Source organism: Actinoplanes sp. ATCC 53533 (assembly GCF_003947245.1).
On the sequence record NZ_QHHV01000033.1, the window covers coordinates 1 to 56,687 of the forward strand.

Sequence of the window (56,687 nt, forward strand, 5' to 3'; positions counted from 1 at the left end):
CGACCAGCCAGCCGGCCCGGTCCCACGAGTCGAGCACGTTGAACTTGCCCAGCAGCGACAGGTCGGGCAGATCCACGATCTTGTCCGGCAACGCGGGCACGTTCAGCGACCAGCCGGCCGGGTTCGGCTTGCCGTCGACGAACGACGGGCCGACCTTGGCGATCGCCTCCACGATGACCGCCAGCACCGTGCTGACCAGGATGCCGATCAGGATCGCGCCCTTGACCTTGCGGACGAAGAGCACCAGCGTGATCAGCAGACCGACGCAGAAGACGAACACCGGCCAGGTCGTCAGCTTGCCGCCCAGACCCAGCTCAACCGGCACGGTCGTGCCCGCGGCGTCCGGGATGCGGCGCACGAAGCCCGCGTCGACCAGCCCGATGATCATCAGGAACAGGCCGATACCGACGCCGATCGCCGTCTTCAGCTGGGTGGGCACGGCCCGGAAGACCGCGGTACGCAGCCCGGTCAGCACCAGGATGCCGATGATCACACCCTCGATGAAGACCAGGCCCATCGCGTCGGCCCAGGTCATCTCGGGCGCGATCTCGTACGCTACGAGGGCGTTGACGCCGAGGCCGGCCGCCAGCGCCAGGGGGAAGCGCGCCACGACGCCCATCAGGATCGTCATCACGCCCGCCACCAGCGCCGTGCCCGCCGCCAGCGCCGCGACCGGCAGCCTGCCGCCGACCGCGTCCACGCCGGCCGCCAGGATCAGCGGGTTGAGCACCACGATGTAGGCCATCGTGAAGAAGGTGGCGAAACCACCGCGAACCTCCCGGCCGACGGACGAGCCGCGGGCCGAGATCTCAAAAAATCTGTCAAAGGCGTTCTTCGGGGTACGCCCGGACGAACCAGCGTCCGTCTCGGCGGCAGCAGTGGACATTCGCGCATCAAATCAGAACGCTGACCTCGGCAAAAGATCAGAACTGTTACAACCATCACGAGGGCACACGGACGATCACCACAGACGTAGTCTGATGGTCGTGGCCGACCTGTCCCCCGCTCCGCACGAACAGCCGCACGGCCTCGACATGGTGACGGGCACCAAGCCGCGACCCGAGCCGCTGGACCCGCCGATGGTGCCGTTCGCGCTCGCCGGCACGGCCGCCTTCGTCGTCGCCGGGGTGATCCTGCTGCTGGCCGGCGCGCCGGAGAGTTGGCTGTGGACCTGCCTGGCCGGCACGCTGTGCGGCATCCCGGGCCTGCTGACCATGCTGCGCCACGACGCCAACCGGCGCCGCCGGCGCGCCTTGTCGCACCCCGAGTTCACGGTGACCGAAACGGCGTAACGCCGAGCGGGGTGCGGGGTCGCCCGCCTGAGAGATCTTCGCTACCGTGCGCGGGCGCGAGCCGCTGGGTGTTTCTCCGCGGCCGCCTCCTGACTCTGGGACACGGGGAGAAAACTCGAAAATGTTGATGCGACATCTCACGCGAATCGGCTCGGCGGCACTGCTCGCCGCCGGCGCGGTGACCATCACCGCCACGCCGGCCCTGGCCGCCGAGGTCGACTTCGGCGTCGACCTGCGCAGCATCACCGGACTCGGGGTGACCGTCGTCGAGGCGACCATCACCAACCACGGCACCACGACGCCGGACAAGTTGACCCTGGCTCTCGACACTTCGACGATCGACGAGTCCCGGGTGACGATCATCGGGCCGGCCGGCTGCCCCGCGTCCGGTGCGGTCTTGGAATGCAAAGACCTGGGCAAGAACGACGGCCTCCCGAAGCCGGGCAAGTCGGCGAGCGTGAGAGCGGTGTTCTGGCGGCCGGCCGGCGCGGCCCCCGGCACGGTGGGCGAGCTGACCGCCACAGTGACCGTCGAGACCGACAGCGAAGCGGCGAACAACAGCAAGCGCATCCCGGTCGTGACTCCTACCGACCGAAGCCCCGCCCTGAACGTCTCCGCGGAGACTGTGAGTCAGTTGGAGGACCTGACCTCCTCCGGCGGCGTATCCACGACCGGGGATTACGCGGAGCAATACAACGGCAAGCCCATTCCGCCGGGAGGCAAGAGCCAGGCGTTCGGCGAAATCTACAACTACGGTGCCGTGACGACGACCAGCGTCCGCACCGTCGGCAAGCTGCCCGAGGGCGTCCGCTTCATCACCGACGGCCTCGCCAACTGCGAATTCTCGGCCGACAAGCGCAGTGCCACCTGTGTCTGGGACGACGCGCGCATGGGTCCGTTCATCTTCGATCCGGAGATCGACAAGAACGACTCGTCGTACCGGATCGCGATGCCGATCGTGGTGGACAAGGACGCGAAGGGTCCGGCCGATCTCACCGGCGGCGAGTGGACGGTCGCCGCGGTCACGACCGCGGAACCCAAGCTGGATGAGAGGGCCCGGGAGGCCGCCCAGTCCAATGCAGCGTCGCTGGCCCGGGGTCAAGAGTTCACGACTGACGAGAATGTCGCCTTCGCGGTGCGGGTCGGCGCCGCGGTGACCGGCGGCGGATCCGGGAACGGCGGGGGGACCGGGGGCGGCTCCGACGATCCGAGCCTGCCGATCACCGGACCGACGACCGCCACGGTGCTCGGCACGGGCGCTGCTCTAGTCGCGCTCGGCGTTTTCCTCGCGTACGCGAGCCGCCGCCGCAAGACCGTCTGACAAATCGGTCCAGGGCGCCGCCTCCGGGCGCGCCCTGGACCGATCCGTAACAGGTCTAGCTGTGGCCGTACGGCTCCGCGGGCTCACCGGCCTCGACCGAGCCGTGCGCACGGCTGACCGCGACCGCCTCGACCTCGCTGTCGTCGTAGACCGTCGGCAGTTCCTCGACCGGCTGCTCCGACGTGCCGAGCAATGCCTCCGAGTGCGCGCCGCAGCCGTGGTCGGCGCTGACGGCCTTGGCGTCGTCGGGAGCGTACAGATTGCCGCAGACACCGAACATGGAACGCATCGCACCGGCGAGCGGCAGGTAGAAACCGCAGGTGCCGCAGCGGGCGTTGCGCGGGGCGGCGGTGGAGATCGGCGCCTCCGGGCCGGCGTCGCCGTCGTACCAGCGCTGCGCGGTCTCCATGCGGCCCTCGAGGGACATCACCCGGGGCCGGCCGAGACCGAGCTCCCAGGAGGACTCCTCGACGGCGGCGTCGTCGCTGAGCACGTAACCCGGGGCCAGCCGGTCATCGTCCGGGGCGGTCGGCATGAGGTCACCGACGCCGAGGTCGCCGGCCTGGACCCGCTCGTTCCAGGGCAGCCAGGCGGGGGCCAGCATCGCGTCGGGGCCGGGCAGCAGCACGGTCTCGCAGACGGTGACGTGCCGGGAGCGCGGCACCCGGGTCACGGTCACGGCCCAGCGCCAGCCCTTGTAGCCGGCCAGGTGGCTCTCGAAGAAGTGGGTCACCACCCGGTCGCCCTCGGCGACCGCCTCGACGTGGTCACCGATGTCACTCGGGTCCACCTCGGTGATAGCGCCGCGCGCAACCCCGACAGCATCGGCACAGACCTGGTCGAGTCGGGCAGCACGCACTGAGGTCCTGGTCGTCACGCCTCCATTGTCCCCTACTCGTGGGCGGCCGACGCAGCGACTCCCCCAGATCTCCGCACCCGGGAGGGGACGGAAGGTGCCTCGATGCGACAGGATGGGGCGATGCCGCTGCTTCCCACTATCGGACGCACTGTCGGCACCAGCGTGAAGGCCCTCCGGATGCTGGTGCGGGGATCGGTGCGCGGCAGCGCCTGGGCCACCCGCCGGGTCGGTGACGCCCGGGCCCGCGGCGCTGCCAACGAGGTCGGCATGGTCCGCCTCTTCGACCTGCACGCGATCTCCTGCGCGGGCGACACCCTCATCGCGATCGGCCTGGCCGGCACGATCTTCTTCAACGTGCCGCTGGGCGAGGCCCGCAGCAAGGTCGCGCTCTACCTGCTCATCACGATGGTGCCGTTCGCCCTGCTGGCCCCGGTGGTGGGCCCGCTGCTGGACCACTTCCGGCACGGCCGCCGGTACGCCCTGGCGGTGACGATGCTGGGCCGGGCGTTCCTGGCGTACGTGATCGCGGACAACCTGCTGGGCTGGGGGCTGTACCCGGCGGCGTTCGGCGTGCTGGCGCTGTCCCGGGCATACGGGGTGGCCCGCTCGGCCGCGGTGCCCCGGCTGCTGCCCGAGGGCATCGGCCTGTCCCAGGTAGGCGCCCGCGCCAGCGTGTACGGCACCTTCGCCGGCGCGGTGGTCGCGCCGATCGGGCTGGCCGCGTTCTGGTTCGGTCCGCAGTGGCCGCTGCGGGTCGCCGCGGTGATCTTCCTGGTCGGCATGGTGATCTCGCTGCGCCTGCCGCCACGCGCCGACTCCGACCCGCCCGAGGCGGTCCCCCGGCCGCTCCGCACGGTGTTGCGGCTGCGCCGCGGCGAGGACCGCCCGCTCTCCGGCAAACTGGTGATCGCCACCCTGGTGGGCAGCGCGAGCTTCCGCTGCCTGTACGGCTTCCTGCTGCTCTACTTCGCCTTCGCGGTCAAGGCGGGCTCGCTCGGCACGACCCTCTTCGGCCGCGACATCGGCAGCCAGGGCGCGGTGGCGCTAGTCGGCGGCGCACTGGCGGTGGGGACCTTCCTGGCCACGGCGGTCGGCACCCGGCTGCGCATCCGCCGCCCGACCGCCCTGCAATCAAGCGGCCTGACCATCACGGCCGGGGTGGCGGTGCTGACCGCGATCTTCTTCACCCTGCCGATGGTGGCACTGCTGTCGCTGGTGGCCTCGATCTTCAGCGGCATCTCAAAGCTGACGGTCGACGCGAGCATCCAGGAACGGGTGCCGGAACGGCTCCGGGCAAGCGCGTTCGCGCACTCCGAAACGGTGCTGATGATCGCCTGGGTGGTCGGCGGCGCGGTCGGCATCATCCCGCTGAACGGCCGCCTGGGCGTCTCGATCATGGCGGCGTTCGCGGTGGCGGCGGCGGTCCGCGGCACGGTCGTGGCGGGCCGCCTGCACAAGGAACGCCTGCACGGCCGCCCGGACGTGGCGATGGAAGAGCCCTCGCCGTCCGAGCAGACCCCACCCACCGAGACGATCCCGACCTCACCGGCCCCGGCCGGAGCCGCCACGGCCCGCCCACCGCGGCCACCGCGGGCATCATCGATCCCCGCCGACCGCGCGGCCCCGGGACAAAAGCCCGGCACCCAGGCCCCAGGACAAACGCCCGGCACCCAGGCCGCAGGACAAACGTCAGGCGACCAAGAGTCAGCGGCAGACGACTCAGCCGGGGGCAACCAATCCGCCGCGCCCAAGCGCCGCCTCTTCTCGCGCTCCGGCTCCCGCAAGCCGGCGACGGCGCCGCCGAGCACAAGCCCCGGCTCGGGTCGAAAAGCAACCGCACCGGCGACGCCCTCCCAAGCCGGACAACCGGATCCGACCAGGACTGACCCCACCAGGACCTCGCCGGCCAGCCGGCCGCCGACTACCGACCGGACGCCGACCGCCAACCGGGCAGGAGCGACCGGCAAGACAAGGGCGGCGGCCGGCAACACCAGCGCGGGCGCACCCAAGGACAACCTCGCGCCCCCCGGCTTCCACATCTACCGCCCAACCTCGGCCTCGAACGGCGGCAACAGCAACAGCAACGACTCCCACGACGAGACCAACCAGTGAGGCGCGACAACCCCCTGCAGCAAGACCACCCCTCGCCGCAAGTCCACCCCGCGTCACCAGCCCAACCCGCGATACCAGCCCAACCCACGTCACCAGACCAACCCGCAATGCCAGCCCAACCCACGCCACCAGACCAACCCACATCACCAGACCAACCCGCGCCACCAGACCAACCCACGCCACCAGACCAACCCACGCCACCAGACCAACCCGCGCCACCAGACCAACCCGCAATGCCAGACCAACCCGCGCCACTGGACCGGACCAAGCCGCCCGGACGCCTGCTCATCGTCACCGCAGTCGAGGCCGAGGCCGTAGCCGTCCGCGCCGGCGTCCAAGCCTCCGGTGTCGACCCCGGCACGGTCGTCGTCGCTCCCGTCGGCGTAGGCCCGGCCGCCGCGGCCGCCGGCACCGCCCGCCTCCTGGCCCTGGCCGAGGCCGCCCGGGCCCCGTACCGCGCGGTCATCAGCGCCGGCATCGCCGGTGGCTTCCCGGGCCGGGCCGCGGTAGGCACGACCGTCATCGGTGCCCGGACGATCGCCGCCGACCTGGGCGCCGAGTCTCCCGACGGCTTCCTTCCGGTGGATCAGCTCGGCTTCGGCAGCAACCTGCTCGACGCCGACCCGACCCTGCTCAAGAGCCTGACCACCGCCCTCCCCGCCGCCGTCGTCGGCGACATCCTCACCCTGGCCACCGTCACCGGCACGGCCCGGACCGCAGCCACCCTCCAGGCCCGCCACCCGCAGGCCGCAGCCGAGGCCATGGAGGGGTATGGCGTGGCCTGCGCCGCGCAGACCGCCGGCGTCCCCTTCGCCGAGTTGCGCACCGTCTCCAACCCGGTCGGCCCGCGCGACCGGGCCGCCTGGCGCCTCCGTGAAGCATTCTCCGCGCTCACCGACGCCGCCGCGGCAGCCTGTGGATAACCCTGTGGACAGTGGGTGGGGCGCGGCTGTGTGGGCGAAACTACGTGTGGCAATGCAGACACCGCTCGTTGCGGGTGTCGGCGGGCCGACCTCGTTACCGTGAGGGCGTGGCGCTTTCACTGGCGGTTTCGCCCTGCCCCAACGACACGTTCGTCTTTCACGCTCTGGTGCACGGTCTGATCCCCGGTGCCGAGCCGGTGGAGTTGACCTTCGCCGACGTGGACGTCACGAACATCGCGGCCGAGCGCGGCGCGTTCGACCTGGTCAAGGTCAGCTTCGCGGCGCTGCCGTGGCTGCTCGACGATTACGAGTTGCTGCCCTGCGGCGGTGCGCTCGGCCGGGGCTGCGGCCCGCTGGTGCTGACCCGCGGCGACGGCCGGTTCGCCGACGGCGATCTGACCGGCGCGACGGTGGCGGTGCCCGGCGACCGCACCACGGCATACCTGTTGTTCCGCCTCTGGTCGGAAAAGCATCCGCCGGCCCGCATCGAGGTCGTCCCGTTCCACCAGATCATGCCCGGGGTGGCCGAGGGCCGGTTCGACGCCGGCCTGGTGATCCACGAGGCCCGCTTCACCTACCCCCGCTACGGGCTGACCGCGCTGGCCGACCTCGGCGAGTGGTGGGAGGGCGACACCGGGCTGCCCATCCCGCTGGGGGCGATCCTGGCGCGCAAGGGCGCCGTCGACCCGGCCGAGGCCGCGGAATGGATCCGCAAGTCGGTCAGCATGGCCTGGGCCAACCCCGACGCGAGCCGCGAGTTCGTGCTGGCCAACGCGCAGGAGATGGAGCCGGAGGTGGTGCGCCGGCACATCGGGCTCTACGTCAACGAGTTCACTCTCGACCTGGGTCCGGAGGGGTTCGCCGCCGCCGACGCCCTGCTCGGGCGCGCGACGGCGGCGGGACTCACCCCGGCGGTCAAACCGCTGGGCTAGCGGGTGTCTAGACCGCCAGTTCGCTGGCGACCGCGTGGACGAGCTGCGCGACCTTCTCGGCCGTGCGCTTGTCCGGATATTTGCCGCGGCGGAGATCCGGCTGGATCTTCGCCTCCAGCACCTTGATCATGTCCTCGACCATGCCGTGCAGTTCCTCGGCGGGCCGGCGACGCAGCTGGGCTATCGTGGGCGGCGCGTCCAGCACCTTGACGCCCATCGCCTGGGCGCCCTTACGGCTGTCCACCACGCCGAATTCCAACCGCTGACCGGCCTTCAGGTCCGCGGTCCCGGTGGGCAGCGCGCCCTTGGGCAGGAAAACGTCCCCGCCCTCGTCACTGGTGACGAACCCGAAACCCTTTGCCGCGTCGTACCACTTCACTCGACCCGTGGGCACCGCTGACCTCAACTTCACTCATTGGACTCGATTGCTCACCGCAAGGTTATCCAGCGCCCGAGCCGGGCCCAACCGTTATCTTTCGCAGCAGCGCCGGGAAGCCGGTCAAGTCGGACAGCACGTACGCCGCACCGGCCTCCTGGAGCTCGTCCTCACCACAAGGGCCGGTGGCGACACCGATGCCGGAGACCCCGACGGTGCGCGCGGCGACCATGTCGGCGACGTGGTCGCCCACGTACCACTCGACTCCGTGCTCGGTCAGCGCCGCCGCCTTGCCCTCGGCGAACAGGTCACCGGCGAGTTCGTCGGCGGTCATGCCGAGATGCGCCAGGTGCAGGGCGGCGAGCCGGCCCAGCTTGGACGTGACGATCACCACTCGCAGGCCCTGCGCGCGAACGGCCGCCAGCGCCTCGACGGCTCCGGGAGCCGGGACCGTCGGGGCGATCGCATAGTCCGGATACAGCGCCCGGTAGGTGGTGACCGCTTCCTCGACCTGATCGGGCGGGAACCACTCGGCCAGCTCGGTGCGCAGCGGCGGACCCAGCCGGGTGACGGCGAGGTCGGCGTCGACCCACACCCCGGTCTTCGCCGTCAGCGCGCGGTAGGCCTCGCGGATGCCCGGCCGGGAGTCGATCAGGGTCATGTCCAGGTCGAACCCGACAGCCCCCGTCATGATTGAGGCGACCCCGTCACAGCTTGGTGATGGCCTTGTAGGTCAGGCGCTCGACCGGCAGCGGGAAGCTCTGGTCGTCGCCGAACGGCGACGGCGCGGCCGGCCGGTCGGAGATCAGCTCGGACACGGCGAGGTGGCCGTCCTTGATCGGAGACTGCTGACCAGCCGCCTTCCGCGAGCCCGAACCCGACGTGCCCGGCACCTTGTTGTCAGCCCCCACAGGTCACTCCCCTTGAATCTCGCTCGGTCCGGCCACGCCCCGGACCCGGCACCATCGTCCCATGGCGGCTAGCGTTGAGAACGATGGCCACCGCATTCGCCGACCAGCTCCGGTCGCTCACCGATGACGCCCTGGGGGCGCTGATCCAGCTGCGCCCGGATCTCGTCGTGCCCGTACCTTCCGATGTCTCCGCGTTGGCCGTCCGCGCCCAGTCCCGGGGCTCGGTGACCCGCTGCCTCGATGCGCTGGACGAGTTCACCCTCGCCGTGCTGGACGCGGCGCGGCTCAGCCGGGCCGAGGAGACCGCGCTGACCTCGGTCGCCGCGATCGTCGAGCTGGCCGCCGCCACCGCCGGCCCGGCCGACGTACGGGTGGCGATCGACCGCCTGCGCGCCCGGTTCCTGCTGGTCGGCCCGGAGGACGCGCTGCAGATCGTCGGCGCCGTCGACGAGGTCACCTCGCCGTATCCGGCCGGTCTGGGCCGCCCCGCGGACTATCTGGACCCGCAGACGGCGGCCCTGTGCGCGGACCGGGCCAGGCTGCGCCGGGCCGTGCTGGCCGCGCCGCCGGGCGCCCGGGCCGTGCTCGACCGGCTCGCGGCCGGCCCGCCGGTCGGCGCGCTCAGCTCGGGCGGCAGGATCGCCGAGCCGGTGCAGTGGCTGATCGACCAGCACATCCTCGTGCCGGTCTCCGAGGCCGGCCGGGCCCCGCGCCCCGACGGCGAGCTGGTCGAGTTGCCCCGCGAGGTGGGGCTGCTGCTGCGCCGCGACTCCGGGCCGCTGGGCCTGCTGCGCCCGCTGCCGCCGGCTCCCGAGGGCCCGGTCCGCGAGCCGAAGTCCGTGGACTCGGCCGGCGCCGGGCAGGTCATGGAGGCGGTCCGGTACGTCGAGACGCTGCTGGAGGCGTTGTCGGCCGAGCCAGCCGCCGTGCTGAAGACCGGCGGGCTGGGCGTCCGCGACCTGAAGCGGCTGGCCCGCGCCGCAAACCTGGACGAGCCCGCGGCCGCGCTGCTGATCGAGGTGGCGTACGCGGCCGGCCTGATCGGCGAGGCGGACGCCGCCGGCACCGGCCGGGGCGTCACGAACAGCCGGGCGGCCGGCCTGGTCGACGAGATCTTCCTGCCGACCGGCGGGTACGACCTGTGGCGGGCGCTGAGCATCGCGCAGCGCTGGGAGGCGCTGGCCAACTCGTGGCTGGCGATGACCCGGCAGCCCGGCCTGGTCGGCCAGCGGGACGAGCGGGACCGGCCGATCAACCCGCTGGCACCGGACGCCGAGCGGGCGGGCGCACCGCAGGCCCGCCGGGAGGTGCTGGCCGCCCTGGCCGCCCTCCCGCCCGGCGCCGCGCCCAAGGCCACCGAGGTGCTCGAGCTGCTGGCCTGGCAGGCGCCCCGCCGGGCCCGTGGCCGGGAGGCGGCCCACCGCGACGTGCTGGCCGGGGCCGCCACGCTGGGCGTGACCGGGCTGGGCGCGCTGACCTCGTACGGGCGACAGCTGTGGACCGAGGCGCCGGCCGCCGACACCGACCCGCTGGGGGCCGGCCCGGGTGGCGGCCGGGTGCCGGGCGCCTCGGAGGCCGTCCGTGCCCTCGACGCGCTGCTGCCCGCGCCCGTCGATCACGTGCTGGTCCAGGCCGACCTGTCGGTGGTCGTGCCGGGCCCGCCCGAGCCCGAACTGGCGGCGGAGCTGGACGTCGTCGCCGAGCCGGAGTCCGCCGGCGGCGCGAGCGTGCACCGGGTCACCACGGCCAGCGTGCGCCGCGCCCTGGACGTCGGCTACAGCGCCGCCGACCTGCACGGGCTCTTCCAGCGCCGGTCGCGCACCCCGGTGCCGCAGGCGCTGACCTACATGATCGACGACGCCGCTCGCAAGCACGGCGGCCTGCGGGCCGGCTCGGCGGGCTCCTACCTGCGCAGCGACGACGAGGCGCTGATCGCCGAGGTGCTGGTCGACAAGCGGCTGGGCACGCTGGCGTTCCGCCGGCTGGCCCCCACGGTGCTGTGCAGCCCGCTGCAGCTCGCCCGGCTGCTGGGTGCGCTGCGGGACGCCGGTTTCGCCCCGGTCGCCGAGGACGCCGCCGGGTCGGCCGTGCTGGCCCGGCCAAAGGTGCGCCGCGCGGTGACGCGTACCCCGGTCTCCTCCCGGCTGGGCGACCAGGCCGGACCGCCGATCCTGGCCGGACCGCGCCTGGCCGGCGTGGTCGAGCAGATCCGGCGCGGGGATGTCGCGACCCGGGCGGCCCGCCGCGCGCCGGTCACGGTCCGGGCCGCGAACGGCCAGCAGGTGCCGGGGCTGACCTCGGTGCAGGCGCACACCCAGGCGATGGCTGTCCTGCAGCAGGCGGTGCGGGACAAGGCCCAGGTCTGGGTCGGTTACGTGGACTCGCACGGCGCGACCCTGTCGCGGCTGGTGCGGCCGGTGTCGCTGAGCGCCGGCTACCTGCGCGCGGAGGACGAGCGGACGGAGACGCTGCACACATTCGCGCTGCACCGGATCACGGCCGCCGTGGTGGAGGAGTGACGGCCGGGACCGCGCGCCCCCGTTACCCTGCTCGCGCGCGACCCGCCCGCCGTCCGCTGGTGCTGCTTGGTTAAACGTGCTGCTTGGTTAAACGCCGAACTTGAGCGAAGCGTTGCACATGGGATCAACCTTCTTCAGTGCGTTGCCCGACCGCGGCGAAAACCCATGCGAGTTCGTCGCCCAAGTGGCCGTGTCACACTGGAGGGTCTTCTCTCGCTCGTCGAAGGGCACCTGGTGACCGGCGGACCATTGATCGTCCAGTCCGACAAGACTCTGCTGCTGGAAGTCGACCACCCGGACGCGAAGGCGTGCCGGATGGCGATCGCCCCGTTCGCGGAGCTGGAGCGCTCCCCCGAGCACATGCACACCTACCGGCTGACGCCGCTGGGCCTGTGGAACGCGCGCGCCGCCGGGCACGACGCGGAGGGCGTGGTCGACTCGTTGATCAAGTTCTCCCGCTACCCGGTGCCGCACGCGCTGCTGGTCGACGTCACCGAGACCATGGACCGGTACGGTCGGCTCCAGCTGATCAACGACCCGTCGCACGGGCTGGTCCTGCGCGGCCTCGACCGGATCGTGCTGATCGAGGTCGCCAAGAGCAAAAAGCTGGCCGGCATGCTCGGCGCCCGTCTCGACGACGAGACGATCGCGGTGCACGCCTCGGAGCGCGGCCGGCTCAAGCAGGCGCTGCTCAAGCTGGGCTGGCCGGCCGAGGACCTGGCCGGATACGTGGACGGCGAGGCCCACGAGATCAACCTGGCCGAGGACGGCTGGCACCTGCGGTCATACCAGCAGGAAGCGGTGGACGGCTTCTGGGCCGGCGGCTCCGGCGTGGTCGTGCTGCCCTGCGGCGCCGGTAAGACGCTGGTCGGCGCGGCCGCGATGGCCACCGCGAAGGCGACCACGCTGATCCTGGTGACCAACACGGTCGCCGGCCGGCAGTGGAAGCGTGAGCTGGTCGCCCGCACGTCGCTGACCGAGGACGAGATCGGCGAATATTCCGGCGAGCGCAAGGAGATCCGCCCGGTAACGATCGCCACCTACCAGGTGCTCACCTCGCGGCGCGGCGGCGCGTTCACCCACCTCGACCTGTTCGGCGCCCGCGACTGGGGCCTGGTCATCTACGACGAGGTGCACCTGCTGCCGGCGCCGATCTTCCGCTTCACCGCCGACCTGCAGGCCCGCCGCCGGCTGGGACTGACCGCGACCCTGGTGCGCGAGGACGGCCGCGAGGGCGACGTGTTCTCGCTGATCGGCCCGAAGCGGTACGACGCGCCCTGGAAGGACATCGAGGCGCAGGGCTGGATCGCCCCGGCCGAGTGCACCGAGGTCCGGGTCACGCTCACCGACGCCGAGCGGATGACGTACGCGGTGACCGAGGCCGAGGAGCGCTACCGGGTGGCGGCGACCGCCCGCACCAAGCTGCCGGTGGTCCGCGCCCTGGTCGAGAAGCACCCCAACGAGCAGGTGCTGGTGATCGGCGGTTACATCGACCAGCTGCACCAGCTCGGTGAATATCTGGACGCCCCGATCGTGCAGGGCTCGACCACGAACAAGGAGCGCGAGCGGCTGTTCGACGAGTTCCGCTCGGGCTCGCTGAAGACCCTGGTGATCTCGAAGGTCGGCAACTTCAGCATCGACCTGCCCGAGGCCGCCGTGGCGATCCAGGTGTCGGGGACGTTCGGTTCCCGGCAGGAGGAGGCCCAGCGGCTGGGCCGGGTGCTACGCCCGAAGGCCGACGGCCGCCAGGCGCACTTCTACACGGTGGTGTCCCGCGACACGATCGACACGGAATATGCCGCGCACCGGCAGCGCTTCCTGGCCGAGCAGGGCTACGCCTACACGATCGTCGACGCGGACGACGTGCTCGGCCCGCCGCTGCCGCAGGTCGACTGACCCGTCCGAGGCCATCCGAAGCGCCGACGGCGGGGTGTGATCACTCGGCCGTCGGCTGCGGCTCGGGCGCGACCGGATCGGGCCGCTCGGGGGCGGCCGGCACGGCTCGCTCAAACTCGGCCCGATCCTGCTCGCCCACCGTCGCCACGGGAGCCTCGTCGACGGTCGCGCCCGAGGTCAGCATGAAGGCTCCGGCCAGGCAGCCGAGCAGCACGAAGACCACGGCGGCGATCGCCACCCCGACCACCACGCGCAGCCCGGTGCCGTTTTCCTCCTTGGCTGCGGGCGGGGGCGCGAACGGGGGCCCGACGACCGGCGGCGGCCCGTCGAACGGACGGTATCCGGCGTAGGACGACTGGCCGAAGCCCGCCGCGGGCGGGAACGGGCCGGCGGCGTACGCGGGCGGCGGCGAGTCCGGCGGCGGCGGGATGGGCGGCAGGGGCCGCACCGCCGCCCGGGTCGCCCCGGCATAGGCGAGCACTTGCCGGCGGGTGTCGCCGATCCCGGCCTCCTCGTATGCCGCGGCCGCCACGATCTCCGGGCTGCCGAGCCGCTCCAGCAGCTCCAGCACGTCGCTTTCCGAGGCCACGGCCCGTTCGACGCGCTCGTTGGTGATGTGCGCCTCGATCTCCGCGAGCAACTCGCGGCGCTGCAGCACCGGCAGGCCGGAGAGCCGCAGCTCCAGCTCGTGCAGATACTCCGCGACGGCGTCTTCGGTCTTGTTGCTGCTCATGCCCCACCGGTCCCTACGAGACGGTCGACGGTCTGTCGAAAGGAAACCCACTCCGAGCGGAAATGCTCCAGCGCCGACCGCCCGGTGTCGGTGAGCGCGTAGTAGCGCCGCGGCGGCCCGGACGGCGACTCGCTCCACTTGCTGTCCAGCCAACCCACCCGGCGCAACCGGGACAGCAGCGGGTAGATCGTGCCCTCGGAGGCGGCGAGGTTTCGCTCCTCGCCGAAGCGCCGGACGATCTCCGTGCCGTAGCGGTCCTCGTGCTCGACCATGGCGAGCACGCAGAATTCAAGCGTCCCCCGCCGGAGGCTGGTGGAGAGCTGCGCGACATCGGCCATGCGGCACAGGGTACCTTGCCATGCAAGGTAGCTCAATGACGAACCGGTACGGGTGGCCCCGGCTCCAGCAAATCGGCCAGCAGATCGCCGTGCAGCTCCACCCGGGCCAGCACCTCGGTCGCGCCGAACTGCCGGACCGGCACCGAGCCCAGCGCCATCTCCCCCACCTCGTCCCAGGTCAGCGGGGTCGAGGCGGTCGGCCGCTCCATGGCCCGCAGCGAGTACGGCGCCACCGTCGTCTTCGCCGCGCTGTTCTGGCTCCAGTCGATGAAGACCTTGCCGGGCCGCACCGCCCTCGCCATCTTGGCCGTGATCGACCCCGGCACCCGCGCCGACAGCTCCTCGGCGACCTGCCTGGCGTACTCCGCGACGATCTCGGCGTCCTGCGTCCCGGCGATCGGCACGCACAGCTGCATGCCCTTCTTCCCGGAGGTCTTGGGATGGGCGGTCAGGCCGTCCTCGGCGAGGCGGTCGCGCATCAGCACCGCGACGCCGCAGCACTCCTTGAGCCCGGCGGGCGCACCCGGGTCGAGGTCCACCACCAGCAGGTCGGGGTCCGCACCGATCCGCCACTGCGGCGTGTGCAGCTCCAGCGAGGCGAGATTCGCCACCCAGACCAGGGTGGCCAGCTCGTCCACGACCACGAAGTCGATGGTCTCGCGGGCCATCGTCGAGCCGGGCACCGGCAGCGTCGCCAGCCGCACCCACGGGGGCGTCCCGCCCGGCGCGTTCTTCTCGAAGAAGTGCACGCCGGCGACACCGTTGGGGTAGCGGATCCGGGTCAGCGCGCGCCCGCGCAGGTGCGGCAGCAGCACCGGCGCGACCCGGGTGTAGTAGTCGACGACCTCGCCCTTGGTGAAACCGGCCGCCGGATACATCAGCTTGTCAAGGTTGGACAGCTCGAGGTCGCGCCCCTCGATCCGCACAGCGAAGCGCTCACCCATCGTCGTCCTCCTCGGCACACTCATCCGGAGACTTATCCGGGCGCAGGCGCAGGAAACGCGGGAACCGCAGCCGGCCGTCCGGGGTCCGGTTGCCGTACCGCACCTCGGCGACCAACTCGGGGCGCACCCAGTGCGCGCCCCGGGCGTCCTCCCGGGGCACCGCGTCGGCCACGAAGGGCGACTCCGGGGTCGCCAGCGGCGCGAGCGCCGACAGCAGCTCCCGTTCGGCCCTCGCGCCGATGCCGCCGCCGACCCGGCCCCGGAACAGCAGCCGCCCGTCCGGCCCCGGCACGCCCACCAGCAGGCCGCCGAGCTTGCGCACCCCGGGCCGCCAGCCGCCCACGACGTAGTCGCCGGTCCGATCGAACTTGATCTTGATCCAGTCCGGCGACCGGGTGCCCGGCAGATACGGGGTGTCCAGCCGCTTGGCCATGACGCCCTCGAGGTGGTTCTCCCGGGCCGCGGCCTCGGTGGCGGGCCCGTCGGTGAACGCCGGTGGCACCATCCAGTGCCCCGCCGGAAGGTCCAGGCTCTCCAGGAGGGCCCGCCGGTCCGCGTACGGGAGGTGGAGCAGCGGCTCGCCGCCGTACCGGAGCAGGTCGAAGATCATGTAGGTGACCGGCAGGGTCACCGCCAGCCGGGCCGCCCGGCCCGGGTCCCGGACGTGCATCCGCTCGGCCAGCGCGGTGAACGACGGCCGCCCGGCCGCGTCCAGCACGACCATCTCACCGTCCAGCAGCGAATCCGGCGGCAGCGACAGCCCGGCCACCTCGGGATACGCGAGCGTCACCACGGCACCGGAGCGCGCCCACAGCTGCGGCGGGCCGCCGGCGAAGGAGGACAGCACCCGGACGCCGTCCCACTTGAACTCGTAGCTCCAGCCCGGCCCGCGCGGCATCGGGCCCGCGGTCGCGAGCATGGGCGAAAGCGGTGCACCGGGCACCCGATCACCATAGGCAGAGCGAACACCTTACGCAGGCGTCTCACTAATGCGATCCTTTGATCGAGGGCTGCTCACGGGTGGGTAGGAGTCGATATGCGAGCGATCTGGAAGGGCGCGGTCTCGTTCGGCCTGGTGTCGATCGCCGTCAAGCTCTTCTCGGCGACCGAGGAGAAGGACATCCGCTTCCATCAGGTGCACCGCACCGACGGCGGCCGGATCAAATACAAGCGCACCTGCTCGATCGACGGCGAGGAGGTGACCTACGACGACATCGCCAAGGGCTACGACCTCGGCGGCGGCGAGATGGTCATCCTGACCGACGAGGACTTCGCCGAGCTCCCGCTGACCACCTCGCGGGCGATCGACGTGCTGCAGTTCGTGCCGGCCGAGCAGATCGACCCGCTGCTGTTCGCCAAGGCCTACTACCTCGAGCCCGAGGGCCAGGCCGCCAAGCCCTACGTCCTGCTCCGCGACGCGCTGACCGAGTCCGACCGGGTCGCGATCGTCAAGGTCGCCCTGCGCCAGCGCGAGCAGCTGGCCACCCTCCGGGTGCACGACGACGTACTGGTGCTCAACACGATGCTCTGGCCGGACGAGGTCCGCACCCCCGACTTCGGCTTCCTCGACGAGGAGATCGAGACCCGCCCGGCCGAGCTCGCCATGGCCAGCTCCCTGATCGACTCGATGGCCGGCAGCTTCAAGGCCGACGAGTTCACCGACAACTACCGGGCCGCGCTGCAGGAGGTCATCGACGCCAAGGTCGAGGGCCGCGAGATCGTCGCGCCCGAGGAGGCCGAGGAGGCGCCCGCGGCCGCGGTCGACCTCATGGCCGCGCTCAAGGCAAGCGTCGAACGCGCCAAAAAGGCCCGGGGCGAGGCCCCGGAGGAGCGGGCCCGCGATATCTCCGCGACCCCGATCGGCGCGGCCAAGTCGGCCGCCAAGAAAACCCCATCCGGTACGGCTACCAAGTCGACAACCGCAAAGAAGTCGGCAGCGGCCAAGAAGGCGACTCCCGCCGCGAAGGCGACTGCCGCGCCGGCCAAGTCCACAGCGGCGAAGAAGGCCCCCGCGAAGAAGGTCACGCCCGCCACCAAGGCAGCGAAGAAGTCCGCCTGACTAGGCTGGCCCCGTGGCATTGACGTGGGCTGAGTCTTATCTGGGTCGGGTCCGTACGAGCGTCGGCGACGCCGACACGATCTTGTTTGTGGGTGCCCGGGGCGTGATCCTCGACGAGCAGCACAGGATCCTGCTGATCCAGCGCTCAGACAACCACCGCTGGGCCATCCCGGCGGGCGCGATGGAGCTGGGCGAGAGCATCGAGGAGTGCGCGATCCGCGAGGTCTGGGAGGAGACCGGCCTGCGCGCGACGTCGCTGACCCCGTTCGCCTTCCACACGTCGTACACATACACCAACGAGTGGGGCCACACCTACCAGCAGATCCTCATGTCGTTCCGGATCCACACCTGGGAGGGCGAGCTGCTGAGGGTCACGGACGAGTCGGTGGACGCCGGTTTCTTCCCGCTGGACGCGCTGCCCGGGCCGAAGTCGTTGATCCTCGACGAGGTGCTGGCCGACCTGGCCACCTTCGAAGCCACCGGCCGGATGGTCCTGAAGTAGCGTCTCCCCGCCGGGTCAGCCCGGCGGCCGACCGGCGAGGCCGTGGCGCATGGACCTTCGGCTGTGCGCCACGAGAGCCTGCTGCGCCCGTCAGTAAGTGCGGTTCCCGGCTTCGGCGCGGGCGAACGCGGGGGTCCGCCGGCGGTTGACCAGTTCGCCGCCGTACCAGGCGCCGAAGACGGCGCCGGCCAGGGCGAGCAGTTCGACCGCGACCAGGCCGCCGCCGGCGACCCGGTCGGCGGTGCGCATGCGCAGCATCAGGATCACCGCGAAGACCAGCAGGACGCCCATGTTCACCAGGCCCTGCAGCACGCCGGACCGCTTCGCGGGGGTGCCGTTGCGGACGAACATCAGGTCGACGGCCGAGGCCGCCGCGGCCAGCACACCGCCCACGAGGCCGGCGAGGACGTTCCAGTAAGCGAGCACGCCGAGGATGTCGGGACCGCCGAAGACGTTGCCGAGGTCGAAGAGAACGGCCATCGCGAACAGGCCGAGCGGAAACATCACCAGGACCGGTTGTACGGCCTGATCGGCGATCCGGAGTCTGCTGTCCATGCCGGCTGTACCCTCCCTCTACCTGCTCGTTCAGCAACGTCGACAGTTCGGCTACCCGGTGACCGGGCCGGTGAAACGCACCGTGTCGACGGTTACTTCCATCGATAGAGCGTGATGTCTTATCGTTGCCCAAGATCCGGCCCGCGCCGTGCGCGCCGGTTGCCGGAAGGTGTGCCATGGAATTGGCAGCGCAGATCGTGGTCGGCCTGGTAGCCGCCATCCACTTTTACATCCTCGTCCTGGAAATGTTCCTGTGGCGGACAGATCGGGTGCGGGCCACGTTCGGTACCACCAAGGAGTTCGCCGAACAGAGCGCGACCATGGCCGCGAACCAGGGCCTCTACAACGGTTTCCTGGCAACCGGCCTGGTCTACGGCCTCATCTCGGACGATCTGACGTTCCAGGTATTTTTCCTCGCGTGCGTCGCCGTGGCGGGCATCTACGGCGCCCTGACGGTCACCTACCGGATCCTGTTCGTGCAGGTCATCCCGGCTGCGCTCGGCCTGCTGCTGGTGCTCCTCGCGGCCTGACCACGCATACGGCCTGTACGCAATCTGCGAGGTAGCAGGTTGATGTATGGCTTTCAGCCTGGTGGCGTGTTCTACTAGAGAAGGCAACAAGGGCGGAGCAGGAGAGCAGAATCAACGGCACCCGGCGGCAACCGGGTGCCGTTGTCGCCTCCAGAGGCCGTCTGTGAGAAGCACGAGCGAGGCGGGGAATTCTCTCTGCGCCAATGGTGGCTCGCCTTCCCTCTCCTCGCAAGGAGTAGAGGAGGGGAGTTCGCCATGCGCATCTATTACCGTGGGCCCGACGCCGTGGTGACCAGCACCGTCTTCGCAGGCCGCGCCCCCGCGCCGAGGTACGCGATCCGCGACCTGCGGAACGTCCAGATCAGCCGGGTGGAGCGGTTCGAGCCCTCCGTCGCCCATGCGGCGGCCGGCCTCCTGATCATCGCGGCGGTGGCGTGGCCGCTCTGGCAGGCCTCTCCGCTGTACGCCCTCGCCCTGGTCGCACTCGGAATGCCGGCACTGGCAGCGGGAACGGTGATGTGGCGCCTGCGGCCCCAGACATTCCAATTGCGGGCGACCTACCGCGGGGCAGCCGTGGAGTTGTATTCGTCGGGAGATGAGCGGGTCTTCAACCAGATAACCCGGGCGCTACGCCGAGCCATCGAAGACGCCCGCCCACCGGCCGTCTGGACGGGTGCGGATGCGGCTTGACCTGCGAAAACGAGTTGAGTCTTCAATCGGCTTGTTCGCAATCTGCGATATGGCATGTTGAGGTGTAGCCGACGGACTGGTGGCCGTGGTCTAATTTGTCACAGGCAGAACGGGCGGAGTTCGAAGGGGAGACACACCAAACGGCACCCGGCGGCAACCGGGTGCCGTTATTGCCCTCGGGCTCCGATCGCTACCGCGAGGTGGGAATTCTCTCCGAGCCGCGAATCTTGGCTTCCCCTCCTCGCCGAGGAGCACGGAAGGAGTCATGATGCGCACCTACTACCGCGGATCCGATGCTCTCGTGACCGACGACCACTTCGTCTGGCGCGCTTCCTCCACCCACATCTTCGCCATCGGCGAGCTGCGCAACATCGTCATCGTTCGGGGCCCGCTCACCGGAGTGAGCCAGGGCCCAGCCCTGGCGGCCGGCGCCGGTCTCCTACTGCTCGCGGCAACGAGCTGGATGCTGTTCGGCTCCGCAGTGGGCTACACCGCGACCGCGGCGGCGATCCTGTTCACCTTGATGATCATGTCGGTCACGGGCCGGCGCACCACTCGGCTGTGGCATCTGCTCGCGACCTACCGCGGCGGGACGGTGACCATCTATTCCGCCCCCGACCTCCGCGTTTTCAACCAGGTCGCCCGCGCTCTGCGCAGAAGCCTCGAAAACACGCACCCAGTCAGAAGGCCCGAAAACACCCACCCCGTTCGGAGAAGGGAGGACCTGGCCGCGGCCTGAGATCACGGACCGTCCCAGGCGGGTGACATGTCACGTTTTGATGAAAGCCGTCCGCCCACCGTCGCGCCCTGATATGACGGTGAGTAGCATGGCACGCGACCTCGCTGGATGCCTGCTGGCAATCAGCGAGGTCGCACATTGGCACACCCGACTCCTGTCGCTTCAACGATGAAGGACCTATGGCTGAGGCAGTCTCGCCCACCGTCGCGCGCCGTCGCGTGCGTCTGGCTCTGCGCGAGGCACGCGAAGCCGCCGAGCTGACTCAGCAACAAGTGGCCGATCAGATGGAGTGGTCACTCAGCAAGGTCATTCGGATCGAGAACGGCGACGTCTCCATTGCTCCGAACGATCTCCGCCCACTGCTGGGATATCTGGGCATAAAAGATAAATCAGTTGTCAGTGCGCTGCTCATCGACGCCCGGACCGCTCGCACCCGGCAACGGCAGGCCTGGTACCAAAAACCGCAGATGCGAGAGCTGCTCAGCGACCCCTACCGCAAGTTGATCGAATACGAAGCGGAAGCCACGGCGATCCGCTACTTCTCGATCAATTTCTTTCCCGGCCCGATGCAACTTCCGGCCTACTCGGAGGCGTTGTTCCGGCCCTTCGGGGACGAAATCCCGGAAGAGAAGGTCCAGGTCCTACTCGAAGCACGACGACTGCGCCGAGAGGCGCTACTTTCGCGCGCCGGATCCGTTGAACTGTTCGTGCTGTTGGACGAGTCAGTGCTCATGCGCACTATCGGTGGGCTGCAGGTCTTTACCGACCAGTTGCGAGAGACGCACCGGTTGGCGACCTCTAGCGTGATCAAACTCCGGATGATCCGGTTCGATTCGGATCTTCCCATGTCCAACAACGCCACATTTGATCTGCTCTCGCTCGACACCCAGGACGCCGAAGGGATGCTCCTCTACCGCGAAAACGGGCTGACGGACGAGGTCGTAGAAACACAATCAAGCACGCGGCGACACCGCTCACGGTACGACAAGTTGTGGCAAGAAACTGTGCACGAGTCAGACACGATCGACTTCGTACAGGCGAGAATTCGCACACTCGAGGCGGCCGCCATAGATCGCCGACAGAAACCCCAATAATTCGGTCGCCACGTCGGCGCTCGGATTACGTCCGGCGTGGGGTCAGCTCGAAAGGCGAAAGATGAACAACCTCGTGCCGGCATGGCAGAAGAGCAGCTTCTGCGGAAACACGACCTGCGTCGAAGTGGCAAGGGTCGATGCGGACACCTACCTGGTCCGCGACTCGAAGCGACCCGACGAACCCGCCCTCTCCTTCACCGGCGAGGAGTGGACGGCGTTCGTCGCTGGCGTGCAGGCTGGCGAGTTCACTTTCTGATGGCCCGTTAGCCGCCCTGCGCACGCAAGATAGCCTAAATCGTGCGCAGGGTGGACCAAACCTGATCACATAATGGGTGATTAGCCGCATTCACGGCACGGATGACGGTTCATTCACTCCTGCCCTCTGCCGCCTCTGTTCGTCGTCCCTTACCGTGTTATTCGGGGAACCGTCGCAGAGGAGCAGGCATGAACAACCAAGAGCAGCCGACATGGCGCCGAAGCAGCCAGTGCGCCAACGGGACCTGCGTCGAAGTTGCCAGGGTTGACGACGGGTACCTGATCCGGGACAGCAAGAACCCGAGCCAGGAGCCGCTGAGTTTCACCGAGGACGAACTGACCGTCTTCGCCGCCGCGTTCGCGTCCGGAGAGTTCCGGAACGAGTGAGCTTTTTCGGTCGCTGATCCTTTGGCATTTCCTGCTGTGCCGCGGGCCGAGCGCGGCATACTTCGCTGGTGGGTGCCACCGGACCGCGGCCGGACAGCTTCTCTTCCCGGGTCTCTGACCCAGGGCGGTTTCTCGTGCTGCACGAGACCGCCGAGGAAATCCTGGATGAGTTGACCGAGCGCTACATCGTCGACCGGCGGGAAAGCAAGGAGCCGGCCGGGCCCACGCCCGGTGCCGAGGTCGTGCGCACCGTCCGGCTCATGCCTCGCAGTCCCGCTGCCGGGCCGCTGTCGATCGCCTTCACCGATCCCGGGATCGTGCTGCGGATCGGCCGATGGTTCTTCGAACCGCTGCCCGGCTGCGGCTGCGACGACTGCGCCGAGGACCCGGCCGAGCTGGTCGACGACCTGCGCGTCCGGGTGATCGCGCACGTCGAGGGCGGCCTGTGGGAACGCGTCCGGCGCGGGGTCACCGGATCGTGGCTCGACATCCGGCTCATCGGGCCGGGGGTGCGGGCCACCCGGCAGGCGCCGATCGACGCGGCCGAGGCCCGGGCCGCGAGGCGCGAGGGTTTCGCCGCCGCGGTGCAATGGGCGCCCTGGTCACGGCGTCCGTGACAGCGGCAGGTCGCGCGGAGTCCGAGACGGTGGGAGCGTCGCGCGGAGTCAACGACGGTGCGGTGTCTCGCGGATCATGACGCCTGGGCCGCGCGCCCGCCGAGCAGTTTGATCGCCGCTCGGACCGACGGGCGGCGGATGACGCCGGCCATGGAGAGCTCGCCGCGGCAGAACGCCTCGAAAGCGCGCCAGCCCATCGGTGTCGCCATCGCCGCGTGCATCAGCCGGGGATGCTTGGCGAAGACCTGGAACAGGCGCCGCCCGGCCGCCATCTCGGGCGCCAGCTCCCCCTTCACCTGCTGATCGTATTCGGCCAGCTGCGCCGGCGTCCGGGCCCGGGCGGCCACCTCGCCGGCCCACGTGCCCGAGCGCAGCGCGTAACTGATGCCTTCCCGGGTCCACGGTTCGAGCAGTCCCGCGGCGTCGCCGACGACCAGCACCCGGCCCTTGCGCAGCGGTGCGTCCGCGCGGCGGCAGCGCGTCAGGTGACCCGAGTCGCGCACGACGCGGCGGTCCGCCAGGCCGAGCCGGGCCAGGAAGTCCGCCAGGTATTTCTTCGTCTCGGCGCCCCGGCCCTTTTCCATGATCACGCCGACCGTGAGCTCGTCGTCCTTGGGAAAGACCCAGCCATAGGAGCCGGGGACCGTGCCCCAGTCGAGGAGCACCCGCCCCCGGTAGGCGGCCCGGTCGGCCTCGGTCGCGGCCACCTCCACCTCGAGGCCCAGGTCCTGCTGGTCGAACGTGACGCCGACGTGCCGGGAACTGATCGCGGCCGAACCGTCGGCGCCGATGACGCAGCGGGCGGTGATCGCCTCACCGTCGGCCAGCGTCACTGTGGCGGCCTCGGCGTCCTGATCGAGGTCGCGGACCTGGGCACGCTGCCGCACCTCGGCGCCCGCGGCGACGGCCGCCCGATACCAGGCGAAGTCGAAGTCGTCACGCCGCACCATCGTCAGCACCGGGCGCCCCGGCGACCGCCGGGTGAAGGCCCGGCGGCCGTTGTCGGTGAAGGTGATCGCCGCGACCGTGTCGCTGGCCGGCACGGTGATCCGGGACTTCGCCACCGCCAGGGACGTGCCGATCAGGCCGCCACCGCAGGTCTTGTAGCGCGGATGCTCCGCGCGCTCGAACACGATCGTCCGAGCCCCGGCCGAGGCCGCGGCGTGTGCCGCCGCCAGACCGCCCGGACCGGCACCGATCACGGCGACATCCCACTGCGCTACCACGAGCGCGAGTGTATCGATCAAGGCGCCTACTCGCGGATGCCGATGCCCTCGACCGGCGGGGTGCGCAGGACCCGGCCGATCGGCAGCATCGTGGCGATCAGCGCCAGCGCGACGGTGCCGCCGACGATGGTGGCCGCGCCCAGGGCCGGCACGTACGGGATCCGCTCCCCGGAGACCGCGTGGACGACCGAGGAGAGGGTCACCGCCGCGATCGCCGTACCGATGGCGAGCGCCACGCCCAGCAGGCCGGCCTGCTCCGCGTGGACCATCCGCCTCACCTGGCCGCGGGTCACGCCGACCAGGCGCAGCAGGGACAGCTCCCGCGACCGGGCCAGCGCCGCCATGATCAGCGTGTTGGCCGCCGCGAGCACCGCGTATCCGACCAGGACTGCGATCAGCAGCTTGTTGAGCCAGGCGCTGATCGCCACGTCCTCGGCCAGTTCGCCGGTGAGCTGTCGCGCGTCGACCACCGTGCTGGCCGGGTACGCCGCCGCGAGGTCGGCCAGGGTCTTACCGACCTCGGTGCCCCGGTCGGTGCGGATCAGCAGCCGGTCGTCGAGGCCGGTCGCGGTGTGCCCGGTGAGTGTCTCCGAGGCCAGGGTGACGTCGCCGAAGCCCCAGCCACGGTCGTAGATCGCGACGATCCGCAGGGTCACCGGCGTGCCGTCGCCGAGCAACAGCCGCGCGTCGTCGCCGAGCTTCCAGCCCGCGGTGTTCGCCTGCGAGGTGGACACCGCGACGGTCGAGCCCCGCAGATCCGCGAGGCTTCCCGACCGTACCCCCAGGTCCAGGGTCTGATCCGCGCCCAGCGGGTCGATACCCTGCGCGGCCACCGCCCGGGCCTCGAGCTGGCCGGGCACGATCACCGACGTGCGGCGGATTCCCGTCGCCGCGACCACCCCGGGAATCTCGCGGGCCCTCGCGGCGGCCGCCGCGGGCAGGCCGGCCCCGCCGATCAGGGCGTGCTGCGCGAGCATCCCGTCCCGGCTCTGGACCACCGTCTGGCGCTCCAGATTGTCCTGCAGGAACCAGACGGTGCCGCCGAAGCCGACCGAGAGCACCAACGCGGTCAGCACCGCGACCATGCCCCGGGCGTTCGCCCGCAGGTTCGCCGCGGCGAGGTAGCCGCTGTTGCCCCAGACCGTGCGCAGCAGCGGCGCGAGCAGCCGGGCGGCGGCCTGGTTGATCCACGGCGCCAGCAGCGCGATCGCCAGCACGAACGTGTACAGCATGCTCACCGCGGCGCCCAGGGCGGTCGAGCCGCTGGTCGCGCCGGTGAGGCCGATCAGCGACAGCCCGGCGCCGAGAAACACCAGGCCGGTCACGACCCGGGCCTTGCCGCCCAGGGCCGGCTCGACGGCCGCCTCGCCGAGCGCCTCGGTGGGCCGGATCCGGGTGGTGCGCAGCGCGGCGATCCAGGCCGAGGCCAGCGCGACAACGGCCACCGCGGCCGTCACCGCCAGCGCGGACAGCACGCCGCCGCGTACGGCGAAGGTGTCGGGGACGAACCCGCGGGTCACCAGCTCGTCGCGGGTCCAGGCGGTCGCCGCCAGGGCCGCCGGCACGCCCACCACCGCGGCGAGCAGGCTGAGCAGCCCCACCTCACCGAGGATCATGAGCCGCACCTGGCCCGGGGTGGCCGCGATCGCCCGCAGCAGGGCGAGGTCGCGGCGGCGGTGCCGGACCGACAGCCCGACCGTGCCGGCGACCACGAAGACGATGATCATCGCGGCGTAGCCACCGAACGCGGCGCCGGCCTGCACACTCAACTCCCGCGCGGCCGCGGCCTCCGGCTGCCCGACCAGTCCCCGCTCTGCTTCCACATAGGTCCGCACCGACGCGCCGGCCGCCACCCGGCGAACCGCGTCGACGACCGCCTTCCGATCTGCGCCCGGCGCGGCGAGCACGCCGATCGCGGTGAAGCTCCCCGGGTGCGGGTCGAGCCGCGCGGCCTGCGCATCGGTGAAGAACACCGCGGCCTGCGGGCCGGTCGCGGCGACGATGCCACGCACCACGAACGTGCGCTTGGTGCCACCGACGACGATCGTCGTCGGGTCACCGGGCTGCACCTTCCCGCCTGCGGCGAGCCGGGCGTCGACGGCGATCTCACCGTCTGCCCGCGGCTTGGTGCCGGCCACCAGCCGGTACGGGGCGAGCATGGCACTCGCCCACCCGTGGCCCGTGGCCGGCGTATCCGGCGAGGTCACCGACGTGACCGCGATCGAGTGGTCGCCGACCGCACCGGCGACGCCGGGCACCGCCGAGATCGCCGCGACCAGCGACTCCGGCACCCGGCCGCCCTCCGGCAGCGGCACGGTGGTGGATTCGCTCTCGCCGAAGAACTCCGGCCCGGCGACGATGAGATCACGGTTCGCCACGACCGCGACGGTCGCCGCGTACCGCTGCGGCGTGCCCTGGTATCGCAGCCCCGACTCGACGAGCAGCCCGCAGGTCATCAGGATCATGACGCCGGCGGCGAGGGCGACGAACGTCGCCACGAAGCTGCCCTTACGGAAGCGCAGCATCTGCGCGGCCAGTCCCAGCATCGGTCAGCCCTCCCGGCTCGCGACGGGCTGCCGGCGGCCGAGCCGGGCCAACTGCTCGGCGATCCGCTCGGCACCGGGCTGCGGCATGTCCCGCACGATCCGGCCGTCGGCGAGGACCATGACGCGGTCGGCATAGGACGCGGCGACCGGATCGTGGGTCACCATGATGACGGTCTGCCCGGTGTCGTCGACCACCGAGCGCAGCAGGGCCAGCACCTCGGCCGCGGTCTGCGTGTCCAGCGCCCCGGTCGGCTCGTCGCAGAAGATCACCTCGGGCCGGGTGACCAGCGCCCGGGCGATCGCCACCCGCTGCTGCTGACCGCCGGAGAGCTCCGACGGCCGGTGCCGCAGCCGATCGCCCAGCCCGACCCGGTCGACGACCTCGGCGAGCCAGGCCCGGTCCGGGTGGCTGCGGGAGAGCCGCGACGGCAGCAGGATGTTCTGCTCCACGGTCAGCGCGCCGACCAGGTTGAACGCCTGGAAGACGAAGCCGACCCGGTTGCGGCGCAGCTTGGTCAGCGCCCTTTCGGACATCGACGATAGGTCGGTGCCGCCGATCCGGACCCGGCCCGAGGTCGGCCGGTCGAGGCCGGCGGCGCAGTGCAGCAGCGTGCTCTTGCCGGAGCCGGACGGCCCCATGACGGCGGTGGCGGTCCCCCGCAGGAAGGAGGCGTCGACGTCGGCCAGCGCGACCACGGGCTGATCACCGCCGTACGTCCTGCTGACACGTTCGACACTGACGGCGATGTCTGACATGGCGGGCCCTTCCGAAGCTCTCGTGCGGTCCCCCACGACGCTAGGGAGATCGCCGGGCACTCTCGATGAAGCCAGCTGCCCGCCCCGGGTAGTGCAGGCGCTACCGTGCCGCCAGGTAGCCGGTCAGATAGGTCAGCGCCGCGGCGGCGTCCTCGCCGTCCCCATGCGGCCTGCGAAGGTCATCGACATACACGGCGACGTCGGCGAGGGCCCACCACTGCCGATGGAGGGCAATGCCCGCCGGCGTGACGGTGTGGCCGCCGGCCTCGGCATAGCGAGCGAGCACTTCCTCATCATCGATTTCGCCTGCACCGATCAGCACCTGCTCGTCCAGGTCTTGGGGCTTGTCCCGCATGGAACGCCATAGTGCCCGTTCGACTGCGCACGTGCGGCCCTGGATCCGCAGCACCTCGTCCCGAATCACTGATTCCGCTATCCACACCGTGAACGGTTCGGCGCCGTGCATCCCGCAAGAAAGCGAACGAACTCTGGAGCACTTGTTCGCCGCAGCCGAATGCGCCGCTGCCGATCAGCTCCGGTGCCGTACCGCCGGAGCCACTTCACTCCTCCGTAGACCTCGTCTGCGTCGCCGCCGGCAGCCAGGGCCGGCCCGATCTTGCGCACGAGGCGAACCACCGCCTCGCTCGCGGCCGGCATGGTCGGCGCATGCTGGCCCAGACGCAGGCGCACCTCCCCGTGCGCGGCGGTGTTCAGATGCGCGTCGACCACGCTGGTGGGCACCGGCGTGGTCGTGAGGTTTCGCCGGGCGTCCGTGATCAGGCTCCGGACCAGCGCTCGCACGATCCCAGCGAAGACGACCGAATCCTCGACGGTCAGGCAGGCGTCCGCCACCCGCACCTCCACGATCGGCAGACCGGCGGGGACCCGGGCCAGGAAGTACACCGCCGACTCATCCGGAGCCGCGCCCGCGAGGATCAGCGAGCGCACCATGCTGTCGTACCGATCAGCCCCGTCCCAGGCGCCCGGCGGCCGGAACGTCGGCCAATGCTGCTGGAGGTGGTAGCGGTAACTGGCCCAGCCGGTGTCCCGGCCATCGGCAAACGGCGAGTTGACCGTGAGCGCGAGCAGGGCGGGCAGCCACGGCCGGATCCGGGCCAGCACGTCGACTGCCTGGTCGCGATCCATCACCTCGATCCGCACCTGGCAGGCGCACCCGCGGCCGGCCACCACGGCGTCCGGAAACCAGCCGGCCAGCTCGCGGTATCGCGTCTCGTCGGTGACCGCGCCGAGCGGTCCGGCCGCGAATGGCGGGGCGCCGACCGACACGAGGCTGGCGCCCGCCCGACGCGCGGCATCCCCGGCTTGCAGTCGAAGCCGGGACAACTCGCCGCGCAACTCGTCGAGACTCCCGCAACCGGCCGTGTCCGTCACCAACTGATACGCCAGGAACCCCGGCCTGATCCGGTCTTCGTCCCGAGCCAGCCCAGCCACGAATGGCGCCGACGGCACCACCGCGCCGTCCGGCCCCAGGAGCAGAAACTCTTCGGCCACCCCGATCGTCAGCATCCGGCCTCCTCGCTGGAGTTCATGACCAGGAGGCTCCCGGAAACACGGCACCACCCGCCTCATCCGCCGAGGGTGACCGCATCGCTCCGCTTCCGGGGAGGTCGATTTGTGGCATGCCAAGCGGTAAAGCGCTGAACCTCACAACCGCCGTACAGAGCCTGGGGTGCAGTGACAGCTGTCAGTAGCCTCAGCGGACGCGCACCGGAAGAGGGTTCTGCTCTTGGAAGCTCGCACCGACACCGCCGCCGCGAAGGTCTCGCTGGGCCGCATTCTCCGGTTGTTCCGTCCACACCGGCCACGGCTCGCCGTGGTCATCGGGATCATCGTGGTGTCGTCAGTGTTGGGTATGGCCTCGCCCTTCCTGCTGCGTGAGATCATCGACCGGGCGCTGCCCGAGCGAGACGTGACGCTGCTGGTCTGGTTGGTCGTCGGCATGGTGGCGGTCGCCGCGGTGACCTCCGTGCTCGGCGTCGGGCAGACCTGGATCGCCACCACCGTCGGCCAGCAGGTCATGCACCGGCTGCGCGTCGACGTCTTCACCCACCTGCACCGCCAGTCCGTCGCGTTCTTCACCCGCACCCGCGCCGGCGAGGTGCAGTCGCGCATCACCAACGACATCGGCGGCATGCAGGCGGTGGTCACCACGACCGCGACCTCGATCGCCTCGAACCTCACCACCGCCGTCGCCACCGCCGTCGCCATGGCCGCGCTGTCGTGGCAGCTCTCCCTGGTGTCGCTGGTGATCGTGCCCCCGGCCCTCTACCTCAACCGCCGGGTCGCGCGGATGCGCAAGGAGATCACCACGCGCCGCCAGCAGGAACTCGCCGACCTCAACGTCGTCATCGAGGAGGGCCTGTCGATCAGCGGCGTGCAGCTGAGCAAGACCATGGGCACCGGACCTGCCCTGATCGAACGCTTCAGCGCCTCCTCGACCCGGCTCATCGACCTGCAGCTGCGCTCCAACCTGGCCGGCCGCTGGCGGGTGGCCGCGATGAGCGTCATCCTCGCCGCCATCCCGGCGGTCATCTACCTCAGCGCCGGGCTGCCGCCGACCGCCGGCACGCTGAGCATCGGCACCCTCGTGGCCTTCACCACGCTGCAGTCCAGGCTGTTCCAGCCGCTGATGGGCCTGCTCGGCATCGGCGTCTCGCTGGCCAGTTCGGTGGCGCTGTTCGCGCGCATCTTCGAATACCTGGACCTGCCGGTCGACATCGACGACCCGGTCCATCCGGTCGAGTTGCCCAGCCCGGTCCGCGGGCGCCTGTGCTTCGAAGACGTGACCTTCGTGTATCCGGGCAACAAGACCGCCGCGGTCTCCGGGGTCTCCCTGGACGTGCCGGCCGGTTCGTCCCTGGCCGTGGTCGGGGAGACCGGCTCGGGCAAGAGCACGCTGGCCGCGCTGATCGTGCGGCTGCACGACCCGTCCGCCGGCCGGATCACCATCGACGGCATCGACCTGCGCGACCTGCGCCTGGCCGACCTGGCCTCGGTGGTCGGCATGGTGGGCCAGGAGACATACCTGTTGCACACCACCGTGCGGGAGAACCTGCGGTACGCCCGCCCGGACGCCACCGACGCCCAGATCGAGCAGGCCGCCCGGGCCGCGCAGATCCACGATGTGATCGCCGGTCTGCCGGACGACTACGACACGGTCGTCGGCTCCCGCGGGCACCGCTTCTCCGGCGGCGAGAAGCAGCGCATCGCCATCGCGCGGACCCTGCTGCGCGACCCCCGGATCCTGGTCCTGGACGAGGCCACCAGCGCCCTGGACACCTCGACCGAGCGGGCCGTACAGCGCGCCTTCGAGGAGCTGGCCCGCGGGCGGACCACGGTGACGATCGCGCACCGGCTGTCGACCGTGCGCGACGCCGACCAGATCGCGGTCGTCGACCACGGCCGGATCATCGAGACGGGCACCCACGACACCCTAGTGTCGGTCGGCGGCCGCTACGCCGCCCTGGCCGCCTAGTCGCGTGACGCTGGCCGCGTTTATCTGATCTCTCGCTCTCGCAGAGGCGTGACCTGCGAGAACGGGGAACCTCCGGCTCGATCGCGGATCAGGTATCCAACCATCACGCGACACTAGTTCGGCAGCCGCCGTTCGGGATCTTGGCTCGGGTCGGTGACCGCAGCGCTGAACAGGATCGGCTCGTCGCTGATACAGGCGAGGTCTGCTTGCGCCCCGAGACAGACGTAGAGCACGGAACGGTGGCGTGCTCCGACGACGCGGCTGGGGCGGCGATCGTCAGCGCTGCTGTCGCGTATCGAGGAGGCCGGGGCTGGGTTATCCACAGGGCACCCGTTCTGTCGTACGTTTGTTCTAGGTTGGTCGGGTGTTGGAGTTGGTGTGCGAGACCCGCCGGGCGGCTGCCGCGTGTGCCGCGGCTCCTGCCTGGGCGGTTCCCGATCGGGATCTGGTCGAGTGTCTGCGGCAGGCCTGGGCCGTGGTGCAGCAGCTCACCGCGGTGACCGCGCATCTGATCTCGCAGGCGCAGTCGCGGGGTGTGCCGCGGGCGGGCGCGGCGACCAGCACCGTGGTGTGGCTACGCCAACAGTTGCGGGTCAGTCCTAAGACGGCGGCGCGGCTGGTCGCCCTGGCCGATGCCCTACGAGCGCGGCCGGTGCTCGACACCGCGGTCTGCGCGGGCGCGGTGTCGGCCGAGCAGGCCACGATGATCGCGGCCACGCTCGCGGATCTACCGGGCGATCTGGGGTGGGAGGTCACTGACGAGGCCGAGAGCGTGTTGGTGGATCAGGCCGGCGTGTTCGACCCGGCGACCTTGGGCAAACTCGGTGCGCGGATCTTCGAGCACGTCGCTCCCGAGGTCGCCGAGCAGCGAGAGGCTGAGCTTTTGGCCCTGCAGGAAGCCCGAGCCCACGACAAGCGGGCGTTCACCCTCAGCCCACTCGGTAACGGTCAGGTCCGGCTGACCGGTTGCCTCGATGCTACCGGCGCTGCCACCGTCAACGCTGCTCTCGACCCGCTCTGCCACCCCCGGCGTGACCTGGCGGAGGCCCGCACACCGGCGCAGCGTCGCGCTGACGCGCTGGTGGATGTGTGTACTGGTGCGTTACGGGACGGGACGGATCTGCCGGGACACGGCGGGGACCCGGCCCAGGTCGTTGTCACCATCCCGCTGGCCACATTGACCGGGCAGTCCCCGCCAGTCGGGCAGTCCTCAGCCGGGCAGTCCAGGGCGGCCGAGCAGTCCTCAGCCGGACAGTCCAGGACGGCCGGGCAACCCCAGCCAGCCGGACAACCTTGGCCAGCCGGGCAACCCCAGCCAGCCGAGCAACCCCAACCAGCCGAACGGCGCGGGGCGGCGCGCGGACTCCGGGCCGGCGGTCCACCAACGATCACCGAACCGGCCCGTCCCGCCACCAGTGGCGGCGGTCAGACCCGCGACTGGACTCGCCAAACGAACGCCGGCACCGGCACCGGTGGCGGGGTGGGGCGACTGGACACCGGCGCCCCGATCAGCGCCGCCGAAGCCCGACGCCTGGCCTGCGACGCGCACATCGTGCCCGCCGTGCTCGGCGGCGACAGCCAAGTCCTCGACCTCGGCCGGGCACGACGACTGTTCACCGGCCCCCTACGCCGGGCCCTGATCCTCCGCGACGGCGGCTGCACCTTCCCAACGTGCGACCGACCCGCCCGCTGGACAGAGGGACACCACCTGATCCCCTGGGCCGACGGCGGCACCACCAACCTGGCCAACGCCTGCCTCGTCTGCCGCCGACACCACCGCCTGCTGCACAACAACAGCGGCTGGCAGGCCCGTCTCGGCCCCGACGGACACCCCGAATTCCTCCCACCAGCCACCCTCGACCCCGAACGCCGCCCCCAACGCAACACCTTCCACCGCCGCCAATAGAACCCACGAGGTGCGCTGAGTCGCTCCCGGAGCATCCCGGGCACCGCTTCACGGCCCGAGGCGATGGCAACGCACACCGCCGTGACGTCCCCGCCTGCGATACCAACGCCGCACGCGCCGAACCCACCCCGACGCCGCCTCGCCCTCGAACTCCAGGCATGAGGGCACAACGGCGACTGCCGTACTGGACACCATGTCCCTGTGGGTCCGGCGCCGCATCGTGGCCGTCCCCGCCGGGGCTGTCACGCGGAGTCGGCCCGCCTTCGCGGCAGCGTGCCGGTCGCCTGGCTCGCTACCGCGCCCAGCCGCGGGGCCGGGCCGGGCTACGGGACCGTATCCGCCAGGTTGACGCCGCTTTCGCTCTCCATGAGGCGGCCGGCGGCGGGTGAGTGATGAGTTGTGACCGATCGGTCACAGCGGATGCACAAGCGCAGCTCAGCGGGGGCACAAGGGCGGGGTCGACCATCGGAGGATGATGATGGTGACCTCAGCGGCCGCGGACAGCCTGACCGGCGACTCCGGACGGCCGGCCCGGATCCTGGTGGTGGACGACGAACCGTCCCTCGCCGAGCTGCTGACGATGGCGCTGAGCTATGAGGGCTGGGAGGTACGCAGCGCGGGCGACGGCACCGCGGCGCTGCGGATCGCCGCCGAGTTCGGGCCCGACGCCGTCGTGCTGGACGTGTCGCTGCCGGACTTCGACGGCGTCGAGGTGCTGCGCCGGCTCCGCGCCGACCGGCCCCGCCTGCCCGTGCTGTTCCTGACCGCGCGGGACTCGGCCGAGGACCGGGCCGCCGGGCTGCGGGCCGGCGCCGACGGATACCTGACCAAGCCGTTCAGCCTGGAGCAGGTGGTGGGCCGGCTGCAGGGACTGGTCGGCGTCACCGGGGAGCCGGACGCGTCCGTGCTGACCGTCGGCGACCTCGCGCTGAGTGTCGAACGCCGCACGGCGCACCGCGGCGGCGCGGAGATCACCCTGACCGCGGTCGAGTTCGACGTGCTGCACCAGCTGATGCGGCACGCCGGGCGGGTCGTGACCGAGGAGGAGATCCGGGCCCAGGTCTTCCCCGGCTCCTCCGGCGGCCGGACCAACCTGGTCACGCTCTCGCTGAACTATCTGCGCCGCAAGGTCGACGGCGGCCGCGAGCCGTTGCTCCACGTCAGCGAGGCAGGCTACCGGATCGGGTCGGACTGACCGGCCGCCTCGGCCCGGCGGCGTTCGAACGGGTCGCCGTACTCGCGCACCGCGGCCCGGGCGTACGCCTGCTGGAACGTCGCCACCCGTTCCGAGCGGCCCCGGCCCAGGAAGCTGACCGCCCAGTGCAGCACCGCGGTGAGCCTGTTCTTGAAGCCGACCAGGTAGAGCAGGTGCACCGCCAGCCACATCAGCCAGCCGAGGAAGCCGGAGACCCGCAGCCTGCCCACGCTGGCCACCGCCGAGAACCGGGAGATGGTGGCCATGCTGCCCTTGTCGAAATACTTGAACGGGCCGGCGGGCTCCTTGCCGGCCAGCCGGCGCTTGATCTGATCGGCCGCATACCGGCCGCTCTGGATCGCCACCTGGGCGACGCCGGGCAGCTGGTTCAGCGAGATCATGTCGCCGACGGCGAAGATCTCCGGGTGCCCGGGCAGCGTGCAGTCCGGGCCGACCTTGATCCGCCCGGCCCGGTCGGTCTCGGCACCGGCCCGCTCGGCCAGCCTGCCGGCCAGCGGCGGGGCGGCCACCCCGGCGGCCCACATCTTCGTCATCGACTCGATGCGCTGGCGCCCGCGCTTGGTGTCCACCTCGATGCCGGTGGCGTCCACGTCGATCACCTTGGTCTCCAGCTCCACCTCGACGCCGAGCAGGTGCAGCCGGCGCAGCGCGCGGGTGGACAGGTGGTCGCCGAAGGTGTTGAGCACCGCGCCGAGCGCGTCGATCAGGATGATCCGGGCCTTGCGCGGGTCGATGTGCTTGTACTGCCCCGGCAGGTTGCGGTGGGCCAGCTCGGCGATCTGCCCGGCCATCTCGACACCGGTCGGCCCGGCGCCGACGACCACGAAGGTGAGCCAGCGTTCGGCCTCGGCGGGGTCGGTCTGCAGGTCGGCCAGCTCGAACGCGCCGAAGATCCGGGCCCGCAGCTCCAGCGCGTCGTCGATGCTCTTCATGCCGGGCGCGTGGTCGGCGAACTTGTCGTTGCCGAAGTACGACTGAGACGCGCCCGCGGCGACGATCAGCGTGTCGTAGGCGACGGTGTAATCGATGCCGGGCGCCCGCACCGCGACGGTCTTCGCCTCCACATCGACGTCACCGACCCAGCCGAGCTTCACGTCGACGTTGTCCTGGCGCCGGAGGATCTCCCGGATCGGCGGGGCGATCTCGCCCTCGGAGAGAATGCCGGTGGCGACCTGGTACAACAGCGGCTGGAACAGGTGATAGGCCGTACCGTTGATCAGGGTGACGTCGACGTCGGCCCGGCGCAGCGCCTTGGTGGCGAAGAGCCCGCCGAAGCCGGCTCCGACGACCACTACCCGGTGCCGCCGATCAGATCGTTCAGGCATCACAGTCTCCGCATGTCGTCGTCGGCTTGTTCGTACGCTACCAACGACCCGGTGGATTCGGGCAAAGGCTCAGCGCGGCCTCGGCCCGGGTATGGTCCGCTCTCTAGGATGCGAGCACCATCGCGGTCGACATCGTCATTCACCAGGAGAATCGTTGCTCTCGCTCGGCGCATCAAGGGCTGTGTCCATCAGGGCTGGGTCCATCGGGTCTGTGTCCATCAGGGCTGGGTCCATCGGGTCTGTGTCCATCAGGGCTGGGTCCATCGGGTCTGGGTCCATCAGGGCTGGGTCCATCAGGGCTGGGTCCATCAGGTCCATCAGGGCTGTGTCCATCAGGGTCGCGGTCGCGGCTGGTGTCGTGGTTGTCGGCACAGGGCTGGCCGCGGGCGCGCCGGCGGCCGCCGGCGCGCCCGGTTCGACGGTGCGCGTCGCCGCTCTCGGCGACTCGTACGCGGCCGGGGTCGGTGCCGGCACCGAGCGCACCACCTGCCGGACCACCTCGGGGGCCTACGCCGCGATGTGGTCCATCACGAAGCCGCAATCCACCGAACTGAACCTGGCCGCCTGCAGCGGGGCGACCTCCTCGGACGTCGTGGACCACCAGCTGCAGGCGCTGGACGCGGACACGGATCTCGTCAGTCTCACGGTCGGCAGCAACGACCTCGGCCTGACCGATGCCGTGCGGGTGTGTGTCGGCGCGGAGCGAAGCGCCAAGTGCGTCGCCGCGCTGAAGACGATCCAGGCGGATCTGGCCGAGAAGCTGCCGGCCGACATCGCAACGCTGCTCGCGGCGATCAAGACGAAGGCGGCGAACGCCAAAGTGGCGGTGGTCGGATATCCCTTGCCGTTCGTCGAGGTGCCCGACTGCCCCGCCTTGCCCTCGGCCAAGTCGTTGCGCGACGCGGGAAACGCCGCGGTCACCGGCCTGAACGCGGTGCTGGAAGCCCAGGCGCACAAGGCCGGTGCCGAGTTCGTGACCGTCGCCGCGCCGTTCGCGGCACACGGCCTGTGCGGGACCTCCCCGTGGCTCGTGGGGCTGGAAGGGCTGAACGCGCAGACGACGCTTCATCCGACCCTGGAGGGCCAGCAGCAGGGTTATCTGCCGGCTTTCACCCAGGCCGTGGGCTCGGTCGACGACATGCTGGCGTGGATCGCCGAGCGCGACGGGCCGTCGGCACCGGATGACGCCTCGGCCGGCTCCGGCGGATGGGCCGGCTTGCCGACCACCGGTTGGTGGCTCATCGGGCTGAGCGCCGTTCTCGTCGCGATGGGCACGCTGGGCGTCGTCTTCGTGCGACGGAACGCGAACCGCGCCGCGGCCGACCGATAACCTCCGCGATCACCACCAGCGTCCGCAAACACGACCGACCCCCGCGACCACGACCGACCCCGCGACCACGACCAACCCCCGCGACCACCACCAACCCCCGCGACCACCACCAACCCCCGCGACCACCACCAACCCCCGCGACCCGCGGCGATCAGCTCTGCACGAACACCGCCGTGGTCCGGGCCGGCACGGTGAACGTGCCGGTGGTTCGGTCGAACGACGCCGCCTCGTGCTGCAGCGGGTGCGGGCCGACGCTCGCGCCCTTGAGCGCGGCGACGGTCTGGGTCGCCGCCGCCGGGGTGGCGTTGAAGACGACCGTGACCGACTTCCACCGGCGGTCGAGGCCGCGACCGTCCAGCTGCATGGTGATCACCCCCGGCGTCTCGGCGGCGCCGGAGAGCGGGAACGACAGGCGCTTCTGCACCTCGGCCGCCGTCGGCAGGCCGAAGACCGGCGATGACTTGCGGATCTCCAGCAACTCCCGGTAGCGGACGTCGGTCAGGGTCACCGCGTCGCAGCCGGGCACCAGCTTCGGATCCGCCAGCAAGGGCTTCGCGTACGGCCACTTGGCCTCGTTGTCGGCCGCCGGGGGCAGGCCGCGGCCGAAGCCGTTGCCCTTGGCGCAGTCCCAGCCGATCTGGTTGAACCAGTCGCCGGAGTTGAACGAGTTGCGGTCCAGCGACTTGGAGCGCAGCCGCTCGCTGCCCGCCGTCACGAAGCCGGCGCCCTGGCCGAGCGCGGTCGTGGCCAGCGCCACGGACTGCATCCTGGCCCGGTCCAGCGCCGAGGTCCGCTGCGGCAGCTTGTACGCCAGCGCGTCGTACAGGATCTCGTTGTCGTGCGCGTCCACGTAGGTGATCGCCTCGCCCGGCGCCGCGGTGTAGCCGGCCGGCGAGCCGTTGTAGTCCACCTGCGCCCCGGTGACCGGCGTGCCCGCGGACGAGGTGAACCGGTATCCCGCCAGGTTGCCGCTGAGCCCGACCTTGATCAGGTCCTGGTAGTGCAGCAGCCGGGCCTTCTGCTCGGCGGCGGTGCCGTTGGCCGGGTCGCCGTTCGGGTCGGTGAACAGGCCCGAGCCGAAGCCCTGGAGCCGCGGGTTGTCGTCGAACGGGCCGCCGCCGCGGACGCCGTCGCGCAGCCGGTCGTTGAACGTGCCGACGCCCGTACCCGCCATGTTCCGCTGGGTGGCCTGCACGAAGCGGGCGTCGCCCGCGACCTCGCCGAAGTCCCAGCCCTCGCCGTACAGGTAGATGCTCTTGCCGTCGACGCCGTCGCGGGCGACCGTCAGCTTGTCGAGCGCGGCCCGCACGGCCAGGATGTTCGCCTTCGGGTGGTGGCCCATCAGGTCGAAGCGGAAGCCGTCGATCTTGTAGGCCTTCGCCCAGGTGACGATGGAGTCCACGACGAGCTTGCCCATCATGGTGTGTTCCGGCGCGGTGTTGGCGCAGCAGGTGGAGTTCGCCACCGTGCCGTCCTCCAGCAGCCGCTGGTAGTAGCCGGGCACCACCTGGTCGAGCACCGAGTGCGCGGCGGTGCCGGCCGCCGACGTGTGGTTGTAGACCACGTCCATGACCACCCGCAGGCCGCTGGTGTTGAGCCCGGCGACCATCTGCCGGAACTCCTTGGTCCGGGCCGCCGGGTCGACGGCGTAGCCACCCTCGGGCGTCGTGTAGTGCAGCGGGTCGTAGCCCCAGTTGTAGCCGTCCTTGGCGGCGACCGCCGCGACGCACTTCTGCTGCTCCGCCGAGTCCGCGGGCAGCGCGGGCAGGTCGCAGGCGGGCTGCTGCTGGTCGGCGCGCCGCTCCGGGATGGTGGCGAAGTCGAAGACCGGCAGCAGGTGCACGTGGGTGGTGCCGGCCTTGGCCAGCGACCTGAGCTGCTTCATCCCGGCGGTGCCGGGGTCGGTGAAGGCCGCGTAGGTGCCGCGCCCGGCGGCCGGGACGGTGCCGTCCGCGATGGAGAAGTCCCGCACCGACAGCTCGGAGATCTGCACCTTGCCCGGCGTCGCGCCGGGCTTGCGCAGCCCGGCCCAGCCGGCCGGGGCCTGCGCCGGGTCGGCCAGGTCGGCGATCCGGCTGTGGGTGGAGTCGGCCGACAGGGCCACCGAGTACGGGTCGGTGACCGAGGCCGTGACGACCTTGTTCGCCGCGGGCTGCCAGGCGGTGACGCGGTACCGGTAGTACTTGCCCGTCCAGTCCTTCGCGCCCCGGACCGACCACACGCCGGTGCCGTCGTCCCGGGTCATCGCGACGGTCCTCGCCGGCGCCGCCGGGGTGTCGAAGAGCTCCAGCGCCACCATCCGGGCGGTGGGCGCCCAGACGGCCAGGCTGGGCCGTCCGCCGCCGAAGGTCGCGCCGAGCGTGGCCCGCGCCGCCGGGGCGTACACGTCGTCGAGGGCGCCCGCGGTCTGCACGCCGGTCGCGGCGAGCAGCTTGCCCGCGGCGTCGCGCTCGGTGACCGCGACCTGGCCCCGCAGCACCTCCTTGATCTTCTTGAGGTCGCTCAGCTTGAAGGCCGGGTACTGCCACAGGTGCGGGTTCGCGACGCGCTGGGCCTCGGTGAGCCCGTTGCGCTCAGCGCCGAGCCGGATGCTGCCGTGCGCGCCGGCCAGCTCGCCGTCCACGATGCTCAGGCCGCCCTCGGGGGCGTAGACCAGGTCGTAGACGCGGCCGTCGGTGCCGGCCCCGACGGGCTCCAGCGAGGAGCCCAGGCCGGTCTTCCAGGCGATCGTCTTCCGGTCGATCCAGACCGCGTTCGACTTGGTCAGGTCGGCGACCCCGCCGCCGGCCTTGCGGACCACGGGCAACAACCGATCCGGTACGCCGGACAGCAGCCACACCTCGCGCCCGGCCGCCGCGAAGTCGAGCCGCTGGTCGTCGGGCAGGTCCTTGGTGTCGCCCTGGTGAATGATGTAGTTCAGCCCGGTCGCACCGGCGGCCAGCGGCACCCGGAACGTCGCGCCGAACGTGTCGGTCGCGGCGGGCGGCAGCGGCGCGGACCACTCGGTCGGGTTCGCCGCGCCGTCCCACACGTGCAGGCCCCAGCCCGCGTAGTCGCCGTCGGCGCGCCGGTAGTGCACGATCGCCGTGTTCTGGTCCTGCTCGACGGCCGGCCCGGTGGTGATCACCGCCGGGTCGCCCTGTTTGAGCCAGACCTCCGGGGTCCTGGTGGGATCCAGGAAGCGGTCGGCGTCGACGTCCTTGACGCCGTTCTTGTCGACCACGATGAAGCCCACATTCTTGGCGCCGGGCTTGAGCTTGACCCAGGCGAACCGGCCGTACGCGTCCACGCCGTCGAACGGCTGACCGGCGGGCCAGGTGGTCTGCGCCGACGGGTCGATGTCGCCGAAGGCGTAGAGCCCCCAGTCGGCGTAGTCGCCGGCGGGCCGCTGGTAGTGCACGATCGCGTAGTCCGGGCCGGCCGTCACCGCCGGGGTGCCGACCTTGATCCGCGTGCTCGTCGCGGCCAGCCGGCCCTTGCTGTCCCGGACCACCGCCTTGTACCTGACCGGTGTGGCGCCGGCCAGGCCGGTCAGGTCGTGGAAGATCCGGTACGGCGCCCGCTGCGCGGTGCCGAGCAGCCGCCACGGGCCGTCGCCGACCTGCGCGGCGAAGGTGACCGTGGACAGTGGATCGCCGGTGACCGCGGCGGTCAGCTCGGTCCGGGTCGGCACCAGGGCGCCGGTGGATCCTGGATCGCCGGTGACCGCGGCGGTCAGCTCGCTGCGGGTCGGCGCCGGCGCCTGGGCGCCGGCGGCCGGAGCAGTGAACGCGACGGTGGGCGCGGCCGTGGCCTGGGCGATCGGTTTCGCGGCCCGGTAGACCACCGTGGACAGCGCCGGGACGGTGACGGTCACCTTGCCGTCGGCGCCGGTGGCCACCGTGCCGGCGCCGCCGTACAAGCCGGCGAGGGAGGCGTTCGGCGTCCACGTGTCGAGGGTGACGGTCTGCGGGGTGGTGGCGTTGTTCGACGCGACCACGTACTCGGTGCGGGTCTTGCGGTCGATCCGCGAGGTCGCGAAGACGCCGGGGCCGTCTGCCGCGTACCGGGTGATCTGCAGGCCGTTGGTCAGGGCCGGGTTGGCCTCGCGCAGCGCGGCCAGCGCGCCGATGGCCCGGTAGAGCGGGTGGCCGGTCTCGTAGTTGGCCACCGCGTGCGTGCGGTCGGTGCCGAGCAGGTCATCGTCGAGGTAGTCCGGCGACTTGCTGGCGAACATGTCCTGCCGGGCGTCCTTGTCGCCGCCGGGGCCGGTGAAGCCCTGCTCGTCGCCGGAGTAGACGACCGGCTGGCCGCGGGTGAGGAACATCAGCTCGTGCGCGAGCTGGTCGCGGCGCAGGTGGGTGGCCGGGTCGGTGCCGCCGCGGGCGACGAACGAGCCGATCCGGCCCATGTCGTGGTTGCCGAGGAAGGTCGGCAGCCGGTCCGCGCCGGTGTCGCCGGTGGTGTAGAGGTCATCCGCGGCGTACAGGTCGGACAGTGCCTTGGCGGAGCCGCCGTCGGCGGTGAACGTCTTCGCGGCCGCCTGGAAGGAGAAGTCCAGGATCGCGGGCAGGCCGCCGCGGCGCACGTAGGTCGACTCGACCTCCTGGTCGGCGCTGTAGACCTCGCCGAACATGAAGAAGTCCGGCTTGCCGGCCTTGCGGGCGGCCCGGTCGATGCCGTCGGCGAACCGCGGCCAGAAGTCCAGGTTGGTGTGCTTGACGGTGTCGAGACGGTAGCCGTCGATGCCGGTCTTGGCGATCCAGTCGCCGTAGATCTCGGTCATCCCCCGGAGCACCTCGGGGCGCTCGGTGAACAGGTCGTCGAGACCGAAGAAGTCGCCGTACTCGCTGTTCTCGCCGACGAACGTCGAGTCGCCGCGGTTGTGGTACATCGTCGGGTCGTTGAGCCAGGCCGGCTTCTTGACGGCTCTGTCCCCGGCGTCGCTGTCCCCGGCGCCGATCACCGGCGTGTACGGGAACGAGCCGGCGTTCAGCGGCGGGAAGGCGCGGCTGCCGTCGGCGTAGTTGCGGTCCTCGAACTCCCGCCCCTGAGCGTCGACGTGCGGCGAGGTGGCCTTGTCCACATAGGTGTACTTGTCCTCGGCGTACTTGATGACGTCCGCGGTGTGGTTGACGATGATGTCCAGGTAGATCTTCATGCCCCGCCGGTGCGCGAGCTTGACCAGCCGCTCCAGGTCGGCGTTGGTGCCGAAGTGCGGGTCGACCTGGGTGAAGTCGGTGATCCAGTAGCCGTGGTAGCCGGCCGAGATGTCGTTGCCGCTGCCCTGCACCGGCCGGTTCTTGAAGACCGGGGCGAGCCAGATCGCGGTGGTGCCCAGCCCCTGGATGTAGTCCAGGCCGTTGATGATCCCCTGCAGGTCGCCGCCGTGATAGAACCCCTTGTCGACCGGGTCGTAGCCGGTCGCGAGCCGGTCACCGGGCAGCTTGCCGGTGTCGTTGGACGGATCGCCGTTGGCGAAGCGGTCGGGCAGCACGAAGTAGAACTGCTCGGCGGGCGCCGGCTCCGCGTCGAAGCCCCAGCTCGCGAGGGTGGCGGGGGTGGGCTCCACGGGCGCGGCGGCGCGCGCGGGCGCGACCGCGGCCACGCTCAGCAACACGCCCAGAACGACGGACCAAACGGCAGCCGGACGCCGTCTGAACAGGAGGGTTTCCACGATGAGGCCTTCCTATGGGGGCGACGACGCACGCTAACCCCCGGCGGATGGACCTTGCAAGACTTTGCAGTAACTGCAATGCAATTACATCGCATCGCGCAAGAAACACTGTGGACATGCCCGGCGGATCAGCGCACCGCGGCCTCCTGCTCGCTTTCGACCTGCTGGTTCCACTCGCGTTTGGTCGACTGCCAGCCGTCCTCGTTCAGGCCGCGCCGCCAGTAGCCGGAGATGGACAGTTGGGACATCGGCAGGCCCCGCTCGACCCGCAGCAGCGCTCGCAGGTCCTTGACGAAGGCGGCCTCGCCGTGGACGAACGCGTGCACCTCGCCGGCCGGGAAGGCGCACCCGCGAACCGCCTCGACCAGCGTCTCGCCCACCGGCCGGCCGTCGCGGTGCAGCCAGGTGATCTCGGCCGCCGCGGGGCTCTCCAGCTTTTGCTCCTCGGCCGCGTCCTCGACCTCGATGAACGCCCGCACGGTCGCGCCGGCCGGCATGGCCTCCAGCGCAGCCGCGATCGCCGGCAGGGCGCTCTCGTCGCCGGCCAGCAGGTGCCAGTCAGCGTCCGGGTTGGGGGCGTAGCCGCCGCCCGGGCCCATGAAGCGGACCGGGTCGCCGATCTGCGCGGCGGCGGCCCACGGCCCGGCGATGCCCTCGTCGCCGTGCACCACGAAGTCGAGCCACAGCTCCGGCACCTCGGGGCGCCAGCGGCGCACCGTGTATGTGCGGACCAGCGGCTGTTGGTCGCGCGGGAGCGTCTCGCGGATCACGGCGAGGTCGAACGGCTCCGGGTAGCCGACCCCGGCCCGCGGAAACAGGATCTTGACGTAGTGGTCGGTGTGCGCGCCGGCGGTCAGCCCGGTCAGGCCGGCACCGCCGACCACGATGCGGATCATGTGCGGGGTGAGCTGCTCGACCCGGGTGACTTCCCCGATCGTGGCCGCCCGGACTGGCCTGTTCGGCATGAGAACACATCCCTCTTGGTCTCGGTCCGGGTAAGGCTACCCTTACGAAACCACCGGGCGGTGATTCTCGGTCCCGAGCCGCTCGCGGGAGAGCGCCAGCGGCAGCAGTGCCACCAGCACCATGACGGCGCCGAGCGGCAGCAGGTCGAGGTTGACACCGATCCCGGCGAAGCCCAGCAGCACCACGATCGGGCTCCAGACCGGCAGCCGGCGCGCCAGGACCAGGCGGACGAGCAGGACCAGCAGACCCACCTGGAACAGCAGCGGCCCGGGCACTTCCAGCGCGTCCGGCAACGGCGCCGCCGAGCGGAAGCCGGCGGACAGGTCGCCGGCGATCACCCACAGGAAACAACCCGCCCCGAACAGCGCGGCGGCCGTCGCGGCGTCGACGACGGCCCGCCGCCACCGGGCGACCGGGCGGTCCAGGCCGCGCAGCGCGACGGCGAGCACGGCGAACAGCACGATGGCGACGAAGAACGCGAGGTGCCCGAGATCCCAGGCCGGGCCGTCGTGCCGCTGCCCGTCCAGGCCGTCGACCACCCGCAGCAGGCCATAGACCAGCATGAGGGCCGGGGCGGCGAACGCGCACAATCTGACGAGTCTCGGCATACCCGCAGCCTGCCGGTGAGCGCCCTCAGCACACATCCGGGATTGACCCCGACACGACCCCGAGAGTCATGGCATGGTGTCCGGAGAGGAGGGTGCCATGCCCGGGGACCGTACGTTCGTCATCGCCGGCGCGGGACTCGCCGGCGCCAAGGCCGCCGAGACCCTGCGCGGTGAGGGCTTCACCGGCCGGATCACGCTGGTGGGCACCGAGCCCGAGATTCCGTACGAACGGCCGCCGTTATCCAAGGGCCTGCTGCTCGGCTCGACCGAACGCGCCGACGCGTACGTGCACGACGCGGCCTGGTATGCCGCCAACGACGTGGATCTGCGCACCGCCACCACCGTCAACGCCATCGACGCGGAGAAGCGCCGGGTCCGGCTCTCCGACGGTGACGACCTCGGCTACGACAAGCTGCTGCTCGCCACGGGCGCCTCGCCACGCACGCTCGGTGTGCCCGGCGCCGGGCTGGAGAACGTCATCTCCCTGCGTACCCTCGCCGACTCGGACCGGATCGCCGCGGCCGTGCACGGGGGCACCCGGCTGGTGGTCGTGGGTTCGGGCTGGATCGGCCTCGAGGTGGCCGCGGCGGCCCGCCTCCGCGGCGCCACCGTGACCGTGGTGACGCCCGCCGCGCTGCCGCTGCGCGGCGTCCTCGGTGACCGGCTCGCGAAGGTCTTCGCCGCCCTGCACCGCGAGCACGGCGTCGACTTCCGCTTCGGCGCCCGGATCCACGAGCTCCGCGGCGGCCCCGAGGTGGCGCAGGTGGTGCTCGCCGACGACACCACCATCAACGCGGACGTCGTGCTGGTGGCCGTCGGCGTCACCCCGAACACGGCCCTGGCCGACCAGGCCCGGCTCCCGGTCGACAACGGCGTCCTGGTCGACCGGCAGCTGCGCACCGCCGACCCGGACATCTACGCCGCCGGGGACGTCGCGACCGTCGACCACCCGCTGCTGCGGGCCCGGCTGCGCGTCGAGCACTGGGACACCGCCCTGCACGCGGGACCGGTCGCGGCGCGCGCGATGCTCGGCCAGGACGCCCAATGGGACCGGCTGCCCTACTTCTTCACCGATCAGTACGACCTGGGCATGGAATACGCCGGCTGGGTCCCGCCCGGCGCCGAGGCCGAGGTGGTGATCCGCGGCGACGAGCAGGGCCGCGAGTTCATCGCCTTCTGGACCGTCGACGGTCGGGTCGCCGCCGGAATGAACGTCAACGTGTGGGACGTGACCGAGCAGATCCAGGAGTTGGTCCGCGCCGGGCTCGCCGGGAGCACCGTCGACCCGGCCCGGCTGGCCGACCCGGAGGTCGCACTGCCGAGCCTGCTGCCATGACCGCCCGCACCGAGCGGCACCCAGCCGCACCTGCCCACGACCCCGCAGGCGAGGACCAGAAGGCCATGGCCAAGGAGACACAGCCATGACCGCCCACACCGAGACGGGCATGGTCAAGGGGGCACTGCCATGAGCGACGCCCTGGCGCGGCTGCGCCGCTGGGAGGAGTCCGGCGCGACCTGGCGGGTGCTGGTCCGCACCCCGGAGTCCGTCGAGATCGCGCTGCTCACCTGCGACGCGGGCGAGGAGGTCGACCGGCTGCGCAGCGGTGACCGGGCCGTGCTCGACCACGTGGCCGCCCGCGAGGACGCCTGGGAGCGGGACGCCTGACCGCGCGGTCCCGGGCTGGATCGCGTTTGCGAAGATCGGGCGATGTCGCGTCCGCCGTCCGAGGTGCAGGAGCACCCGGCGGAGGTTTCCTCGCATCCGGGCGTTTCGCGGTGGTTCCGGCTGGCCCTGGTCGGCGTCTCGGTCGGTGCGCTGGCGGTGGTCGGCCTGCGCGGGCGGCTGCCCGACCCGGGCGAGTTCATCGCGGCCCTCGCCGGCGCCGGGTACGGCTGGGTCGCGGTCGCCGCGCTGCTGCAGGTTGTCTCGCTGGCGGCCTTCGCGTTCCAGCAGCAGCGCCTGCTGGACAACCTCGGCGTCCGGCTGCGGGTGCGGCGCCTGATGGCCATCACCCTCGCCCGCTCGGCGCTGTCGATCAGCCTGCCCGCCGGGGCGGCCGTGTCGACCGGCTACGCGATCCGCGAATACCAGAAGGCCGGGGTGTCCCGGCGGATCGGCGCCGCCTCCGCGGTCGTGTCCGGGCTGGCCTCCATCGGCGGCCTCACGCTGCTCTACGTCGTGGGCGGTGCCGGGGTGCTGGCCCGCGATCCGGACACCTACCTGAGCTGGCGCCCGCTCGTGGTGGTCGCCGCGCTCGCCGGGATCACCACCGCCGGGATAGTGCTCGGACGGTGGTTCTCCGCGCGACCGCGCCGCACCCCCGCCGGCCCCAGCGCCGGCGCGGTGCGGGACAGCCGGGCCGGCCGGCTCGTGATCCGGCTGCTGGGCTCGGCCCGCGGTGCCTGGCAGGCCGGCGCGGGGCTGCGGGTGCGCGACTGGGCGGTGGCGCTGGCCTACGCCGCGGTGAACTGGCTGACCGACCTGCTCTGCCTGGCGGCGGCCACCCGGGCGCTGGGCCTGCCGGTCGGCGTGACCACGCTGGCCGGGATCTACCTGGGCGTGCAGATCGTGCGGCAGGTGCCGCTGACGCCGGGCGGGGTCGGCGTCGTCGAGACCGCGCTGGTCGCCGGGCTCACCGCGAGCGGGGCGACGGCGATCAGCGCGGCCGCCGCCGTGCTGATCTACCGGCTGATCTCCTGCTGGCTGATCATCCCGGCCGGCGGCCTGGCCGCGATCGCCCTACGCCGAGCGACCACAACCCGCCCAGAATGAGACCACCCCAGCCCCCATCACCCTGCAACCGCGACCGCCCGCGCCAGGCGACCACAGCCCGCCCAGGATGAGACCACCCCAGGCAGCACCACCCCGCAACCACGACCACCCCCGAGCCAGGCGACCACAGCCCACCCAGGATGAGACCACCCCAGGCCCTCATCACCCCGTAACCGCGACCCCCCGCGCCGGGCGATTAGCTCGCGTCCGGCGTGATGCTCCCCCCGGCGCGGGTGACCGTCACGATCTGGTGCTTGGTCAGGGGCTGGTCGCTTTGTGAGCTGGCGTCGCTCAGCGCGCAGAGCACGTTCAGCTCCGGCATGTAGCCGGTGACGCTGCCCCGGGGTGTGTCGTAGCCGATCGCCCGGTAGCCCCACACCGTCCGGGTGCTGCCGTCGCGGGCGTGGCTGGTGATGTCGATCAGGTCGTATTCGCTCAGTCCGCGCTCGGCCATGTCCGCGCGGTTCATGAACAGCAGTGTGCGCAGGTTTTTCACGCCGCGGTAGCGGTCGTTGTCGGAGTAGATCGTGGTGTTCCACTGGTCGTGCGAGCGGACCGTGGACAGCATCAGGCGGCCCTCCGGCGGGACCACGTCGGGCAGCGGCGCCGGGTGGAACTCGGCCTTGCCGGACGGGGTGAGCCAGACCCGCTCGCGGGCCGGCTGGGCGAGCCGGAAGCCGAGCGGCTCGCGGACCCGGGCGTTGAAGTCCTCGAAGCCGGTCAGCGCCGCGGCCATCACGTCCCGGATCTTGTCGTAGTCCTCGGCGTATGCCTCCCACGGCGTGGCCGAGGACGGCATGGTGGCGCGGGCCATGCCGCAGATGATCGCGCACTCCGACTGCAGATGCGGCGACGGCGGCTTGCGCTTGCCGTACGACAGGTGCACGTAACTCATCGAGTCCTCGACCGTGACACCCTGCTCGCCGGTGGCCCGGACGTCCTTCTCGGTGCGGCCCAGGCAGGGCAGGATCAGCGCGCGCCGGCCGTGCACCAGGTGGCTGCGGTTGAGCTTGGTGCTCACCTGCACGCTCAGGTCGGTGTTGCGCAGCGCCGCGAAGGTCGCCTCGGTGTCCGGCGCGGCGAGCACGAAGTTGCCGCCCAGGCTGACGAAGACCTTGACCGCGCCGGCCCGCATCGCCTCGATGCTGGCGACCGTGCCGAGGCCGTGCTCCCGCGGCGAGGTGATGCCGGTGGCCGCGTCGAGCTTGTCCAGCCATTCCCCGGTCGGGTGGTGGTTGACGCCGCAGGTGCGGTTGCCCTGCACGTTGCTGTGCCCGCGGATCGGCGACGGGCCGGCGCCGCGGCGGCCGATGTTGCCGCGCAGCAGCAGCAGGTTGATGATCTCGCGCATCGTGTCGACGCTGTGTTCCTGCTGGGTCAGGCCCAGGCACCAGGCGATGACGCTGCGCCGCGAGGCGATGTATTTGCCGGCCAGGTCGCGGATGATCTCCTCGCTGACCCCGGACTGCCGGACGATGTCGTCCCACTCCGTGCCGTCGACGAGCTTGCGGTACGCGTCGTACTGGTCGGTGTGCTGCTCGATGAAGTGCTGGTCGACGGCGTCCTGTTCGAGCACCACCTTGGCGACGCCGCGCAGCAGGGCCAGGTCGCCGCCGATCCGCGGCTGCACGTTCATGGTGCCGGTCGGGGTCGCCTTGAAGGTGCCCATCGCGACGAAGTCGTGCGGCACGATGGTGCGCCGGCTGGCCGCCTCGATCAACGGGTTGACGTGCACGATCTCCGCGCCGCGCCGGGACGCCTTGGCGAGCGAGGAGAGCATCCGCGGTGCGTTGGAGGCGGCGTTGACGGCCATCAGGATCAGCAGGTCCGCCGACTCCCAGTCCTCCAGGTCGCAGGTGCCCTTGCCGGTGCCGATCGCCGCGGTCAGCGCCCGGCCGCTGGCCTCGTGGCACATGTTGGAGCAGTCGGGCATGTTGTTGGTGCCGAACTCGCGCACCCACAGCTGGTAGAGGAACGTGGCCTCGTTGCTGAGCCGCCCCGAGGTGTAGAAGGTGGCCTCGTGCGGACCGGCGAGCCCCCGCAGGGTGTCGCCGACCAGGGCGTACGCGTCCGTCCAGGAGATCGGGACGTACTTGTCGGTGCCGGGGTCGTAGCTCAGCGGCTCGGTGAGCCGGCCCTGGTTCTCCAGGTCGAAGTCGTTCCAGCCGTTGAGCTCGGTGACCGTGTGCTCGGCGAAGAAGGCGGCGCCGACCTCCTTGCGGGTCATCTCCCAGGTGACGTGCTTGACGCCGTTCTCGCAGAAGTCCAGGTGCAGGCCGTTGCGGTCGTCCGGCCAGGCGCAGCCGGGGCAGTCGAAGCCGTCCTTCTTGCCGCTGAGCTTGAGCTGGTTCATCTTGAGCACGGCGTGCGGGGCGCCGAGCGGCTCGCGGGCCTTGGCGATGATCTGGGCGACGCTGCGCGCGGCGCCCCAGCCGGCCGACGGGTGGTGCTCGTCCTGCTGGGAGAAGTCGCCGCCCCGGTTCGGTCCGCGACCCGCCGCGGGAGTGTCCGGGGAGCCCTGAGCCAGGCGGTCTCCTGGGATCTCGGTCATGTCTGCTCCTTCTCCGCACGTGCCCTTATCGCCAAGCTTCCATGGCTTCGGGCATTTCGCCAACCGCAAGCACGATAGCTACGGAAACAGTGGTCGCGAGGGCTTGCCTGCTGCGGATTCGGTGAAAAGATGTCTCCGCGAGACGGGATATCTCTGCGGGAGGCCGGATGACCACCAAGAGCACGCTGACCAACTTCATCGGCGGGGCGGCGGCCGCGCCGGCCGACGGCCGGTACGAGGACCTGATCGACCCGTCCACGGGCGAGGTCTTCGCGGCCGCGCCGGTGTCCGGGCAGGTCGACGTCGACCGGGCGATGGCCGCGGCCGCCACGGCGTTCGAGCAGTGGCGGGAGACCACCCCGAGCGAGCGGCAGCGGGCCCTGCTGCGCTTCGCCGACGCGGTGGAGGCCCGGGCCGGCGACCTGGTGGCCGCCGAGTCGCAGAACACCGGCAAGCCGCTCGGACTGACCGCCAGCGAGGAGCTGCCGCCGGCCGTCGACCAGATCCGGTTCTTCGCCGGCGCGGCCCGGCTGCTGGAGGGCCGCTCCGCCGGGGAATACCTGGCCGGCTACACCAGCTACGTGCGGCGCGAGCCGGTCGGCGTCTGCGCGCAGGTGACGCCCTGGAACTACCCGCTGATGATGGCGGTGTGGAAGCTGGCCCCGGCCATCGCGGCCGGCAACACCGTGGTGCTCAAGCCGTCGGACACCACCCCGGTCACCACGATCATGCTGGCCGAGATCGCCGCGGAGTTCCTGCCGCCGGGCGTGCTGAACGTCGTGGTCGGCGACCGCGACACCGGCCGCGCGCTGGTCGCGCACCCGACGCCGCGGATGGTCTCGATCACCGGCTCGGTGCGCGCCGGCATGGAGGTGGCCTCGGCCGCCGCGGCCGACCTCAAGCGCACCCACCTGGAGCTCGGCGGCAAGGCCCCGGTGGTGATCTTCGACGACGCCGACGTCGGGGCCGCCGCCGCGGCGATCGCCGAGGCCGGCTACTTCAACGCCGGGCAGGACTGCACCGCCGCGACCCGGGTGCTGGCCGCGCCCGGCGTCTACACCGACTTCGTGGCCGCGCTGGCCGAGCAGGCCCGGGGCACCCGCACCGGCGTGCCGAGCGACGAGGACGTGCTCTACGGCCCGCTGAACAACGCCCGGCAGCTCGACCGGGTCGGCGGGTTCATCGACCGGCTGCCCGACCACGCCAGCCTGGAGGCCGGCGGCGGCCGGGTCGGCGACCGCGGCTACTTCTACTCCCCCACGGTCGTCTCCGGGCTCCGGCAGACCGACGAGATCATCCAGGACGAGGTGTTCGGGCCGGTCATCACCGTGCAGCGCTTCACCGACGAGGACGAGGCGGTGCGCTGGGCCAACGGCGTCGAGTACGGCCTGGCCTCCTCGGTGTGGACCCGCGACCACGGCCGGGCGATGCGGATGACCCGGCGGCTGGACTTCGGCTGCGTCTGGGTCAACTGCCACATCCCGCTGGTCGCGGAGATGCCGCACGGCGGCTTCAAGCACTCCGGGCACGGCAAGGACCTTTCCGTGTACGGCCTGGAGGACTACACCCGGATCAAGCACGTCATGCACAGTCTCGAGGGGTGATTCCGCCATGACCGACCGCACCGAGCTGCGCCTGACAGAAGGCGCAGACTGCCGCAACGGCGAGGGCCAGGAGGGCATGGCTGAGGTGACCCAGCGTTCGGAGGAGTTGCACAAGCGCAGGCACGCGGCCGTCGCGCGGGGCGTCACCTCGATGGTGTCGTCCTACGTGGACCACGCCTCGGGCGGCAGCCTGCACGACGTCGACGGCCGCGAATGGATCGACTTCGGCTCCGGCATCGCCGTGACCAGCGTCGGCAACGCGGCGCCCCGGGTGGTGGCGGCCGTCCGCGAGCAGGCCAAACGGTTCACCCACACCTGCTTCATGGTCGCGCCGTACGAGTCGTACGTCGCGGTGTGCGAGCAGTTGGCCGCGCTGACCCCCGGCACGTTCGACAAGCGGGCGGCGCTGTTCAACTCCGGCGCCGAGGCGGTGGAGAACGCGGTCAAGGTGGCCCGGCACGCGACCGGCCGCCAGGCGGTGGTGGTGTTCGACCACGCGTACCACGGGCGGACCAACCTGACGATGGCGCTGACCGCGAAGTCGATGCCGTACAAGCACCGGTTCGGGCCGTTCGCGCCGGAGGTCTACCGGGCACCGATGTCGTATCCGCTGCGGGACGGCGGGCTGGCCGGGGCCGAGGCGGCGGCCCGGGCGATCGACGTGATCGAAAAGCAGGTCGGCGCGGCCAACGTGGCGGCGGTGCTGATCGAGCCGATCCAGGGCGAGGGCGGCTTCGTGGTGCCCGCCCCTGGCTTCCTGCCCGCCCTGGCCGGCTGGGCGCGCGAGGCCGGGGCGGTGTTCATCGCCGACGAGGTGCAGACCGGCTTCTGCCGCACCGGATCGTGGTTCGCCTGCGACGACGAGGGCGTGCAGCCGGACCTGGTGACCACGGCCAAGGGGATGGCCGGCGGGCTGCCGCTGGCCGGGGTGGTCGGCCGCGCCGAGTTGATGGACGCGGTGCACCCGGGCGGGCTGGGCGGCACCTACGGCGGCAACCCGATCGCCTGCGCCGCCGGGCTGGCCGCCATCGAGACGATGCGCGAGCTGGATCTCAATGCCGCGGCGCGGCGGATCGAGGCGCTGTTCGTGCCGCGGCTGACCGCCCTCGCGGCGGACGATCCCGGCATCGCCGAGGTGCGGGGCCGGGGCGCGATGCTGGCGATCGAGCTGGTCAAGCCCGGTTCGCTGGAGCCCGACCCGCTGCGCACGGCGGCGGTGGCCCGGGCCTGCCACACCGCCGGCCTGCTGGTGCTGACCTGCGGCACCTACGGCAACGTGCTGCGGTTCCTGCCGCCGCTGGTGATCTCCGACGATGAGATGTCGCGCGGGCTCGACATCCTCGCCGCCTCACTGCTCGCGCAGCTGCCAGGGTGAGCCGTATTCGATGAGCTTGTCGAGGAAGGGCACGGCGTCGAAGGCCTCCGGGCCCAGCACGCCGGCGGCGCGCCAGGCCCCGGTGGCGAGCAGTTCCAGGGCGATGACCGGGTTGACGGCGGTCTGCCAGACCACGGCCTGCGAGCCGTATTCCCGCATGGACCACTCGTTGTCGACGACGTGATAGAGGTAGACCGAGCGCGGCCGGCCGTCCCGGCCCGCGCCGGTGACCAGGGTGCCGGCGCAGGTGCTGCCGGTCATCTTGTCGCCGAGCCCGGCCGGGTCGGGCAGGCAGGCGGCCACCACGTCGCGCGGTGACACCGAGACGCCGCCGACGCGCACCGGTGCCGTCCGGTCCAGGCCCAGCTTGCGCAGGGTCTTCAGGACGTCGATGAACTCCTTGCCCAGCCCGTACTTGAAGGTGACCCGCCGCGCGTCGATCCAGCGCGGGATCAGCAGCACCTCCTCGTGCTCGACGTGCACGCACTCCACCTCGCCGATGCCGCCCGGGAAGTCGAAGACCTCGGGCTCGCTCAGCGGCTCGGTGGTGAACCAGCCCCGGCCGGCTTCCCAGATCACCGGCGGGTTGAGGCACTCCTCGATCGTGGTCCAGACCGAGAACGAGGGCGCGAAGTCGTAGCCGGCCACGACCAGGTTGCCGCCGTCGCGGATGCCGATCTCGTCGATCCTCCCGAACAGGTGGTCGGCGGCGTAGCGGGCGAAGACGTCGGACAGGCCCGGCTCCACGCCCATCCCGACCAGCGCCAGCCGGCCCGCGTCCAGCCAGCGGCCGGCGGCGGCGAACTGCTCGTCACCGAGCTTCACCCCGGTCCGGGCGAACGGCTCCTCGGGATGCGGGCGGGACAGCGACATGGCCATGTCGAGATAGTCGGCGCCGGCCTCGTACGCGCCGTCGAAGATCGGCATCACGAACCGCGGGTCGACGGCGTTCAGCACGTGGGTGATGGCGTGCTCGCGGCACAGCGCCGCTACGGCTCGCGCGGAGGAGGCGTCGAGTCGCGCGGCGACGAAGCCCTTCGCCTCGTGCCCGGCGACCGCGGCGCGAGCACGCTCGATGTCGTAGTCGGCGACCACGAACTCGTCGTAGAAATCGCGGCGAGCGGCGATGCCGACGGCGGCGGTGCCCACCCCGCCGGCACCGACGAGCAGTACGCGCATGGCATGCCCTCTCCCCAAGGTCGCCCATCACGGCCCAACGAGAACCGAAATCGTGCTGCGTGCACGGTATCGCAACGGAAACACTTGTCAATCGGCCAAGATTCTGCGATAAACGCAGTCAGCAGGATCGCGTCCACCCCAGGAAAGCCAGTCGCATGCCCACAGCCGCAGCACCCGCCCGCCGCACCCGGCCGCCGCTCCACCGAGCGCGGTCCGCTCCGCCACGGAATCGCGGGATTGCCCGGAATGTGCCGACGGATTCCGTTGCCATCCGGCGGGGCGCACGCCAGAATCGCTGCGTGACGGACCTGGCGCTGGACGACGTGAACAAGCAGATCATCGAACACCTGCAGCGGGACGGGCGGATGTCCTACGCCGGGCTGGCGAAGATCATCGGGTTGTCCGAGGCGGCCGTGCGCCAGCGGGTGCAGCGCCTGCTGGACGGCGGGATGATGCAGATCGTCGCGGTCACCGACCCGCTGATGCTGGGCTTCGCCCGCCAGGCCATGGTCGGGGTCAAATGCGTCGGCGACATGCGGGTGATCGCCGACCAGCTCGCCGCGATCCCCGAGGTCGACTACGTGGTGATCTGCGCGGGCGGCTACGACCTGCTGGTCGAGCTCGTCTGCACCGATGACGAGCACCTGCTGCGGCTGCTCAACGAGGCCATCCGGGCGGTGCCGGGCGTCACCGGCACGGAGACGTTCATGTATCTCAAGCTCGCCAAGCAGACCTACGCGTGGGGGACCAGATGACGACCGAGCCGCTGCACACCGAGCCGCTGCACACCGAGCCGCTGCACACCGAGCCGCTGCACACCGAGCCGCTGCACACCGAGCCGCTGCACACCGATCTGTCCGGATCCGCCCGGGATCACCTGTGGATGCACTTCACCCGGATGTCGACCTACACCGGGCCACAGGCCGGCGAGGTGCCGGTCATCGTGCGCGGCTCCGGGCCGTACATCTGGGACCAGAACGGCAAACGCTACCTGGACGGACTCTCCGGGCTGTTCGTGGTGCAGGCCGGGCACGGCCGCAGCGAGCTGGCCGAAGCCGCCGCGAAGCAGGCCTCCGAGCTGGCCTACTTCCCGCTGTGGTCCTACGCCCACCCGACCGCGGTCGAGCTGGCCGAGCGGCTGGCCGGGCTGACGCCCGGCGACCTGAACCGGGTCTTCTTCACCACCGGCGGCTCCGAGGCGGTGGAGAGCGCGTGGAAGCTGGCCCGCAGCTACTTCAAGCTGACCGGCAAGCCGATGAAGACCAAGGCGATCTCGCGGTCCATCGCCTACCACGGCACCTCCATGGGCGCGCTGTCGCTGACCGGGCTGCCGCTGATCAAGCAGGAGTTCGAGCCGCTGGTGCCGGGCGCGTTCAAGGTGCCGAACACCAACTACTACCGGCGGCACGACGAGTCGATGAGCGAGGAGCAGTTCGGCATCTGGGCCGCCGACCGGATCGCCGAGGCCATCGAGTTCGAGGGCCCGGAGACGGTGGCCTGCGTGTTCCTCGAGCCGGTGCAGAACGCCGGCGGCTGCTTCCCGCCGCCGCCGGGCTACTTCCAGCGGGTCCGGGAGATCTGCGACCGGTACGACGTGCTGCTCGTCTCCGACGAGGTGATCTGCGCGTTCGGCCGGCTCGGCGAATACTTCGGCTCCACCCGGTTCGGCTACACGCCCGACATCATCACCTGCGCCAAGGGCCTGACCTCCGGATACGTGCCGCTGGGCGCGATGATCGCCTCGGAGCGCCTGGTCGCGCCGTTCCTGGAGGGCGGCAACTCGTTCTCACACGGCATCACCTTCGGCGGGCACCCGGTCGCCTCCGCGGTCGCGCTGGCCAACCTCGACATCTTCGAGCGCGAGGACCTCAACGGTCACGTCCGGGCCAACTCGGCGCTGTTCCGCTCCTACCTGGAGCGCCTGAACGACCTGCCGATCGTCGGCGACGTCCGCGGCGACGGCTACTTCTTCGGCATCGAGCTGGTCAAGGACAAGACGACCAAGGAGACCTTCGACGCCGACGAGTCCGAGCGGCTGCTGCGCGGCTTCCTGTCCCGCGCGCTGTTCGAGGCCGGGCTGTACTGCCGCGCCGACGACCGCGGCGACCCGGTCATCCAGCTCGCTCCCCCGCTGATCTGCACCGAGGAGCACTTCGCCGAGATCGAGCACGTCCTGCGCGGGGTGCTGACCGAGGCCTGGACCCGGCTCTGAGCCGGCCCGCGGCGGAGGATCCAGGCGAGTTCGCGACATGAGCCAGTCTTTCTGGCTGGCCGCGCTGGGCGAACCCGGCCCGGCCCGGCCCGCGCTGCCCGGCGACCGCAGCGTGGACGTCGCCATCGTGGGCGCCGGATACACCGGGCTGTGGACCGCCTACTACCTGGCCCGCGCCGACCCGTCGCTGCGGATCGCGGTGATCGAGGCGCGGTATGCGGGCTTCGGCGCCTCGGGACGCAACGGTGGGTGGTGTTCCGGGCTGTTCCCCGTACCGGTGGCCGCGCTGGCCCGGCGGCACGGCCGCGAGCAGGCCGTGGCCATGCACCGGGCCCTGGCCGCGACGGTCGACGAGGTGGGCCGGGCCGCCGCGGCCGAGGGCATCGACTGCTCCTTCGCCAAGGGCGGCACGGTCGCGCTCGCGCGGTCCGCGGCCCAGCTGCGCCGCGCCGAGGCGGAGGCGGCCGAGGCCCGGGAGTACGGCCTCGATGTGTCGCTGCTGGACGCCGCAGCCGCGCGGGAGAAGTGCGGCGCGACCGGCGTGGTCGGCGGCACCTTCAGCCCGGACTGCGCCTCGCTGCAGCCCGCGGCGCTGGTCCGCGGCCTGGCCACGGCCGTCGAGCGCCGGGGCGTCGCGATCCACGAGGGCACCCGGGCGCTGCGGCTGTCCCGCGGGTCGGTGGTCACCGATCACGGCACGGTACGCGCGGAGGTCGTGATCCGGGCCCTGGAGGGCTACACGGCCGCCCTGGCCGGCCACCGGCGCGCCCTGGCGCCGGTGTACTCCCTGATGATCGCCACCGAGCCGTTGCCGCCCGAGGCCTGGGAGCGGATCGGCCTGGCCCGGCGCGAGACGTTCACCGACCACCGGCACCTGATCGTCTACGGCCAGCGGACCGCCGACGACCGGCTGGCATTCGGCGGCCGGGGTGCGCCGTACCACTTCGGCTCGCGGGTGCGCCCGGCGTACGACCGGGAACCGGCGGTCTTCGCCGCCCTGCGCCGGGCGCTGACCGACCTGTTCGGCATCGATCCGCCGATCGCGCACCGCTGGGGCGGGCCGCTGGGCATCCCCCGCGACTGGATGCCGTCGGTGGGGCTCGCCGACGGCCTGGGCTGGGCCGGCGGCTACGTCGGCGACGGCGTCGCGGCGGCCAACCTGGCCGGCCGCACCCTGGCCGACCTGATCACCGGTACGGAGTCCGAGCTGACCCGGCTGCCGTGGGCCGGGCACCGCTCGCGGAACTGGGAGCCGGAGCCGCTGCGCTGGCTGGGCATCAACGCCGCGCTGCGCGGCACGGCGCTGCGCGACGCCTGGGAAGTCGCCAGGAGATAGCAGTCGCCAGGAGTTAGAAGTCGCCAGGAGTTAGAAGTCGCC

At 71.4% G+C, this 56,687-nt stretch carries 50 protein-coding genes; 28 read left to right on the forward strand and 22 right to left on the reverse strand.

The annotated features are described in order from the left end of the window. The coding region (locus tag DMB66_RS13065) for an NCS2 family permease (RefSeq protein ID WP_148112733.1) at positions 1-886 on the reverse strand (886 nt) is incomplete at its 3' end. A gap of 148 nt (positions 887-1,034) precedes the next feature. On the opposite strand from DMB66_RS13065, the gene DMB66_RS13070 reads away from it, so the two are divergent. Together DMB66_RS13070 and DMB66_RS13075 are read left to right on the forward strand one after the other, a co-directional pair. Beyond that, positions 1,035-1,292, forward strand: coding sequence for a DUF2530 domain-containing protein (locus DMB66_RS13070; RefSeq protein ID WP_125804407.1), 258 nt, complete (start codon positions 1,035-1,037; stop codon positions 1,290-1,292). A gap of 127 nt (positions 1,293-1,419) precedes the next feature. After that, complete coding sequence (locus DMB66_RS13075) at positions 1,420-2,613, forward strand: hypothetical protein (RefSeq protein WP_125804336.1); 1,194 nt, start codon at positions 1,420-1,422, stop codon at positions 2,611-2,613. A gap of 55 nt (positions 2,614-2,668) precedes the next feature. Here the strand turns inward: DMB66_RS13075 and DMB66_RS13080 are convergent, their stop codons facing one another. After that, positions 2,669-3,490 (reverse strand): DUF3027 domain-containing protein, encoded by an 822-nt coding sequence (locus DMB66_RS13080; RefSeq protein ID WP_199752289.1) that lies wholly within the window; start codon positions 3,488-3,490, stop codon positions 2,669-2,671. Positions 3,491-3,592: 102 nt separating this feature from the next. On the opposite strand from DMB66_RS13080, the gene DMB66_RS13085 reads away from it, so the two are divergent. The 3 genes from DMB66_RS13085 (at position 3,593) to DMB66_RS13095 (ending at position 7,439) form a co-directional block, all read left to right on the forward strand. After that, positions 3,593-5,584, forward strand: coding sequence for an MFS transporter (locus tag DMB66_RS13085; RefSeq protein WP_125804337.1), 1,992 nt, complete (start codon positions 3,593-3,595; stop codon positions 5,582-5,584). A gap of 233 nt (positions 5,585-5,817) precedes the next feature. Next, on the forward strand, positions 5,818-6,507 hold the full coding sequence (locus DMB66_RS13090; RefSeq protein WP_125804338.1) for a futalosine hydrolase: 690 nt from the start codon (positions 5,818-5,820) through the stop codon (positions 6,505-6,507). 107 nt (positions 6,508-6,614) lie between these two features. After that, a complete protein-coding gene (locus DMB66_RS13095) occupies positions 6,615-7,439 on the forward strand; it encodes a 1,4-dihydroxy-6-naphthoate synthase (protein ID WP_125804339.1) in 825 nt (274 codons plus the stop codon). Between the two features lie 7 nt (positions 7,440-7,446). Here DMB66_RS13095 and DMB66_RS13100 read toward each other — a convergent pair whose 3' ends face one another. The 3 genes from DMB66_RS13100 to DMB66_RS13110 are packed head-to-tail and all read right to left on the reverse strand — an operon-like array spanning position 7,447 to position 8,726. Further along, complete coding sequence (locus DMB66_RS13100) at positions 7,447-7,833, reverse strand: cold-shock protein (RefSeq protein WP_125804340.1); 387 nt, start codon at positions 7,831-7,833, stop codon at positions 7,447-7,449. 46 nt (positions 7,834-7,879) lie between these two features. After that, positions 7,880-8,506, reverse strand: a complete 627-nt coding sequence (locus tag DMB66_RS13105) for an HAD family hydrolase (protein WP_125804341.1) — start codon at positions 8,504-8,506, stop codon at positions 7,880-7,882. A 16-nt stretch (positions 8,507-8,522) separates the two neighbouring features. Further along, the gene (locus DMB66_RS13110) at positions 8,523-8,726 is read right to left on the reverse strand and encodes a hypothetical protein (protein ID WP_125804342.1); all 204 of its coding nucleotides are present in this window, start codon (positions 8,724-8,726) and stop codon (positions 8,523-8,525) included. An 83-nt stretch (positions 8,727-8,809) separates the two neighbouring features. On the opposite strand from DMB66_RS13110, the gene DMB66_RS13115 reads away from it, so the two are divergent. Both DMB66_RS13115 and DMB66_RS13120 read left to right on the forward strand, forming a co-directional pair. Continuing rightward, positions 8,810-11,245 (forward strand): helicase-associated domain-containing protein, encoded by a 2,436-nt coding sequence (locus tag DMB66_RS13115; protein ID WP_125804343.1) that lies wholly within the window; start codon positions 8,810-8,812, stop codon positions 11,243-11,245. Positions 11,246-11,479: 234 nt separating this feature from the next. Next, positions 11,480-13,141, forward strand: coding sequence for a DNA repair helicase XPB (locus tag DMB66_RS13120; RefSeq protein WP_125804344.1), 1,662 nt, complete (start codon positions 11,480-11,482; stop codon positions 13,139-13,141). Between the two features lie 40 nt (positions 13,142-13,181). On the opposite strand, the gene DMB66_RS13125 is transcribed toward DMB66_RS13120, so the two are convergent. The 4 genes from DMB66_RS13125 to DMB66_RS13140 are packed head-to-tail and all read right to left on the reverse strand — an operon-like array spanning position 13,182 to position 16,099. Beyond that, positions 13,182-13,874: a hypothetical protein gene (locus tag DMB66_RS13125; RefSeq protein ID WP_125804345.1), complete on the reverse strand. Its 693-nt coding sequence runs from the start codon at positions 13,872-13,874 to the stop codon at positions 13,182-13,184. After that, positions 13,871-14,212: a PadR family transcriptional regulator gene (locus DMB66_RS13130; RefSeq protein ID WP_125804346.1), complete on the reverse strand. Its 342-nt coding sequence runs from the start codon at positions 14,210-14,212 to the stop codon at positions 13,871-13,873. The genes DMB66_RS13125 and DMB66_RS13130 overlap by 4 nt, the downstream gene beginning before the upstream one ends. Positions 14,213-14,244: 32 nt before the next feature. Next, positions 14,245-15,156, reverse strand: coding sequence for a non-homologous end-joining DNA ligase (gene ligD, locus DMB66_RS13135; RefSeq protein WP_125804347.1), 912 nt, complete (start codon positions 15,154-15,156; stop codon positions 14,245-14,247). Further along, positions 15,149-16,099, reverse strand: a complete 951-nt coding sequence (locus DMB66_RS13140) for a DNA ligase (protein WP_125804348.1) — start codon at positions 16,097-16,099, stop codon at positions 15,149-15,151. Before DMB66_RS13140 ends, ligD begins: the two co-directional genes overlap by 8 nt. A 93-nt stretch (positions 16,100-16,192) precedes the next feature. Between DMB66_RS13140 and DMB66_RS13145 the strand changes: the two genes are divergently transcribed. Both DMB66_RS13145 and DMB66_RS13150 read left to right on the forward strand, forming a co-directional pair. Continuing rightward, positions 16,193-17,215: a Ku protein gene (locus DMB66_RS13145; protein WP_125804349.1), complete on the forward strand. Its 1,023-nt coding sequence runs from the start codon at positions 16,193-16,195 to the stop codon at positions 17,213-17,215. Between the two features lie 13 nt (positions 17,216-17,228). Further along, on the forward strand, positions 17,229-17,717 hold the full coding sequence (locus DMB66_RS13150; protein WP_125804350.1) for an NUDIX domain-containing protein: 489 nt from the start codon (positions 17,229-17,231) through the stop codon (positions 17,715-17,717). Between the two features lie 90 nt (positions 17,718-17,807). Here the strand turns inward: DMB66_RS13150 and DMB66_RS13155 are convergent, their stop codons facing one another. Beyond that, complete coding sequence (locus DMB66_RS13155) at positions 17,808-18,272, reverse strand: DUF2231 domain-containing protein (protein WP_125804351.1); 465 nt, start codon at positions 18,270-18,272, stop codon at positions 17,808-17,810. A gap of 176 nt (positions 18,273-18,448) precedes the next feature. On the opposite strand from DMB66_RS13155, the gene DMB66_RS13160 reads away from it, so the two are divergent. The 7 genes from DMB66_RS13160 to DMB66_RS13190 all read left to right on the forward strand — a co-directional run bounded on the left by DMB66_RS13160 (position 18,449) and on the right by DMB66_RS13190 (position 22,584). Beyond that, the gene (locus tag DMB66_RS13160) at positions 18,449-18,802 is read left to right on the forward strand and encodes a DUF1304 domain-containing protein (protein ID WP_125804352.1); all 354 of its coding nucleotides are present in this window, start codon (positions 18,449-18,451) and stop codon (positions 18,800-18,802) included. 255 nt (positions 18,803-19,057) lie between these two features. After that, a complete protein-coding gene (locus DMB66_RS13165) occupies positions 19,058-19,492 on the forward strand; it encodes a DUF6232 family protein (protein ID WP_125804353.1) in 435 nt (144 codons plus the stop codon). A gap of 301 nt (positions 19,493-19,793) precedes the next feature. Then, positions 19,794-20,231 (forward strand): DUF6232 family protein, encoded by a 438-nt coding sequence (locus DMB66_RS13170; RefSeq protein WP_125804354.1) that lies wholly within the window; start codon positions 19,794-19,796, stop codon positions 20,229-20,231. A gap of 179 nt (positions 20,232-20,410) precedes the next feature. Continuing rightward, positions 20,411-21,325 (forward strand): helix-turn-helix transcriptional regulator, encoded by a 915-nt coding sequence (locus tag DMB66_RS13175; protein WP_125804355.1) that lies wholly within the window; start codon positions 20,411-20,413, stop codon positions 21,323-21,325. Positions 21,326-21,386: 61 nt separating this feature from the next. Further along, positions 21,387-21,581, forward strand: coding sequence for a DUF397 domain-containing protein (locus DMB66_RS13180; protein ID WP_125804356.1), 195 nt, complete (start codon positions 21,387-21,389; stop codon positions 21,579-21,581). A gap of 188 nt (positions 21,582-21,769) precedes the next feature. Beyond that, the gene (locus tag DMB66_RS13185) at positions 21,770-21,967 is read left to right on the forward strand and encodes a DUF397 domain-containing protein (protein ID WP_125804357.1); all 198 of its coding nucleotides are present in this window, start codon (positions 21,770-21,772) and stop codon (positions 21,965-21,967) included. A 68-nt stretch (positions 21,968-22,035) separates the two neighbouring features. Beyond that, the gene (locus DMB66_RS13190) at positions 22,036-22,584 is read left to right on the forward strand and encodes a DUF6226 family protein (RefSeq protein ID WP_125804358.1); all 549 of its coding nucleotides are present in this window, start codon (positions 22,036-22,038) and stop codon (positions 22,582-22,584) included. Between the two features lie 74 nt (positions 22,585-22,658). On the opposite strand, the gene DMB66_RS13195 is transcribed toward DMB66_RS13190, so the two are convergent. The 5 genes from DMB66_RS13195 to DMB66_RS13215 form a co-directional block, all read right to left on the reverse strand. Then, a complete protein-coding gene (locus DMB66_RS13195) occupies positions 22,659-23,810 on the reverse strand; it encodes a geranylgeranyl reductase family protein (protein WP_233624512.1) in 1,152 nt (383 codons plus the stop codon). Positions 23,811-23,836: 26 nt separating this feature from the next. Further along, positions 23,837-26,356, reverse strand: a complete 2,520-nt coding sequence (locus tag DMB66_RS13200) for an FtsX-like permease family protein (protein WP_125804359.1) — start codon at positions 26,354-26,356, stop codon at positions 23,837-23,839. Between the two features lie 3 nt (positions 26,357-26,359). Then, complete coding sequence (locus DMB66_RS13205) at positions 26,360-27,112, reverse strand: ABC transporter ATP-binding protein (protein WP_125804360.1); 753 nt, start codon at positions 27,110-27,112, stop codon at positions 26,360-26,362. Positions 27,113-27,212: 100 nt separating this feature from the next. Further along, entirely contained in the window at positions 27,213-27,467 is a 255-nt protein-coding gene (locus DMB66_RS63635; protein ID WP_233624513.1) for a hypothetical protein, read from the reverse strand. Positions 27,468-27,544: 77 nt separating this feature from the next. Beyond that, the gene (locus tag DMB66_RS13215; protein ID WP_125804361.1) at positions 27,545-28,639 is read right to left on the reverse strand and encodes a glutamate-cysteine ligase family protein; all 1,095 of its coding nucleotides are present in this window, start codon (positions 28,637-28,639) and stop codon (positions 27,545-27,547) included. A gap of 220 nt (positions 28,640-28,859) precedes the next feature. Here DMB66_RS13215 and DMB66_RS13220 point away from each other — a divergent pair, with 220 nt between their 5' ends. The 3 genes from DMB66_RS13220 to DMB66_RS13230 all read left to right on the forward strand — a co-directional run bounded on the left by DMB66_RS13220 (position 28,860) and on the right by DMB66_RS13230 (position 33,709). Continuing rightward, on the forward strand, positions 28,860-30,608 hold the full coding sequence (locus DMB66_RS13220) for an ABC transporter ATP-binding protein (protein ID WP_199752291.1): 1,749 nt from the start codon (positions 28,860-28,862) through the stop codon (positions 30,606-30,608). Positions 30,609-30,972: 364 nt separating this feature from the next. Next, positions 30,973-32,514 (forward strand): HNH endonuclease signature motif containing protein, encoded by a 1,542-nt coding sequence (locus tag DMB66_RS63640; RefSeq protein WP_125804363.1) that lies wholly within the window; start codon positions 30,973-30,975, stop codon positions 32,512-32,514. A 472-nt stretch (positions 32,515-32,986) separates the two neighbouring features. Further along, complete coding sequence (locus tag DMB66_RS13230) at positions 32,987-33,709, forward strand: response regulator transcription factor (RefSeq protein WP_125804364.1); 723 nt, start codon at positions 32,987-32,989, stop codon at positions 33,707-33,709. Here the strand turns inward: DMB66_RS13230 and DMB66_RS13235 are convergent. After that, positions 33,688-35,055 (reverse strand): NAD(P)/FAD-dependent oxidoreductase, encoded by a 1,368-nt coding sequence (locus tag DMB66_RS13235; protein ID WP_125804365.1) that lies wholly within the window; start codon positions 35,053-35,055, stop codon positions 33,688-33,690. The genes DMB66_RS13230 and DMB66_RS13235 overlap by 22 nt on opposite strands. 135 nt (positions 35,056-35,190) lie before the next feature. Then, positions 35,191-35,388 carry a hypothetical protein gene (locus DMB66_RS61125; protein WP_158647222.1) on the reverse strand — a complete coding sequence of 66 codons (198 nt, stop codon included), beginning with the start codon at positions 35,386-35,388 and terminating at the stop codon, positions 35,191-35,193. Between DMB66_RS61125 and DMB66_RS13240 the strand changes: the two genes are divergently transcribed. Further along, the gene (locus DMB66_RS13240) at positions 35,381-36,385 is read left to right on the forward strand and encodes an SGNH/GDSL hydrolase family protein (protein WP_158647223.1); all 1,005 of its coding nucleotides are present in this window, start codon (positions 35,381-35,383) and stop codon (positions 36,383-36,385) included. The genes DMB66_RS61125 and DMB66_RS13240 overlap by 8 nt on opposite strands. A gap of 151 nt (positions 36,386-36,536) precedes the next feature. Here DMB66_RS13240 and pulA read toward each other — a convergent pair whose 3' ends face one another. The 3 genes from pulA to DMB66_RS13255 all read right to left on the reverse strand — a co-directional run bounded on the left by pulA (position 36,537) and on the right by DMB66_RS13255 (position 43,615). Beyond that, positions 36,537-41,984 (reverse strand): pullulanase-type alpha-1,6-glucosidase, encoded by a 5,448-nt coding sequence (pulA, locus tag DMB66_RS13245; protein WP_233624514.1) that lies wholly within the window; start codon positions 41,982-41,984, stop codon positions 36,537-36,539. A 185-nt stretch (positions 41,985-42,169) separates the two neighbouring features. Continuing rightward, positions 42,170-43,006, reverse strand: a complete 837-nt coding sequence (locus DMB66_RS13250; protein WP_125804368.1) for a siderophore-interacting protein — start codon at positions 43,004-43,006, stop codon at positions 42,170-42,172. 42 nt (positions 43,007-43,048) lie between these two features. Next, positions 43,049-43,615 carry a hypothetical protein gene (locus tag DMB66_RS13255; protein WP_125804369.1) on the reverse strand — a complete coding sequence of 189 codons (567 nt, stop codon included), beginning with the start codon at positions 43,613-43,615 and terminating at the stop codon, positions 43,049-43,051. A gap of 97 nt (positions 43,616-43,712) precedes the next feature. Between DMB66_RS13255 and DMB66_RS13260 the strand changes: the two genes are divergently transcribed. The 3 genes from DMB66_RS13260 (at position 43,713) to DMB66_RS13270 (ending at position 46,388) form a co-directional block, all read left to right on the forward strand. Then, positions 43,713-44,951, forward strand: coding sequence for an NAD(P)/FAD-dependent oxidoreductase (locus tag DMB66_RS13260; RefSeq protein WP_125804370.1), 1,239 nt, complete (start codon positions 43,713-43,715; stop codon positions 44,949-44,951). A 129-nt stretch (positions 44,952-45,080) separates the two neighbouring features. After that, positions 45,081-45,281, forward strand: a complete 201-nt coding sequence (locus DMB66_RS13265; protein WP_125804371.1) for a hypothetical protein — start codon at positions 45,081-45,083, stop codon at positions 45,279-45,281. A gap of 42 nt (positions 45,282-45,323) precedes the next feature. After that, a complete protein-coding gene (locus DMB66_RS13270) occupies positions 45,324-46,388 on the forward strand; it encodes a lysylphosphatidylglycerol synthase transmembrane domain-containing protein (protein WP_125804372.1) in 1,065 nt (354 codons plus the stop codon). 196 nt (positions 46,389-46,584) lie between these two features. On the opposite strand, the gene DMB66_RS13275 is transcribed toward DMB66_RS13270, so the two are convergent. Continuing rightward, positions 46,585-48,939, reverse strand: coding sequence for an FdhF/YdeP family oxidoreductase (locus tag DMB66_RS13275; protein WP_125804373.1), 2,355 nt, complete (start codon positions 48,937-48,939; stop codon positions 46,585-46,587). Positions 48,940-49,106: 167 nt separating this feature from the next. On the opposite strand from DMB66_RS13275, the gene DMB66_RS13280 reads away from it, so the two are divergent. Next, on the forward strand, positions 49,107-50,543 hold the full coding sequence (locus DMB66_RS13280) for a gamma-aminobutyraldehyde dehydrogenase (RefSeq protein ID WP_125804374.1): 1,437 nt from the start codon (positions 49,107-49,109) through the stop codon (positions 50,541-50,543). A 76-nt stretch (positions 50,544-50,619) separates the two neighbouring features. Further along, positions 50,620-51,918 carry a 4-aminobutyrate--2-oxoglutarate transaminase gene (gene gabT, locus DMB66_RS13285; RefSeq protein ID WP_125804410.1) on the forward strand — a complete coding sequence of 433 codons (1,299 nt, stop codon included), beginning with the start codon at positions 50,620-50,622 and terminating at the stop codon, positions 51,916-51,918. Here the strand turns inward: gabT and DMB66_RS13290 are convergent. After that, positions 51,892-53,097: a saccharopine dehydrogenase family protein gene (locus tag DMB66_RS13290; RefSeq protein ID WP_125804375.1), complete on the reverse strand. Its 1,206-nt coding sequence runs from the start codon at positions 53,095-53,097 to the stop codon at positions 51,892-51,894. The genes gabT and DMB66_RS13290 overlap by 27 nt on opposite strands. Before the next feature lie 299 nt (positions 53,098-53,396). Here DMB66_RS13290 and DMB66_RS13295 point away from each other — a divergent pair, with 299 nt between their 5' ends. The 3 genes from DMB66_RS13295 to DMB66_RS13305 all read left to right on the forward strand — a co-directional run bounded on the left by DMB66_RS13295 (position 53,397) and on the right by DMB66_RS13305 (position 56,645). Continuing rightward, a complete protein-coding gene (locus DMB66_RS13295; protein WP_233624515.1) occupies positions 53,397-53,852 on the forward strand; it encodes an Lrp/AsnC family transcriptional regulator in 456 nt (151 codons plus the stop codon). Between the two features lie 86 nt (positions 53,853-53,938). Continuing rightward, positions 53,939-55,309, forward strand: a complete 1,371-nt coding sequence (locus tag DMB66_RS13300) for an aspartate aminotransferase family protein (RefSeq protein WP_255440616.1) — start codon at positions 53,939-53,941, stop codon at positions 55,307-55,309. 37 nt (positions 55,310-55,346) lie between these two features. Continuing rightward, on the forward strand, positions 55,347-56,645 hold the full coding sequence (locus DMB66_RS13305) for an FAD-binding oxidoreductase (RefSeq protein WP_125804378.1): 1,299 nt from the start codon (positions 55,347-55,349) through the stop codon (positions 56,643-56,645). Positions 56,646-56,687 lie beyond the last annotated feature (42 nt).

What these genes read in the sequence shown, in the direction of transcription:
- DMB66_RS13270 (WP_125804372.1), top strand. Translation starts at nt 45,324, where the DNA reads ATGTCGCGTCCGCCGTCCGAGGTGCAGGAGCACCCGGCGGAGGTTTCC.
- DMB66_RS13155 (WP_125804351.1), bottom strand. Translation starts at nt 18,272, where the DNA reads ATGGACAGCAGACTCCGGATCGCCGATCAGGCCGTACAACCGGTCCTG.
- ligD (WP_125804347.1), bottom strand. Translation starts at nt 15,156, where the DNA reads ATGGGTGAGCGCTTCGCTGTGCGGATCGAGGGGCGCGACCTCGAGCTG.
- DMB66_RS13280 (WP_125804374.1), top strand. Translation starts at nt 49,107, where the DNA reads ATGACCACCAAGAGCACGCTGACCAACTTCATCGGCGGGGCGGCGGCC.
- DMB66_RS63635 (WP_233624513.1), bottom strand. Translation starts at nt 27,467, where the DNA reads ATGCGGGACAAGCCCCAAGACCTGGACGAGCAGGTGCTGATCGGTGCA.
- DMB66_RS13275 (WP_125804373.1), bottom strand. Translation starts at nt 48,939, where the DNA reads ATGACCGAGATCCCAGGAGACCGCCTGGCTCAGGGCTCCCCGGACACT.
- DMB66_RS13085 (WP_125804337.1), top strand. Translation starts at nt 3,593, where the DNA reads ATGCCGCTGCTTCCCACTATCGGACGCACTGTCGGCACCAGCGTGAAG.
- DMB66_RS13215 (WP_125804361.1), bottom strand. Translation starts at nt 28,639, where the DNA reads ATGCTGACGATCGGGGTGGCCGAAGAGTTTCTGCTCCTGGGGCCGGAC.
- gabT (WP_125804410.1), top strand. Translation starts at nt 50,620, where the DNA reads ATGGCTGAGGTGACCCAGCGTTCGGAGGAGTTGCACAAGCGCAGGCAC.
- DMB66_RS13265 (WP_125804371.1), top strand. Translation starts at nt 45,081, where the DNA reads ATGAGCGACGCCCTGGCGCGGCTGCGCCGCTGGGAGGAGTCCGGCGCG.
- DMB66_RS13230 (WP_125804364.1), top strand. Translation starts at nt 32,987, where the DNA reads ATGATGATGGTGACCTCAGCGGCCGCGGACAGCCTGACCGGCGACTCC.
- DMB66_RS13235 (WP_125804365.1), bottom strand. Translation starts at nt 35,055, where the DNA reads ATGCCTGAACGATCTGATCGGCGGCACCGGGTAGTGGTCGTCGGAGCC.
- DMB66_RS13165 (WP_125804353.1), top strand. Translation starts at nt 19,058, where the DNA reads ATGCGCATCTATTACCGTGGGCCCGACGCCGTGGTGACCAGCACCGTC.
- DMB66_RS13160 (WP_125804352.1), top strand. Translation starts at nt 18,449, where the DNA reads ATGGAATTGGCAGCGCAGATCGTGGTCGGCCTGGTAGCCGCCATCCAC.
- DMB66_RS13255 (WP_125804369.1), bottom strand. Translation starts at nt 43,615, where the DNA reads ATGCCGAGACTCGTCAGATTGTGCGCGTTCGCCGCCCCGGCCCTCATG.
- DMB66_RS13305 (WP_125804378.1), top strand. Translation starts at nt 55,347, where the DNA reads ATGAGCCAGTCTTTCTGGCTGGCCGCGCTGGGCGAACCCGGCCCGGCC.
- DMB66_RS13130 (WP_125804346.1), bottom strand. Translation starts at nt 14,212, where the DNA reads ATGGCCGATGTCGCGCAGCTCTCCACCAGCCTCCGGCGGGGGACGCTT.
- DMB66_RS13290 (WP_125804375.1), bottom strand. Translation starts at nt 53,097, where the DNA reads ATGCGCGTACTGCTCGTCGGTGCCGGCGGGGTGGGCACCGCCGCCGTC.
- DMB66_RS13075 (WP_125804336.1), top strand. Translation starts at nt 1,420, where the DNA reads ATGCGACATCTCACGCGAATCGGCTCGGCGGCACTGCTCGCCGCCGGC.
- DMB66_RS13125 (WP_125804345.1), bottom strand. Translation starts at nt 13,874, where the DNA reads ATGAGCAGCAACAAGACCGAAGACGCCGTCGCGGAGTATCTGCACGAG.
- DMB66_RS13145 (WP_125804349.1), top strand. Translation starts at nt 16,193, where the DNA reads ATGCGAGCGATCTGGAAGGGCGCGGTCTCGTTCGGCCTGGTGTCGATC.
- DMB66_RS13200 (WP_125804359.1), bottom strand. Translation starts at nt 26,356, where the DNA reads ATGCTGGGACTGGCCGCGCAGATGCTGCGCTTCCGTAAGGGCAGCTTC.
- DMB66_RS13250 (WP_125804368.1), bottom strand. Translation starts at nt 43,006, where the DNA reads ATGCCGAACAGGCCAGTCCGGGCGGCCACGATCGGGGAAGTCACCCGG.
- DMB66_RS13090 (WP_125804338.1), top strand. Translation starts at nt 5,818, where the DNA reads ATGCCAGACCAACCCGCGCCACTGGACCGGACCAAGCCGCCCGGACGC.
- DMB66_RS13105 (WP_125804341.1), bottom strand. Translation starts at nt 8,506, where the DNA reads ATGACGGGGGCTGTCGGGTTCGACCTGGACATGACCCTGATCGACTCC.
- DMB66_RS13180 (WP_125804356.1), top strand. Translation starts at nt 21,387, where the DNA reads ATGAACAACCTCGTGCCGGCATGGCAGAAGAGCAGCTTCTGCGGAAAC.
- DMB66_RS61125 (WP_158647222.1), bottom strand. Translation starts at nt 35,388, where the DNA reads ATGGACACAGCCCTGATGGACCTGATGGACCCAGCCCTGATGGACCCA.
- DMB66_RS13185 (WP_125804357.1), top strand. Translation starts at nt 21,770, where the DNA reads ATGAACAACCAAGAGCAGCCGACATGGCGCCGAAGCAGCCAGTGCGCC.
- DMB66_RS13260 (WP_125804370.1), top strand. Translation starts at nt 43,713, where the DNA reads ATGCCCGGGGACCGTACGTTCGTCATCGCCGGCGCGGGACTCGCCGGC.
- DMB66_RS13115 (WP_125804343.1), top strand. Translation starts at nt 8,810, where the DNA reads ATGGCCACCGCATTCGCCGACCAGCTCCGGTCGCTCACCGATGACGCC.
- DMB66_RS13205 (WP_125804360.1), bottom strand. Translation starts at nt 27,112, where the DNA reads ATGTCAGACATCGCCGTCAGTGTCGAACGTGTCAGCAGGACGTACGGC.
- DMB66_RS13175 (WP_125804355.1), top strand. Translation starts at nt 20,411, where the DNA reads ATGGCTGAGGCAGTCTCGCCCACCGTCGCGCGCCGTCGCGTGCGTCTG.
- DMB66_RS13070 (WP_125804407.1), top strand. Translation starts at nt 1,035, where the DNA reads ATGGTGACGGGCACCAAGCCGCGACCCGAGCCGCTGGACCCGCCGATG.